The sequence below is a fragment of the Streptomyces sp. NPDC048483 genome (genome assembly GCF_040651455.1).
In the GTDB taxonomy this organism is placed as follows: Bacteria; Actinomycetota; Actinomycetes; order Streptomycetales; family Streptomycetaceae; genus Streptomyces.
This window is the reverse complement of the sequence record NZ_JBEZJZ010000044.1, coordinates 1-56,292: the sequence shown is the minus strand read 5'-3', so window position 1 is coordinate 56,292 and position 56,292 is coordinate 1. Positions and strand designations below refer to the sequence as shown.

Annotated in this window: 55 protein-coding genes; 17 read left to right on the top strand and 38 right to left on the bottom strand. The window is 71.0% G+C overall.

The annotated features are described in order from the left end of the window. Positions 1 to 15 precede the first annotated feature (15 nt). The 6 genes from trpC to hisI all read right to left on the bottom strand — a co-directional run bounded on the left by trpC (position 16) and on the right by hisI (position 5,019). Entirely contained in the window at positions 16 to 825 is an 810-nt protein-coding gene (gene trpC, locus AB0D04_RS22370; protein ID WP_362705972.1) for an indole-3-glycerol phosphate synthase TrpC, read from the bottom strand. Positions 826 to 1,000: 175 nt separating this feature from the next. Continuing rightward, positions 1,001 to 1,408 (bottom strand): DUF2752 domain-containing protein, encoded by a 408-nt coding sequence (locus AB0D04_RS22365; protein WP_362705997.1) that lies wholly within the window; start codon positions 1,406 to 1,408, stop codon positions 1,001 to 1,003. Positions 1,409 to 1,580: 172 nt separating this feature from the next. Next, on the bottom strand, positions 1,581 to 1,826 hold the full coding sequence (locus AB0D04_RS22360; RefSeq protein ID WP_362705969.1) for an HGxxPAAW family protein: 246 nt from the start codon (positions 1,824 to 1,826) through the stop codon (positions 1,581 to 1,583). 82 nt (positions 1,827 to 1,908) lie between these two features. Next, positions 1,909 to 2,556 carry a TIGR02234 family membrane protein gene (locus tag AB0D04_RS22355; protein ID WP_362705966.1) on the bottom strand — a complete coding sequence of 216 codons (648 nt, stop codon included), beginning with the start codon at positions 2,554 to 2,556 and terminating at the stop codon, positions 1,909 to 1,911. Positions 2,557 to 2,825: 269 nt separating this feature from the next. Next, positions 2,826 to 4,364: an anthranilate synthase component I gene (locus AB0D04_RS22350; RefSeq protein WP_362705963.1), complete on the bottom strand. Its 1,539-nt coding sequence runs from the start codon at positions 4,362 to 4,364 to the stop codon at positions 2,826 to 2,828. Positions 4,365 to 4,623: 259 nt separating this feature from the next. Then, complete coding sequence (hisI, locus tag AB0D04_RS22345; RefSeq protein ID WP_362705960.1) at positions 4,624 to 5,019, bottom strand: phosphoribosyl-AMP cyclohydrolase; 396 nt, start codon at positions 5,017 to 5,019, stop codon at positions 4,624 to 4,626. Positions 5,020 to 5,067: 48 nt separating this feature from the next. Between hisI and AB0D04_RS22340 the strand changes: the two genes are divergently transcribed. Continuing rightward, positions 5,068 to 5,211 (top strand): hypothetical protein, encoded by a 144-nt coding sequence (locus AB0D04_RS22340; RefSeq protein ID WP_362705957.1) that lies wholly within the window; start codon positions 5,068 to 5,070, stop codon positions 5,209 to 5,211. Between the two features lie 68 nt (positions 5,212 to 5,279). Beyond that, positions 5,280 to 5,912, top strand: coding sequence for a TIGR03085 family metal-binding protein (locus AB0D04_RS22335; RefSeq protein WP_362705954.1), 633 nt, complete (start codon positions 5,280 to 5,282; stop codon positions 5,910 to 5,912). A gap of 535 nt (positions 5,913 to 6,447) precedes the next feature. Here the strand turns inward: AB0D04_RS22335 and AB0D04_RS22330 are convergent. After that, entirely contained in the window at positions 6,448 to 7,332 is an 885-nt protein-coding gene (locus AB0D04_RS22330) for a LysR substrate-binding domain-containing protein (protein WP_362705952.1), read from the bottom strand. Between the two features lie 94 nt (positions 7,333 to 7,426). On the opposite strand from AB0D04_RS22330, the gene AB0D04_RS22325 reads away from it, so the two are divergent. From AB0D04_RS22325 to AB0D04_RS22315, 3 genes are read left to right on the top strand one after another with little or no spacing between them, the layout of a single operon-like run. Continuing rightward, positions 7,427 to 8,131: a succinate dehydrogenase cytochrome b subunit gene (locus AB0D04_RS22325; RefSeq protein WP_362705949.1), complete on the top strand. Its 705-nt coding sequence runs from the start codon at positions 7,427 to 7,429 to the stop codon at positions 8,129 to 8,131. Between the two features lies 1 nt (position 8,132). Beyond that, on the top strand, positions 8,133 to 10,118 hold the full coding sequence (locus AB0D04_RS22320) for a fumarate reductase/succinate dehydrogenase flavoprotein subunit (RefSeq protein WP_362705946.1): 1,986 nt from the start codon (positions 8,133 to 8,135) through the stop codon (positions 10,116 to 10,118). Next, a complete protein-coding gene (locus AB0D04_RS22315; RefSeq protein WP_362705944.1) occupies positions 10,115 to 10,858 on the top strand; it encodes a succinate dehydrogenase/fumarate reductase iron-sulfur subunit in 744 nt (247 codons plus the stop codon). The genes AB0D04_RS22320 and AB0D04_RS22315 overlap by 4 nt, the downstream gene beginning before the upstream one ends. Position 10,859: 1 nt before the next feature. On the opposite strand, the gene AB0D04_RS22310 is transcribed toward AB0D04_RS22315, so the two are convergent. The 12 genes from AB0D04_RS22310 to hisD form a co-directional block, all read right to left on the bottom strand. After that, on the bottom strand, positions 10,860 to 11,450 hold the full coding sequence (locus AB0D04_RS22310; RefSeq protein ID WP_362705941.1) for a nitrile hydratase subunit alpha: 591 nt from the start codon (positions 11,448 to 11,450) through the stop codon (positions 10,860 to 10,862). After that, the gene (locus AB0D04_RS22305; protein WP_362705939.1) at positions 11,447 to 11,731 is read right to left on the bottom strand and encodes an SH3-like domain-containing protein; all 285 of its coding nucleotides are present in this window, start codon (positions 11,729 to 11,731) and stop codon (positions 11,447 to 11,449) included. The genes AB0D04_RS22310 and AB0D04_RS22305 overlap by 4 nt, the downstream gene beginning before the upstream one ends. After that, positions 11,724 to 11,993 carry a hypothetical protein gene (locus AB0D04_RS22300; protein WP_362705936.1) on the bottom strand — a complete coding sequence of 90 codons (270 nt, stop codon included), beginning with the start codon at positions 11,991 to 11,993 and terminating at the stop codon, positions 11,724 to 11,726. The genes AB0D04_RS22305 and AB0D04_RS22300 overlap by 8 nt, the downstream gene beginning before the upstream one ends. Before the next feature lie 88 nt (positions 11,994 to 12,081). Continuing rightward, positions 12,082 to 13,011 (bottom strand): NmrA/HSCARG family protein, encoded by a 930-nt coding sequence (locus AB0D04_RS22295; RefSeq protein ID WP_362705933.1) that lies wholly within the window; start codon positions 13,009 to 13,011, stop codon positions 12,082 to 12,084. Positions 13,012 to 13,110: 99 nt separating this feature from the next. After that, positions 13,111 to 13,866: an imidazole glycerol phosphate synthase subunit HisF gene (gene hisF / locus AB0D04_RS22290; protein ID WP_362705931.1), complete on the bottom strand. Its 756-nt coding sequence runs from the start codon at positions 13,864 to 13,866 to the stop codon at positions 13,111 to 13,113. A 6-nt stretch (positions 13,867 to 13,872) separates the two neighbouring features. Continuing rightward, the gene (locus AB0D04_RS22285; RefSeq protein WP_362705928.1) at positions 13,873 to 14,295 is read right to left on the bottom strand and encodes a Rid family hydrolase; all 423 of its coding nucleotides are present in this window, start codon (positions 14,293 to 14,295) and stop codon (positions 13,873 to 13,875) included. 33 nt (positions 14,296 to 14,328) lie between these two features. Beyond that, the gene (gene priA / locus AB0D04_RS22280; protein ID WP_362705926.1) at positions 14,329 to 15,051 is read right to left on the bottom strand and encodes a bifunctional 1-(5-phosphoribosyl)-5-((5-phosphoribosylamino)methylideneamino)imidazole-4-carboxamide isomerase/phosphoribosylanthranilate isomerase PriA; all 723 of its coding nucleotides are present in this window, start codon (positions 15,049 to 15,051) and stop codon (positions 14,329 to 14,331) included. Between the two features lie 8 nt (positions 15,052 to 15,059). After that, positions 15,060 to 15,707 (bottom strand): imidazole glycerol phosphate synthase subunit HisH, encoded by a 648-nt coding sequence (hisH, locus tag AB0D04_RS22275; RefSeq protein WP_362705923.1) that lies wholly within the window; start codon positions 15,705 to 15,707, stop codon positions 15,060 to 15,062. After that, the gene (locus tag AB0D04_RS22270; RefSeq protein WP_362705920.1) at positions 15,704 to 15,868 is read right to left on the bottom strand and encodes a hypothetical protein; all 165 of its coding nucleotides are present in this window, start codon (positions 15,866 to 15,868) and stop codon (positions 15,704 to 15,706) included. Before AB0D04_RS22270 ends, hisH begins: the two co-directional genes overlap by 4 nt. Next, entirely contained in the window at positions 15,865 to 16,458 is a 594-nt protein-coding gene (gene hisB, locus AB0D04_RS22265; RefSeq protein ID WP_362705917.1) for an imidazoleglycerol-phosphate dehydratase HisB, read from the bottom strand. The genes AB0D04_RS22270 and hisB overlap by 4 nt, the downstream gene beginning before the upstream one ends. Continuing rightward, positions 16,455 to 17,561, bottom strand: coding sequence for a histidinol-phosphate transaminase (locus tag AB0D04_RS22260; RefSeq protein WP_362705995.1), 1,107 nt, complete (start codon positions 17,559 to 17,561; stop codon positions 16,455 to 16,457). The genes hisB and AB0D04_RS22260 overlap by 4 nt, the downstream gene beginning before the upstream one ends. A gap of 8 nt (positions 17,562 to 17,569) precedes the next feature. Then, positions 17,570 to 18,895, bottom strand: coding sequence for a histidinol dehydrogenase (gene hisD / locus AB0D04_RS22255; RefSeq protein ID WP_362705915.1), 1,326 nt, complete (start codon positions 18,893 to 18,895; stop codon positions 17,570 to 17,572). 269 nt (positions 18,896 to 19,164) lie between these two features. Here hisD and AB0D04_RS22250 point away from each other — a divergent pair, with 269 nt between their 5' ends. The 3 genes from AB0D04_RS22250 to ybaK are packed head-to-tail and all read left to right on the top strand — an operon-like array spanning position 19,165 to position 22,114. Beyond that, complete coding sequence (locus tag AB0D04_RS22250) at positions 19,165 to 20,766, top strand: oxidoreductase (protein WP_362705913.1); 1,602 nt, start codon at positions 19,165 to 19,167, stop codon at positions 20,764 to 20,766. A 51-nt stretch (positions 20,767 to 20,817) separates the two neighbouring features. Then, positions 20,818 to 21,564: an LON peptidase substrate-binding domain-containing protein gene (locus tag AB0D04_RS22245; protein ID WP_362705911.1), complete on the top strand. Its 747-nt coding sequence runs from the start codon at positions 20,818 to 20,820 to the stop codon at positions 21,562 to 21,564. 46 nt (positions 21,565 to 21,610) lie between these two features. Further along, entirely contained in the window at positions 21,611 to 22,114 is a 504-nt protein-coding gene (gene ybaK, locus AB0D04_RS22240) for a Cys-tRNA(Pro) deacylase (RefSeq protein WP_362705909.1), read from the top strand. 324 nt (positions 22,115 to 22,438) lie between these two features. Here ybaK and AB0D04_RS22235 read toward each other — a convergent pair whose 3' ends face one another. The 4 genes from AB0D04_RS22235 to AB0D04_RS22220 form a co-directional block, all read right to left on the bottom strand. Continuing rightward, entirely contained in the window at positions 22,439 to 23,176 is a 738-nt protein-coding gene (locus tag AB0D04_RS22235) for an ABC transporter permease (protein WP_362705906.1), read from the bottom strand. Between the two features lie 68 nt (positions 23,177 to 23,244). After that, entirely contained in the window at positions 23,245 to 24,072 is an 828-nt protein-coding gene (locus AB0D04_RS22230; RefSeq protein ID WP_362705904.1) for an ABC transporter permease, read from the bottom strand. A gap of 52 nt (positions 24,073 to 24,124) precedes the next feature. Next, positions 24,125 to 25,057: an ABC transporter ATP-binding protein gene (locus AB0D04_RS22225; RefSeq protein ID WP_362705992.1), complete on the bottom strand. Its 933-nt coding sequence runs from the start codon at positions 25,055 to 25,057 to the stop codon at positions 24,125 to 24,127. A gap of 143 nt (positions 25,058 to 25,200) precedes the next feature. Beyond that, the gene (locus AB0D04_RS22220) at positions 25,201 to 26,487 is read right to left on the bottom strand and encodes an NYN domain-containing protein (protein WP_362705901.1); all 1,287 of its coding nucleotides are present in this window, start codon (positions 26,485 to 26,487) and stop codon (positions 25,201 to 25,203) included. 333 nt (positions 26,488 to 26,820) lie between these two features. On the opposite strand from AB0D04_RS22220, the gene AB0D04_RS22215 reads away from it, so the two are divergent. Then, positions 26,821 to 26,991, top strand: a complete 171-nt coding sequence (locus AB0D04_RS22215) for a hypothetical protein (protein WP_362705899.1) — start codon at positions 26,821 to 26,823, stop codon at positions 26,989 to 26,991. Positions 26,992 to 27,058: 67 nt separating this feature from the next. Here the strand turns inward: AB0D04_RS22215 and dnaE are convergent, their stop codons facing one another. After that, a complete protein-coding gene (gene dnaE / locus AB0D04_RS22210) occupies positions 27,059 to 30,601 on the bottom strand; it encodes a DNA polymerase III subunit alpha (protein ID WP_362705896.1) in 3,543 nt (1,180 codons plus the stop codon). 275 nt (positions 30,602 to 30,876) lie between these two features. Here dnaE and AB0D04_RS22205 point away from each other — a divergent pair, with 275 nt between their 5' ends. The 6 genes from AB0D04_RS22205 (at position 30,877) to AB0D04_RS22180 (ending at position 37,458) form a co-directional block, all read left to right on the top strand. Then, the gene (locus AB0D04_RS22205) at positions 30,877 to 32,220 is read left to right on the top strand and encodes a DUF2252 domain-containing protein (RefSeq protein WP_362705893.1); all 1,344 of its coding nucleotides are present in this window, start codon (positions 30,877 to 30,879) and stop codon (positions 32,218 to 32,220) included. Between the two features lie 105 nt (positions 32,221 to 32,325). Beyond that, positions 32,326 to 32,985 (top strand): hypothetical protein, encoded by a 660-nt coding sequence (locus tag AB0D04_RS22200; protein WP_362705891.1) that lies wholly within the window; start codon positions 32,326 to 32,328, stop codon positions 32,983 to 32,985. Between the two features lie 108 nt (positions 32,986 to 33,093). Continuing rightward, the gene (locus AB0D04_RS22195) at positions 33,094 to 33,972 is read left to right on the top strand and encodes a thioredoxin domain-containing protein (protein ID WP_362705888.1); all 879 of its coding nucleotides are present in this window, start codon (positions 33,094 to 33,096) and stop codon (positions 33,970 to 33,972) included. A 62-nt stretch (positions 33,973 to 34,034) separates the two neighbouring features. Beyond that, on the top strand, positions 34,035 to 34,712 hold the full coding sequence (locus AB0D04_RS22190; protein WP_362705885.1) for a hypothetical protein: 678 nt from the start codon (positions 34,035 to 34,037) through the stop codon (positions 34,710 to 34,712). A 44-nt stretch (positions 34,713 to 34,756) separates the two neighbouring features. Beyond that, positions 34,757 to 35,701, top strand: a complete 945-nt coding sequence (locus AB0D04_RS22185) for a thioredoxin domain-containing protein (RefSeq protein WP_362705883.1) — start codon at positions 34,757 to 34,759, stop codon at positions 35,699 to 35,701. Between the two features lie 113 nt (positions 35,702 to 35,814). Further along, positions 35,815 to 37,458, top strand: coding sequence for an alkaline phosphatase D family protein (locus AB0D04_RS22180; RefSeq protein WP_362705880.1), 1,644 nt, complete (start codon positions 35,815 to 35,817; stop codon positions 37,456 to 37,458). 22 nt (positions 37,459 to 37,480) lie between these two features. On the opposite strand, the gene AB0D04_RS22175 is transcribed toward AB0D04_RS22180, so the two are convergent. Beyond that, positions 37,481 to 38,092, bottom strand: a complete 612-nt coding sequence (locus AB0D04_RS22175; RefSeq protein ID WP_362705877.1) for a dienelactone hydrolase family protein — start codon at positions 38,090 to 38,092, stop codon at positions 37,481 to 37,483. Positions 38,093 to 38,228: 136 nt separating this feature from the next. Here AB0D04_RS22175 and AB0D04_RS22170 point away from each other — a divergent pair, with 136 nt between their 5' ends. Then, positions 38,229 to 39,320: a mechanosensitive ion channel domain-containing protein gene (locus AB0D04_RS22170; protein WP_362705990.1), complete on the top strand. Its 1,092-nt coding sequence runs from the start codon at positions 38,229 to 38,231 to the stop codon at positions 39,318 to 39,320. A 24-nt stretch (positions 39,321 to 39,344) separates the two neighbouring features. On the opposite strand, the gene AB0D04_RS22165 is transcribed toward AB0D04_RS22170, so the two are convergent. The 4 genes from AB0D04_RS22165 to AB0D04_RS22150 form a co-directional block, all read right to left on the bottom strand. Beyond that, positions 39,345 to 40,937, bottom strand: a complete 1,593-nt coding sequence (locus tag AB0D04_RS22165) for a Na+/H+ antiporter (RefSeq protein WP_362705875.1) — start codon at positions 40,935 to 40,937, stop codon at positions 39,345 to 39,347. Positions 40,938 to 41,042: 105 nt separating this feature from the next. Then, complete coding sequence (locus AB0D04_RS22160; protein WP_362705872.1) at positions 41,043 to 41,984, bottom strand: RluA family pseudouridine synthase; 942 nt, start codon at positions 41,982 to 41,984, stop codon at positions 41,043 to 41,045. 156 nt (positions 41,985 to 42,140) lie between these two features. Next, complete coding sequence (gene lspA, locus AB0D04_RS22155; protein ID WP_362705869.1) at positions 42,141 to 42,749, bottom strand: signal peptidase II; 609 nt, start codon at positions 42,747 to 42,749, stop codon at positions 42,141 to 42,143. Positions 42,750 to 42,872: 123 nt separating this feature from the next. After that, complete coding sequence (locus AB0D04_RS22150) at positions 42,873 to 43,790, bottom strand: TraR/DksA C4-type zinc finger protein (RefSeq protein WP_362705867.1); 918 nt, start codon at positions 43,788 to 43,790, stop codon at positions 42,873 to 42,875. Between the two features lie 550 nt (positions 43,791 to 44,340). Here AB0D04_RS22150 and ileS point away from each other — a divergent pair. Further along, positions 44,341 to 47,478 (top strand): isoleucine--tRNA ligase, encoded by a 3,138-nt coding sequence (ileS, locus tag AB0D04_RS22145; RefSeq protein ID WP_362705866.1) that lies wholly within the window; start codon positions 44,341 to 44,343, stop codon positions 47,476 to 47,478. Between the two features lie 261 nt (positions 47,479 to 47,739). On the opposite strand, the gene AB0D04_RS22140 is transcribed toward ileS, so the two are convergent. The 9 genes from AB0D04_RS22140 to ftsW form a co-directional block, all read right to left on the bottom strand. Further along, positions 47,740 to 48,888, bottom strand: coding sequence for a DivIVA domain-containing protein (locus tag AB0D04_RS22140; protein ID WP_362705864.1), 1,149 nt, complete (start codon positions 48,886 to 48,888; stop codon positions 47,740 to 47,742). 49 nt (positions 48,889 to 48,937) lie between these two features. Then, complete coding sequence (locus tag AB0D04_RS22135; RefSeq protein WP_362705862.1) at positions 48,938 to 49,228, bottom strand: YggT family protein; 291 nt, start codon at positions 49,226 to 49,228, stop codon at positions 48,938 to 48,940. A 67-nt stretch (positions 49,229 to 49,295) separates the two neighbouring features. Beyond that, on the bottom strand, positions 49,296 to 49,916 hold the full coding sequence (sepF, locus tag AB0D04_RS22130) for a cell division protein SepF (RefSeq protein ID WP_362705860.1): 621 nt from the start codon (positions 49,914 to 49,916) through the stop codon (positions 49,296 to 49,298). 122 nt (positions 49,917 to 50,038) lie between these two features. Then, positions 50,039 to 50,758 (bottom strand): YggS family pyridoxal phosphate-dependent enzyme, encoded by a 720-nt coding sequence (locus AB0D04_RS22125; protein ID WP_362705988.1) that lies wholly within the window; start codon positions 50,756 to 50,758, stop codon positions 50,039 to 50,041. A gap of 7 nt (positions 50,759 to 50,765) precedes the next feature. Then, on the bottom strand, positions 50,766 to 51,497 hold the full coding sequence (pgeF, locus tag AB0D04_RS22120; protein WP_362705858.1) for a peptidoglycan editing factor PgeF: 732 nt from the start codon (positions 51,495 to 51,497) through the stop codon (positions 50,766 to 50,768). A 13-nt stretch (positions 51,498 to 51,510) separates the two neighbouring features. Further along, positions 51,511 to 52,740 (bottom strand): cell division protein FtsZ, encoded by a 1,230-nt coding sequence (gene ftsZ / locus AB0D04_RS22115; protein ID WP_362705856.1) that lies wholly within the window; start codon positions 52,738 to 52,740, stop codon positions 51,511 to 51,513. A 283-nt stretch (positions 52,741 to 53,023) separates the two neighbouring features. Then, the gene (locus AB0D04_RS22110; protein ID WP_362705854.1) at positions 53,024 to 53,851 is read right to left on the bottom strand and encodes an FtsQ-type POTRA domain-containing protein; all 828 of its coding nucleotides are present in this window, start codon (positions 53,849 to 53,851) and stop codon (positions 53,024 to 53,026) included. A gap of 23 nt (positions 53,852 to 53,874) precedes the next feature. Next, a complete protein-coding gene (murG, locus tag AB0D04_RS22105; protein WP_362705852.1) occupies positions 53,875 to 54,966 on the bottom strand; it encodes an undecaprenyldiphospho-muramoylpentapeptide beta-N-acetylglucosaminyltransferase in 1,092 nt (363 codons plus the stop codon). A 6-nt stretch (positions 54,967 to 54,972) separates the two neighbouring features. Beyond that, positions 54,973 to 56,268, bottom strand: coding sequence for a putative lipid II flippase FtsW (gene ftsW / locus AB0D04_RS22100; RefSeq protein WP_362705985.1), 1,296 nt, complete (start codon positions 56,266 to 56,268; stop codon positions 54,973 to 54,975). Between the last annotated feature and the right edge of the window lie 24 nt (positions 56,269 to 56,292).

Sequence of the window (56,292 nt, the reverse complement as noted above, 5' to 3'; positions counted from 1 at the left end):
GAGCGGTCCGGGCCTTCAGGAGCGCCCGTGGCGGATCGCCGGGTGGGAGCCCGCGGCGACCAGGTCGGCGACCGCGGTCCTGGGGTCCTTGCCGGTGACGAGGGACTCGCCGACCAGGACCGCGTCCGCGCCGTCGTTGGCGTAGGCGATCAGGTCGTGCGGGCCGCGCACCCCGGACTCGGCGATCTTGACGATGTGGTCGGGGATCTCGGGGGCGATGCGGGCGAAGTTGCCGCGGTCGACCTCGAGGGTCTTCAGGTCGCGGGCGTTGACGCCGATGATCTTGGCGCCGGCGTCCACCGCGCGGGCGACCTCTTCCTCGTCGTGCACCTCGACCAGCGGCGTCAGACCGATCGACTCGGCGCGCTCGATGAGCGAGACCAGCGCGGGCTGCTCCAGTGCGGAGACGATCAGCAGGGCGAGGTCGGCACCGTAGGCGCGGGCCTCCCACAGCTGGTAGGCGGTGACGATGAAGTCCTTGCGCAGGACGGGGATGTCGACCTTGGCGCGGACGGCCTCGAGGTCGGCCAGCGAGCCGCCGAAGCGGCGCTGTTCGGTCAGGACGGAGATGACCGCGGCGCCGCCCGCTTCGTAGTCGGCGGCGAGCGCGGCCGGGTCGGCGATCGCGGCGAGCGCGCCCTTGGAGGGGCTGGACCGCTTGACCTCGCAGATCACCGTGACGCTTTCGCCCTTGAGGGCCGCCACGCCGTCCTTGGCCGGGCGTGCCTTCTGGGCCCGCTCCTTGAGCTCGTCGAGGCTGACGCGTGCCTGCCGCTCTGCGAGGTCGGCGCGGACTCCGTCGATGATCTCGTCGAGCACACTCACGCGAGCGGCCTCCTTCTAGAACGGTGGGGGTGGACGGTGCCCCCTGGTACGAGGCGCCGTCCCATCAGGCACTCCGATGGTATCCGCCATGGGGCACAGGTCCCGCATCCGGTTGACGGTGGTCCCACCACCTGGACAGCGGCCGGTTTCCTGGTGCCCTGGGGCAGGCGGCCGGTCATGGCGTCAGGCCGGTGCCGAAGGGGAGGTTGCGTACCGCCGTGAAGGCCAGCAGCAGGGCGCCGAGCGCCCACCAGTGGACGGCCCCGAGACGCGGGCCGGGCGTGCGGCGGCCGCGGGCCGCGCGCAGGAGCCAGAGCGCACAGAAGACGGCGAAGGCGGCATAGCCGGCCACCGCCGGCGCATTGGCGTGCAGTGCGGCGCCCAGGTCGCCGTGCGCGACGGCATGCGCGCTGCGCAGCCCGCCGCAGGCCGGGCAGAAGATGCCGGTGAGGTGCAGCAACGGGCAGACGGGGTAGTGGCCGGGCTCGCCGGGATCGACGGCGCCGACGACGGTGAAGGCGGCCGTGACGGCCGTGAGGGTTCCCAGCGGCGCCGCGAGCCTACGCGGCAGGCCGCCCGCCATCCGGACCTCGGCCACGGGATCGGTCACGCTGCCCATGGTGACCCCGAATGCGCGAAGGCGCAGCTTCTCGGCCGCCGTACGGGGTGGGCACGGACGGCGGGTACGCACCGAGGGGGCGTACGGGCCGGGAAGCGGCGCCTTCGGAGGTGCTGCTGAGATGCGGGAGCGGTGGTCAGCTCTCCTGCGGACGGACCTGCGCCGCGGGGGACGGCTTGGCCGCGCGCTTCGGCTCCGAACCCAGGCCGGCCATCCGCATCAGGCCGCCGACCACGGCGCCGAGGCCGATCAGGACCATGCCCGCCCAGAACCCGGGGACGTTCGCCAGCACGATGAAGGCTCCGGAGACACAGAAGCCGATGAACGAGATGATGACGCCGGTCCAGGCGGCGGGGGTGTGTCCGTGGCCACTGCTCGACATGAGTGCTCCTCGTTGCTCTCTCGCGCCGGGGTCCGGGCGCGGTAATCGTCGTCCATTGTCACCGATGCCGGGGCGGGCACCGTTACCGGGTGGGGTCCTCGCCGCGGTCCAGGGACTTCCAGATCTCCTCGGGACGGTCCAGGTCCGGGGGCGTCGGCGCGCGCCGCGGACCGCGGGCGCCGCCCGGTGTGCGCTCGTACTTCCCCGACATTGCGGGCCAGTGGCGGCCGCAGAGCAGGGCGAGCAGTCCGGCGGCCAGCAGCAGCAGACCGCCAGCCGCGGTCACCCACGGCCAGAGGGTGTGCGTGACGTGATGCACATCGGTGCCGGCCAGACCGACGGCGGTGGACGCCTGCTCGCGCAGCGCCGAGGTGTCGGAGTTGCCGAGCGCGGCGGCAACGGCGATGCCCAGGCCGCTGAGCGCGAGCAGCAGGGCGACCGCGATGCGGCCGGCCCGGCGGACCGCGAAGACGGCGACCAGTGCGGCGAGGCCGACGACGGCCAGCGCGCCGGGCACGCCGGTCACATCGCTGCCGGTCACGCTGCGCGGCAGCTCGCCCTGGGCCAGGACCGCGGTGCCGGTGGCCCAGGTCCGGCCGGCGGCCAGCAGCGCGAGCGCGGCGCCTGCCGCGCCGGCCACCAGCGCCAGGGCGAGGCTGCGCTTGGCGCTGCGGGGCGCGCCGGACGGCGCGGGCGCGGCTTCTGTACGGGGCTGGGGTACGGCACTCACGCGTACCACTATCGCGCACCGGCCCACGCCGCCCGGCGCGCGGGGTGGGGCAGCCATCCGGACGGGCCGGGGCGGCCTGCTTGTCCGGGTGCCGGGGCGGCTTACTTTCCGGACGGGCCGGGGCGGCCTGCTTGTCCAGGTGGTTCGCCGTGTGCACGGCCCGCAGCACCGCCGCCGCCGCCCTGTTGGGCGCTCGGGGCACCCCGCGGCGGGGCGGGCCGGGGCAGGAGCCGTTGGTGGTCCCGCCCGGTGGACCGCCCCGGGGTGGCCTACTTGTCCAGGTGGTTCGCCGTGTGCACGGCCCGCAGCACCGCCGCCGCCTTGTTGCGGCACTCGGTGTCCTCGGCGACCGGGTCGGAGTCGGCGACGATCCCGGCGCCCGCCTGGACGTAGGCGGTGCCGTCCCGCAGCAGCGCCGTACGGATCGCGATGGCGGTGTCGGAGTCGCCGGCGAAGTCCAGATATCCGACGCAGCCGCCGTACAGGCCGCGCCGGGTCGGCTCCAGTTCCTCGATGATCTGCATGGCGCGGGGCTTGGGCGCGCCGGAGAGCGTCCCGGCCGGGAAGCAGGCCGTCAGCACGTCGAAGGCGCTACGGCCCTTGGCGACCGTCCCCGTCACCGTCGAGACGATGTGCATGACATGGCTGTAGCGCTCGACGGACATGAAGTCGACGACCTCGACGGTGCCCGGCTCGCAGACCCGGCCCAGGTCGTTGCGGCCCAGGTCGACCAGCATGAGGTGCTCGGCGCGTTCCTTGGGATCGGCCATCAGCTCGTCCGCCAGCGCCTGGTCCTCCTGGACGGTCGCGCCGCGCGGCCGGGTCCCGGCGATCGGATGCACCATCGCCCGGCCCCCCTCGACCTTCACCAGCGCCTCCGGGCTGGACCCGACGACGTCGAAGGCCGTGCCGCCGTCGCCGCTCTCGAAGCGGAAGAGGTACATGTACGGGCTGGGGTTGGTGGCCCGCAGCACCCGGTAGACGTCCAACGCGCTTGCCGTACAAGGGGTTTCGAAGCGCTGGGAGGGCACCACCTGGAACGCCTCGCCGGCCCGGATGCGCTCCTTGATGTCCTCGACCACCTCCTGGAAGGCGGGGCCGCCCCACTTGGCGGTGTACGGCGGCACCTCGGACGGCGGCAGCGCGGCGGCACCGGCGGGCCCGGGGCGGGCGAGGTCGTAGGCCATCGCGTCCAGGCGGGCCACCGCGTCCGCGTACGCCTCGTCGATGCCGGTCTCGAGGTCGTTGTGGTTGATCGCATTGGCGATCAGCAGGACCGTGCCGTTCCAGTGGTCGAGCACCGCAAGGTCGGAGGTGAGGAGCATGGTCAGCTCGGGCAGCCGCAGGTCGTCCTCGGTGCTGTCGCCGACCTTCTCCAGGCGGCGCACGATGTCGTAGCCGAGGTAGCCGACCATGCCGCCGGTGAACGGCGGCAGGCCCGCGCCCTCGACGAGGTCGTGCGGGGTGTGCAGCGCCTCGACGGTGGCGCGCAGCACGGCGAGCGGGTCGCCGTCGGTGGGCACGCCGACGGGCGGGGTGCCGAGCCAGTGGGCCTGCCCGTCACGGGTGGTGAGCGTGGCGGCGCTGCGTACGCCGATGAACGAGTACCGCGACCACGTACGGCCGTTCTCGGCGGACTCGAGGAGGAAGGTGCCGGGGCGCTCGCCCGCGAGCTTGCGGTACAGGCCGACCGGGGTGTCGCCGTCGGCGAGCAGCCGCCTGGTGACCGGGATGACCCGGCGGTCCTTCGCGAGGGTGCGGAAGTTCTCGAGGTCCGGTGTCGCGGTGCCGGTGGTTCCCGTGGTCATGGCGTCGGATCCTAGTAGTGCTCGGCGTGGCGCGGGGCGCGCGTCCGCCAGGTGATCCCGTACGGGCCGCGCGCGGGTGATCCGTACGGGCCGCGCCCGACAGTACGACGTGTCGGCCGGCGCGTGGAGGTCGGCCTCGCGTGACGCCTCCTTTTACTCAGCAACAATCACGGAGCGTAATCAATTCCCGGATTCATTACATAGTGTTACGGGGCGTCGCGCAAGCCCCTGCCCGGCGCGATCAGTCCTGGGGACGCGATCAGTCCTGGCGGAGCAGTACGTCCGCGTCGAAACAGGTGCGGTCGCCGGTGTGGCAGGCCGCGCCGACCTGGTCGACCTTGATGAGGATGGTGTCGGCGTCGCAGTCCAGGGCCACGGACTTGACGTGCTGGAAGTGGCCGGAGGTGCCGCCCTTGACCCAGTACTCCTGGCGGCTGCGGGACCAGTACGTGCCGCGCCCGGTGGTGAGCGTGCGGTGCAGCGCCTCGTCGTCCATCCACCCGAGCATCAGCACCTCGCCGGTGTCGTACTGCTGGGCAATGGCGGGGACCAGGCCGTCGGCGTTGCGCTTGAGGCGGGCGGCGACGGCGGGGTCCAGGGAGGGTGCTGCGGTGGACGGGGTGTCGGAGTCGGAGGCGGTGACGCGGCTGCTCATGGTGCCCATTGTGCCGCCCGGCATTCCGCGACGAGGCATTCTGGTCGTATGCACCCGCCGCAGCCGCCCCTCCCGCCCCCGCCGCCGGACCCGGACCGGGCGGCGAAGGTGGCGGTCCGGGTGCTGGTCTCGGTCTTCGCGGCGGCGGTGGTCGTCGGGACCGTCCTGGTGGTGCTGTCGGTCGGAGGGTGAGTGCGGCGGCGCGGCAGCGCGAGTGCGGCGCCGTGGCAGTGCGCAGGGCCCGGTCGTAGGGTGGCCGTATGTCGACCCATGCGAAGCGTGAACGGCTCCTTCTCGCCGATCTGTTGGAGAGCGCGGGGGCGGAGGCGCCGACGCTGTGTGAGAACTGGACGGCGCGGGATCTGGCCGCGCACGTGGTGGTACGGGATCGGCGCGCGGACGCGGCGGCCGGTCTGGTGATCAAGCCGCTGGCCGCGCGGCTGGAGCGGGTGCAGGCGGAGTACGCGGCCAAGCCGTACGAGGAACTGATCCAGCTGATCCGGACCGGGCCGCCGGCGATGTCGCCGTTCGCGCTGAAGCAGATCGACGAGGCGTCCAACACCGTGGAGTTCTATGTCCACGCCGAGGACGTGCGGCGGGCGCAGCCGGACTGGAGTCCGCGGGAACTGGATCCCGTCTTCTCCGATGCGCTGTGGTCGCGGCTCGAGCGGGGGGCGCGGGTGCTGGGCCGTAAGGCGCCGGTGGGACTGGTGCTGCGGCGGCCGGACGGGCAGACGGCGGTGGCGCACCGCGGTACGCCGGTGGTCACGGTGACCGGTGAGCCGGGTGAGCTGACGATGTTCGCGTTCGGCCGGCAGGAGGCGGCCGACGTGCAGCTGGACGGCGACAAGGAGGCGGTCGAGCGGGTGGGGGCGGCGAGGCTGGGGGTCTGAACCGTCCGTTGCGCGTTCGCTGCGCTTTGCCTGGGCCCCACGTTGTCGGCTTTCCCGCCGTGGGGGTTGTTCGCCGTTGCGCCTGCGGCCCCTCCGCTGCGCTTTGCCTGGGCCGACGTGTTCGGCTGTCCCGCCGTTGGGGTTTGTCGCCGTTGCTCCCCCACTGCCTAAAGGGCGTGGGAGGTACCCCCAGCGGCGGGCGTGGGTTTGTCGGGTGCGGTGACGGCCCTACACGGCTTCGCCGCTACGGTCCGTCCCCTCCCGTGGGCGGGTGGTGAGGCCGGTGGGGGTGGGCGTTGAGTGTCCAGTGCCCCGTCACTGGGTCCACTGGCCGCACCCGACCACGTACGTACACCCCCACGGGTCTCCACCACCCCCAACGGGGAGGCGCCGGGCCGCAGGACGAAGTCCGGAGGCCCGGTGCCGCAGCCGAACAGCCCCGCGCAGCGGCACCAGCCCGCCGCAGGCGAAACGGCGAACAACCACCACGGCGCCGCAGCCGAAAACGTCGGCCCAAGCAAAGCGCAGCGGAAGGCTACAGGCGATCCCGCAGAATCCGTTCCAGCTCCCGCGCAGCGCGAGGCGGCGAGACGTCGCCTCGGTGGGCGACCGAGACGACGCGGTGCATGGCGGGGCTGGCGAAGCGGGTGACGCGCAGGCCGGAGCGTTCGGCGACCATGCTCGGTACGACGGCGATGCCCAGGCCGGCGCGTACGAAGCCGAGGACGGCGTCCATCTCGCCGCCCTCCACGGTGAAGGTGGGTTCGAAGCCGGCCGCCCGGCAGGCCGCGGTGGTGAATTCCCGCAGGTCATAGCCGCGGCGGAACATGGCGAGGGGGCGGCCGCGGAGGTCCTCGACGCGGATGCGGGTACGGCGGCCGGTCACCGGGGCGGGGCGGTCCGGGGCGGAGACCACGACCAGCTCCTCCCGCAGCAGCTCGGAGGTGGCCAGGGCCGGGGCCTGGACCGGGAGCGGCGTGATGACCAGGGCGAGGTCGAGTTCGCCGTCGGCCAGCGCCCGGACGAGGTCCTGGGAGCCGTCCTCCGTGACGATCAGGTCGACGCCGGGGTAGGTGGCATGGAAGGTGCTGAGCACATCCGGAACGAGGCTGGCGCAGAGGCTGGGCGGGGCGCCGAGGCGGAGCCGGCCCCGGCGGAGCTGGGCGACTTCCTGGACCTCGCGGCGGGCGGTCTCGGCGTCGGCGAGGATGCGCCGGGCCAGTGGCAGCAGGGTCTCGCCGGCGTCGGTGAGGGTGATGTGGCCGCGGGCGCGGTGGAAGAGCTCGGCGCCCAGCTCCCTTTCCAGGGACCTGATCTGCTGGGAGAGGGAGGGCTGGGCGACATGTTCGCGCTCGGCGGCGCGGGTGAAGTGGCGGGTGTCCGCGACGGCCGTGAAGTAGCGGAGCTGCTGCAGCTGCATAAGGGGAATATAAAGCAGCGATAGGCCTGGCCTATGGAGATGAGCCGGACCATGTCTTGGACTGATGGGCGGGTGCGTCCTTACGGTCGGGTTCATGGCACTGGACACGCGGACGGATCGACGGCCGTCCTTCGTCGGACTCATGTGGGGCTCGACCGTCGGCAAGAAGACGGCGATGGCCGTCAGCGGCATCGTGATGCTGCTGTATCTGGTGGTCCATATGCTGGGCAACCTCAAGATCTTCTTCGGGGCCGCGGACTTCGATGCGTATGCCGCCTGGCTGCGCACCATCGGCGAGCCGTTCCTGCACCACGAGTGGTTCCTGTGGCTGGCGCGGGTGGTGCTGGTCGTCGCCGTCGTCACGCATGCGGTGGCCGCGTACCAGCTCAGCCGCCGGGACATCGCCGCCCGGCCGGTGAAGTATGCGCACAGGCGGAAGCGGGCCTCCTACGCCACCCGCACCATGCGCTGGGGCGGCATCATCCTCGGCCTGTTCATCGTCTGGCACATCCTGGACCTCACGACGCTGACGGTGAACCCGCACGCCGCGGCCGGCCACCCGTACGCCAATGTCGTCGCCACGTTCTCCACCTGGTACGGCGACGTCATCTACATCGCCGCGATGCTCGCGCTCGGGCTGCATGTCCGGCACGGCTTCTGGAGCGCCGCGCAGACCCTCGGCGCGGGCAGCGCCACCCGGGACCGGGTGCTCAAGACCACGGCCGATGTCCTCGCGCTGCTGCTGACGGCGGGCTTCGTCTCCGTACCCGTCGCCGTCATGACCGGATTGGTGAGCTGACGTGACCGCATACACCCACTACGCGACCGGCACCCCGGTCGTCGACACCAAGGCCCCGAAGGGCCCGATCGCCGAGCGCTGGGACACCCGCCGCTTCGAGGCGAAGCTGGTCAACCCGGCCAACCGGCGCAAGCACACCGTGATCGTCGTCGGCACCGGTCTGGCGGGCGGCGCGGCGGGCGCCACGCTCGCCGAACAGGGCTACCACGTCGTGCAGTTCTGCTACCAGGACTCGCCGCGACGGGCCCACTCCATCGCCGCGCAGGGCGGCATCAACGCGGCGAAGAACTACCGCAATGACGGCGACTCCGTGCACCGGCTGTTCTACGACACCGTCAAGGGCGGCGACTTCCGGGCGCGCGAGTCGAATGTGCACCGGCTGGCGCAGGTCTCGGTGGAGATCATCGACCAGTGTGTGGCGCAGGGTGTGCCGTTCGCCCGCGAGTACGGCGGGCTGCTCGACACCCGTTCGTTCGGCGGTGTCCAGGTCTCCCGTACGTTTTATGCCCGCGGCCAGACGGGGCAGCAGCTGCTGCTCGGCGCGTACCAGGCGCTGTCGCGGCAGATAGCCGCGGGGAACGTGGAGATGCACCCGCGTACGGAGATGCTGGACCTGATCGTGGTGGACGGGCGGGCCCGCGGCATCGTCGCCCGCGATCTGGTCACGGGCCGGATCGACACGTACTTCGCCGACGCGGTCGTCCTGGCCTCCGGCGGCTACGGGAACGTCTTCTACCTCTCCACCAACGCCATGAACTCCAATGCGACCGCCGTCTGGCGGGCGCACCGGCGCGGCGCGTACTTCGCCAATCCCTGCTTCACGCAGATCCACCCGACCTGCATCCCGCGCACCGGCGACCACCAGTCCAAGCTGACGCTGATGAGCGAGTCGCTGCGCAACGACGGCCGGATCTGGGTGCCGAAGGCGAAGGGCGACCAGCGGTCCCCGAAGGACATTCCCGAGGACGAGCGCGACTACTACCTGGAGCGGATCTATCCGTCCTTCGGCAACCTGGTGCCGCGCGACATCGCGTCCCGGGCGGCGAAGAATGTGTGTGACGAGGGGCGCGGGGTCGGGCCCGGCGGCCAGGGTGTGTATCTGGACTTCGCGGACGCCATCGCGCGGATGGGCCGTAAGGCGGTCGAGGCGAAGTACGGGAACCTCTTCGACATGTACGCGCGGATCACCGACGAGGATCCGTACGAGGTCCCGATGCGGATCTACCCGGCCGTGCACTACACGATGGGCGGGCTGTGGGTCGACTACGACCTGCAGACCACCGTCCCCGGCCTGTTCGCCATCGGGGAGGCCAACTTCTCCGACCACGGCGCCAACCGTCTCGGCGCCTCCGCGCTGATGCAGGGCCTGGCCGACGGCTATTTCGTGCTGCCGTCGACCATCAACGACTATCTCGCCCGCCATCCGCGCAAGGACGAGGTCGGCGCCGGGCATCCGGAGGCGGTGGCGGCCGTACGGGAGACCGAGGAGCGGCTCGCCCGGCTGCTGGCCGTGGACGGGGACCGTACGCCGGACTCCTTCCACCGCGAGATCGGCGAACTCATGTGGGAGTACTGCGGGATGGCCCGTACCGACGAGGGGCTGCGCAAGGCCCTCGACCGGATCCCGCAGATCCGTGAGGAGTTCTGGCGGCGGATCAAGGTGCCCGGCACCGGCGAGGAGTTCAATCAGTCGCTGGAGAAGGCCAACCGCGTCGTCGACTACCTGGAGCTGGCCGAGCTGATGTGTCTCGATGCGCTGCACCGGGCGGAGTCCTGCGGCGGCCACTTCCGTGCGGAGTCCCAGACCCCCGACGGGGAGGCCGCCCGCCGCGACGAGGCGTTCTCGTACGTGGCTGCCTGGGAATACGGGGGGTCCGGGGGTCGTCCCCCGGGAGAGCACAGCACCGCCACCGGCGACGCTCCCACCCTGCACAAGGAAGACCTGGTCTTCGAGTACGTCCACCCCACCCAGCGGAGCTACGCATGAAGCTCACCCTGCGCGTCTGGCGCCAGCAGAATCCCGACGCCCCGGGCGCCATGTCCACCTACGAGGTCGACGGCATCTCCCCGGACATGTCCTTCCTCGAGATGCTCGACACCCTCAACGAGTCGCTGATCCTCTCCGGCGACGACCCGGTCGCCTTCGACCACGACTGCCGTGAGGGGATCTGCGGCGCGTGCAGCCTCGTCATCAACGGCGATGCGCACGGGCCGGAGCGGACCACGACCTGCCAGCTGCACATGCGGTCGTTCTCCGACGGCGACACCATCGACATCGAGCCGTGGCGGGCCTCGGCGTTCCCGGTCGTCAAGGACCTGGTCGTCGACCGTTCCTCCTTCGACCGGATCATCCAGTCGGGCGGCTACATCACCGCCCCGACCGGCGCCGCGCCCGAGGCCCACGCCACGGCCGTGCCCAAGCCGACCGCCGACGCGGCCTTCGAGCACGCGGAGTGCATCGGCTGCAGTGCCTGTGTGGCGGCCTGCCCCAACGGCTCGGCGATGCTCTTCACCTCGGCGAAGGTCAATCACCTCAACGTCCTGCCGCAGGGCTCGCCCCAGCGTGAGTCCCGTGTCCTGGACATGGTGGGCCAGATGGACGCCGAGGGCTTCGGCGGCTGCACCCTGGCGGGGGAGTGCGCCACGGCCTGTCCCAAGGGCATCCCGCTGTTCAGCATCACCAGGATGAACCGCGAGTTCGTGCGGGCGGCGCGCAAGGGGCGCTGAGTCACACCGCGGCGGTCCCGATGAGCCCTTCCCGGGTGACGAGCGCAGCCAGTTCGGGCTCGCTCATCTGCCGGGTGCCGTCGGGCCGCCGCGGCAGGACCAGGTAGCGGCTCTCCGCGCTCGAGTCCCACACCGTGATCGCGGTGTCCTCGGGCAGTTCCAGCCCGAACTCGGCCAGCACCGCGCGCGGTTCCCGCACCACCCGCGAGCGGTAGGCCTCGCTCTTGTACCAGGACGGCGAGGGTCCCAGCAGGCCGATCGGGTAGCAGGAGCACAGGGTGCACACGATGACGTGGTGGGCGGCGTCGGTGTTCTCGACGACCTTGAGCCGTTGTTCCTGAATGCCGCCCGCCATCGAGAGCCCGACCTCGGGCAGCGCGGCGTTGGCATCGGCCAGCAGCCGTCGCCGGAAGCCTTCGTCGGCCCACGCCCGCGCCACGATCCGCGCCCCGTTGACCGGTGACGCGCCCTTGAGCATCGTGGCGAGCGCCGCGTCCAGCTGGGTTTCGTCGACCACGCGGGCCTCGATCAGCCGCTCCTCCAGCCGCCTCACCCGTGCCGCCACCGGCGTACTGGTGTGTCCGTCGCTCATGCCCCGTCCCTCCGTGCCCGTTCGATGTACGACTCCCAGAGGTCGACCGTGACCTCGTGGTCTCCCTCGCCCCACAGGTCGCGCGCCGCAAAGGCCACGGTGTAGACGGGCTCGACCCGTGGCTCGGCGAGGCCCGCGGCCACCTCGTCGGCAAGGGCCCAGCGGCCCTGTGACTCGACGATCCGCCCCACCTGCCCGCGTACATACCGCGGCACGCGGGTGTGCCCGACGGGATCGCCGGCGCGCACCCGGACCCACTCCCCCGCACGGAAGTCACCCATCCGAGAGGACCTTCCGCTCCGCGAGCAGCGTCTCGATCGCGATCAGCCACCGCTCGTAGTACGAGGTCGCCAGGTACTGCTGGGGGTCCATCCGCTCGACCGCGTCCCGGAACTCATCGAGGCGGTAGACGCCGTTGCGTACCAGTACGGAGTTCAGCGCGAACACCCGCGCCTCCCAGTCGGCGTGGAACGGCGGTTCGTCCGCCTCGATCTGCAAGGCGCCGAATCCGGTCTGCCCGCCCACATCATTGACACGGCTCATGGGCGGAGCGTACGGGCAGAGACCGTCCCGTCGGGTGCAGGGCGCCCCGTGGGCCGGCCGCTGATCCTCTCCGGCACGGGTCGGCCGGTCAGGGTCGAGCGAGCCGGTCGGCCCGCAGCAGGGCCGTGACCCGATCCGCGCCGCCGGCCGCCAGCCAGGTGCGGAAGTCGGTCAGTTCCGGGTGGCGGGCGCGCAGGGCGGGGATGTCGGCGTGCCAGATCCCGGCCGGGTCGGCGAAGGCGCGGGCGGCCTGGGGCGGCAGGCCGGCGCGCTCCGCCGGCAGGTGCCGGTAGGTGATCGGGCGTCCGGTGAACTCGCTGATCAGGGCCGCTGCTTGACGGGACGTCAGTTCGTCGCCGGCCAGCTCCAGGGCGCGGCCCAGGTACTCCTCGGGGCGCGCGAGGGCCAGTGCGGCGAAGACGCCGATGTCGCGGGTGGCGATGAGCTGGACGGGGACGTCCGGCGGGAAGAGGTGCACCAGCTCACCGTCGCCGGTGATACCGCCGAAGGGCAGGCCGGGGATGGTGTGGTTCTCCATGAAGCGCACCGGCCGCAGCACGGTCGCCGGCAGCCCGAGCGCGGCGATCCGTTCCTCCACGGCCCGTTTGGCCGCCCAGTAGCCGATACCGGTCGGGCGCTCGGCCCCGCCGACCGAGGCGAACACGAAGTGCCGGACGCCCGCCTGTGCGGCGGCGGTTGCCAGGTTGTCGCCGCGCCGCACCTCCCGGTCGGGGTCCTTGTCGTCCGGGGTCACCCCGAAGATGCCGTACGCGCCGTCGGCGGCCGCGGCCAGCGACGCCGGGTCGTCCAGGTCTCCGGTCACCGCTTCGGCGCCGGTTTGCACCAGGCCGTCGACCGCGTCCTTGCGCCCCTTGCGTACGAGCACCCGTACCCGCCATCCGTCCGCCAGCAGCCGCGCGGCGGTGGCCCCGCCCTGCCGCCCGGTCGCCCCGGTCACCAGGACGGTCCGGTCCGCGCGCCGCGCGCTCACCTCGGGCCCGACACGTTCCGTACGCATGGCTCTCCCCCTTCGCCGGGCCTCCGGACACGACACGGAGGCACCCTCCGAATATACGGAGAGTGCCTCCACTTAACAAGGTCGCCGGGCCGGGCCGGGTTACCGCACCGGGTGCCCCGCCCCCCGCAGCGCGTCCTTGACCTCGCCGATCCGCAGGTCGCCGAAGTGGAAGACGGAGGCGGCCAGTACCGCGTCCGCCCCCGCGGCCACGGCCGGGGCGAAGTGGTCCAGCTTGCCGGCGCCGCCGGAGGCGATGACCGGGACGGTGACGTGCTTGCGGACGGCCTCGATCATCTCCACGTCGTAGCCGTCCTTGGTGCCGTCGGCGTCCATGGAGTTCAAAAGGATCTCGCCGGCGCCCAGTTCGGCGGCGCGGTGGGCCCATTCGACGGCGTCGATGCCGGCGGAGCGGCGGCCGCCGTGCGTGGTGACCTCGAAGGAGCCCGACGGTGTGCGGCGGGCGTCCACGGACAGGACCAGGACCTGACTGCCGAAGCGTTCGGCGATCTCGCGGATCAGGTCGGGGCGGGCGATGGCGGCGGTGTTGACGCCGACCTTGTCGGCGCCGGCGCGCAGCAGCTTGTCGACGTCCTCGGGGGTGCGGACGCCGCCGCCGACGGTGAGGGGGATGAAGACCTGCTCGGCGGTGCGGCGGACCACGTCGTAGGTGGTCTCGCGGTTGCCGGAGGAGGCGGTGATGTCGAGGAAGGTCAGCTCGTCGGCGCCCTCGTCGCCGTAGATCTTGGCCATCTCGACGGGGTCGCCCGCGTCACGCAGGTTCTGGAAGTTGACGCCCTTGACGACCCGGCCGCCTTCGACGTCCAGGCAAGGGATGACTCGGACCGCCAGGGTCATTGCTGTTCAGGCCTCTCTGAAGGGTGACTGCTCCGAGGGTGCGGAAGGCTCTCGGAAAGCTTCTAGTTCCACTTCCACCAGGACGCGGGAGTCGACGAAGCCGGAGACCACGACCAGGGTGGTGGCGGGCGGGGCGGCGTCGAAGATTTCCTTGTGGGCGCGGGCTGCGGCGTCCACGTCGCGCAGGTGGGTCAGATACATCCGGGTGCGCAGGACGGCGGAGGCGTCCAGGCCGAAGGGGCGCAGGGCGTCCAGGGCGTTGGTGAAGGCGGCCCTGGTCTGGGTGTACGGGTCGCCCTCGCCCTGGAGGACGCCGCCGGCCAGCGGCATGGTGCCGGCGACCAGGACCCGGTCGCCGGCCGCCACGGCGCGGGCGAAGCCGATGGTCTCTTCCCAGGGACTGTCGGTCCGTACGCGCTCGATGGTCATCACGCCGCCTTTCGGTGCACGGTTACGGCCCGGCTACGACACCGCCGCCAGGGCCTCTTCGAGGGTGAATGCCTTTGCGTAGAGCGCCTTACCGACGATGGCGCCCTCGACACCTTCCGGCACCAGGGTCGCAAGCGCCCGCAGGTCGTCCAGTGAGGAAACGCCGCCGGAGGCGACGACCGGGCGGTCGGTGGCCGCGCAGACGTTCTTCAGCAGGTCCAGGTTGGGGCCCTGGAGGGTGCCGTCCTTGTTGATGTCGGTGACGACGTAGCGGGCGCAGCCCTCGGAGTCGAGGCGGGCCAGCGTCTCGTAGAGGTCGCCGCCGTCGCGGGTCCAGCCGCGGCCGCGCAGCGTCGTGCCGCGCACGTCCAGGCCGACCGCGATCTGGTCGCCGTGCTCGGCGATGATCTTGGCGACCCACTCCGGGTTCTCCAGGGCGGCGGTGCCGATGTTGACGCGGGTGCAGCCGGTGGCCAGGGCGGCGGCGAGGGAGTCGTCGTCGCGGATGCCGCCGGACAGCTCGACCTTGATGTCCATGGAGCGGGCGACCTCGGCGATCTGCGCACGGTTGTCGCCGGTGCCGAAGGCGGCGTCGAGGTCGACGAGGTGGAGCCATTCGGCGCCGGCCCGCTGCCAGGCGAGGGCCGCCTGCAGCGGGTCGCCGTAGGAGGTCTCGGAGCCGGACTCGCCGTGGACGAGGCGGACGGCCTGGCCGTCGCGCACGTCGACGGCGGGGAGGAGTTCGAGCTTCGGCATCAGGGGGCTCACAGGGTGTCGATCCAGTTGGTCAGGAGCTGGGCGCCGGCGTCGCCGGACTTCTCGGGGTGGAACTGGGTGGCCCACAGCGGGCCGTTCTCGACGGCGGACACGAACCGCTCGCCGTGCGTCGTCCAGGTGACCTTCGGCGCGGCGAGGTGCGGGTTGCCGGTCTCCAGCTCCCAGTCGTGCACCGCGTAGGAGTGCACGAAGTAGTAGCGGGCGTCGGCGGGCAGGCCGGTGAAGAGCCGCGAGCCCTCGGGGGCGTCGACGGTGTTCCAGCCCATGTGCGGGACGACGTCGGCCTTCAGCGGGCCGACGGTGCCGGGCCACTGGTCCAGGCCTTCGGTCTGAACGCCGTGCTCGATGCCGCGGCCGAAGAGGATCTGCATGCCGACGCAGATGCCCATCACCGGGCGGCCGCCGGACAGCCGGCGGCCCACGATCCAGTCCCCACGGGCCTCGCGCAGGCCGTTCATGCAGGCGGCGAAGGCGCCGACGCCGGGGACCAGGAGGCCGTCGGCGTTCATGGCGGTGTCGTAGTCACGGGTGATCTCGACGTCCGCGCCGACGTGCGCGAGGGCGCGCTCGGCGGAGCGGATGTTGCCGAAGCCGTAGTCGAAGACGACGACGCGCTTACGGGGTGCGGCGGTCAATTCCACACCTCCAGCCGGAGCACGCCCGCGGCCAGGAACATCGCGGAGCCGATGGCGAGCACGGTGATGATGCTCTTGGGCAGCTGCTGCTTCCAGACGGAGTAGACGCCGCCGAGGAGGAAGAGCCCGAGGAGGATGAAGACGGTGGAGAGGCCGTTCACAGCGCGCCCTTCGTGGACGGGAGGATGCCGGCCGCGCGCGGGTCGCGCTCGCTGGCGTAGCGCAGGGCGCGGGCCAGTGCCTTGAACTGGCACTCCACGATGTGGTGGGCGTTGCGGCCGTAGGGGACGTGGATGTGCAGCGCGATCTGGGCCTGGGCGACGAACGACTCGAAGATGTGCCGGGTCATCGTGGTGTCGTAGCTGCCGATCATCGGCGCCATGTTCTCGGGCTCGGTGTGGATCAGGTACGGGCGGCCGGAGAGGTCGACGGTGACCTGGGCGAGCGACTCGTCCAGCGGGACGGTGCAGTTGCCGAAGCGGTAGATGCCGACCTTGTCGCCGAGGGCCTGCTTGAAGGCGGCGCCCAGCGCGAGCGCGGTGTCCTCGATGGTGTGGTGGGTGTCGATGTGCAGATCGCCGTCGGTCTTGACCTTGAGGTCGAAGAGGCCGTGCCGGCCGAGCTGGTCGAGCATGTGGTCGTAGAAGCCGACCCCGGTCGAGACATCGACCTGTCCGGTGCCGTCGAGATCGATCTCGACGAGGACGGTGGTCTCCTTGGTGGTGCGCTCCACGCGCCCGACGCGGTTCATGCGCTCTGCTCCTTCTTCAGCTGACGGACCGCGTCGAGAAACGCGTCGTTTTCGGCCGGGGTGCCCGCGGTGACCCGCAGCCATCCCGGTACGCCGTTGTCCCGGACCAGGACGCCCCGGTCAAGGATCTTCTGCCACACCTCGTGCGCGTTCTCGAAGCGGCCGAACTGGACGAAGTTGGCGTCGGACTCCGTCACGTCGTAGCCGGCCGCGCGCAGCTCGCTCACCAGCCGGTCGCGCTCCTGCTTGAGCTGCTCGACGTACTTCAGCAGCGTGTCGGTGTGCTCGAGCGCGGCGAGCGCGGTCGCCTGGGTGACGGCCGAGAGGTGGTAGGGCAGCCGGACTAGCTGTACGGCGTCGACGACCGCGGGGTCGGCGGCGAGGTAGCCCAGGCGCAGCCCGGCCGCGCCGAACGCCTTCGACATGGTGCGGGAGACGACGAGGTGCGGCCGTCCTTCGAGCAGCGGCAGCAGGGAGTCGCCGTGGCTGAATTCGACGTATGCCTCGTCCACGACCACCAGCGACGGCTTTGCCGCCTGCGCCGCCTCGTACAGGGCGACGATGTCTTCGGCGGGGATGGCGTTGCCGGTGGGGTTGTTGGGGGTGGTGAGGAAGACGACGTCGGGCCGGTGCTCGGCGATGGCCTGTTCGGCCGCCGGAACGTCCATGGTGAAGTCGTCGCTGCGGGGGCCGGAGATCCAGCCGGTGCCGGTGCCGCGCGCGATCAGCGCGTGCATGGAGTACGACGGCTCGAAGCCGATGGCGGTGCGCCCCGGTCCGCCGAAGGTCTGCAGCAGCTGCTGGATGACCTCGTTGGAGCCGTTGGCGGCCCAGACCTGGTCCTTGGTGATCGTGTGGCGGCCGGTGCGGGTGAGGTAGCGGGCGAGCTCGGTGCGCAGTTCGACCGCGTCGCGGTCGGGGTAGCGGTTGAGCTCGCGGGCGGCCTCGGTGACCCGCTCGGCGATCCGCCGGACCAGCGGCTCGGGCAGCGGGTAGGGGTTCTCGTTGGTGTTCAGGCGTACGGGGACGTCCAGCTGCGGGGCGCCGTACGGGGACTTGCCGCGGAGCTCGTCCCGGATGGGGAGGTCGTCGATCCTGGTCACGTGCTGGCTCACTTGCTGTGCGGGACCTTCCAGTCGAACCTGGCCTTGAGCGCGGCGCCGTGGGCCGGGAGGTCCTCGGCCTCGGCGAGGGTCACCACATGGTGGGCGACCTCGGCCAGCGCGTCGCGGGTGTAGTCCACGACGTGGATGCCGCGCAGGAAGGACTGCACGGACAGGCCCGAGGAGTGGCAGGCGCAGCCGCCGGTGGGCAGAACGTGGTTGGAGCCGGCGCAGTAGTCGCCGAGCGAGACCGGGGCCCAGGGGCCGACGAAGACCGCGCCGGCGTTACGGACCCGGGCGGCGACGGCGGAGGCGTCGGCGGTCTGGATCTCGAGGTGCTCGGCACCGTAGGCGTCGACGACCCTGAGGCCTTCGTCGATGCCGTCGACGAGGACGATCGCGGACTGCCGGCCACAGAGCGCGGGCACGATCCGGTCCTCGATGTGCTTGGTGGCCGCGATCTGCGGCTCCAGCTCCTTCTCGGTCTTCTCGGCCAGCTCCAGGGAGTCGGTGACCAGGACGGCGGCGGCCATCGGGTCGTGCTCCGCCTGGCTGATCAGGTCGGCGGCGACGTGCACCGGGTCGGCGGTGTCGTCGGCGAGGATCGCGATCTCCGTCGGACCCGCCTCGGAGTCGATGCCGATGCGGCCCTTGAGGAGGCGCTTGGCGGCGGCGACGTAGATGTTGCCGGGGCCGGTGACGAGGTTGGCGGGCAGGCACTCCTCGGTGCCGTACGCGAACATCGCGATGGCCTGGGCGCCGCCGGCGGCGTAGACCTCGTCGACGCCGAGCAGGGCGCAGGTCGCCAGGATCGTCGGGTGCGGAAGTCCCCCGAAATCGGCCTGGGGCGGCGAGGTGACGGCCAGGGACTCGACGCCGGCCTCCTGGGCGGGGACGACGTTCATCACGACGGACGAGGGGTAGACCGAGCGGCCGCCGGGGACGTAGAGGCCGACCCGCTCGACGGGCACCCAGCGCTCGGTGACCGTGCCGCCGGGGACGACCTTGGTGGTGTGGTCGCTGCGGCGCTGCTCGCGGTGGACGATCCGGGCGCGCCGGATGGACTCCTCCAGGGCGGCGCGGACGGCCGGGTCCAGCTCGTCGAGGGCCTTGGTGAGCGCCTCGGGCGGGACGCGTACCCGCTCGATCTCGACGCCGTCGAACCGCCGCGCGTACTCGATCAGCGCCGCGGTGCCACGATGGCGTACGTCCTCGCAGATGGGCCGCACCTTCTCCAGGGCGGCTTCCACGTCGAACTCGGCACGGGGCAGCAGGTCGCGCAGGGCGCCGCCCTCGGGGAGGGCGTCACCGCGCAGATCGATTCGGGAGATCACCCTCCCAGTGTCTCAGACCCGATCTCGGCCCCGGCCGCCCGTATCACTCAGTGATACACAGCCAGGCACGGGCCGGACGCCCGCAAGAGCGGCCGGTACCGGCCGCGCGAAGTTGACCGGAGTTGATCCTCACCGCGCGTGTTCAAGCGGTCACGGAGCGGGCAGGGGTCCGTACAGACGTACGGAGACGGCGCATCGAGACACGGGGAGCGGATGGGAAACGACGGGAAGCGGACGGGATGTACGGGGGCTGAGAAAGGGGGTTGTACGTGACGGAGCCCGGGGACGGTGACGCGCCTGCCGACCTGCAGCTGACCTCTGCGGAGTGGAGCATGTGGCAGGCGTTCCGCAATGGCAGTACCTGCGATCTGCACATCGGTGACCCGGCGCGGGACGATCCGCACGGGCAGCATCTGTGGGGTCCGGAGCGGCGGGTGCGGGCCCGCGTGGTGGCGCTGCTGCTCCTGGAGGGGCCGGTGGCGCAGCCGGGCCGGGTCTCCGCGCTCAAGCTCACCGGTGCGTACATCACGGACACTCTCGACCTTGCGGGCGGCACGATCAAGCCATTCGTGGAGCTGCGGGACTGCCGCTTCGAGGCCGAGGTGGTGCTGCCGGAGAGCCGGTTCACCACGCTGCGGATGGTGAACTGCGCGATACCCCGGCTGGAGGCCGCGCGGCTGCAGACGGAGGGCGATCTGCATCTGCCGCGCTGTGTGGTGCAGAACGGCATCCGGCTCACCGACGCCCACATCGGCACGGATCTGATGCTCAATCAGACGGTGGCGCACAAGGACCGCCAGGGCCGCTCGATCATGGCGGACGGGCTGACCGTCGCCCAGGACCTGCAGGCCGAGATGCTGGAGTCCTACGGCGAGCTGTCGCTGCGCGGCGCCACCATCGGCGTGTCGCTGAGCCTGCGCGGCAGCCGGCTGAGCAACCCCTTCGGCCGCCGGGCGCTGAACGCCCCCCAGCTGACCGTCGAGCGCACCCTCTATCTGACCGCCGCGGGCCTGGCGAACTCCCCGTTCTCCAGCGGCGCCACTCCCCCGTACGGCACCGCCCACACCCCCTCGCGCGGCACCCGGATGCAGCGCTTCGAGTGCGAGGGCGGGATGCGGCTGGACGACGGGCGGTTCGGCGATGCGGTCGACATCGAGCACGCCCGCTTTCTGATGGAGTCCGACCAGGAGCTGTCGCTGCGCCGGATCCAGACGCCCGAGCTGCGGTTCCTGTGCGAGCGGCCGCAGCGGGGACGGGTGATCCTCTCCGGGGCCAAGGTCGCCAACCTCGTCGACAAGTCGGCGAGCTGGCCGGGCCTGGGCGGGCTGTGGATGGCCGGCTTCGCGTACGAGACGCTGATCCCGCGCGGCCACTTCCCGCTGGCGCTGCGGCTCCAGTGGGTGGCCGCGGCGACCCCGGAGTACGCACCCGAGCCGTACGAGATGCTCGCCGCCTCGCTGCGCCGCAGCGGTGAGGACTCCGATGCCCGCGAGGTGCTGCTGGCCAAGCAGCGGCGGCGCCGCGAGACGCTGCCGCTGGCGGCGAAAACCTGGGGGTTCCTGCAGGACTGGACGGTGGCGTACGGCTATCGCCCGGGGCGGGCCGCGGTGTGGATGGCGATCCTGTGGGCGATCGGCACGGTCTATTTCTCCGAGAACCCGCCGCCCCCGCTCAAGCCGGGCGAGACCCCGCCGTGGAACCCGTTCCTCTACGCCCTCGATCTGCTGCTCCCGGTGATCGACCTCAACCAGGGGGCGGCCTGGAAGCCGGGCGGCGGGGCACAGTGGGCGGCGGCAGTGCTGATCCTGGCGGGCTGGGTACTGGCCACGACGGTGGCGGCGGGCGCCTCGCGGCTGCTGCGCCGGCAGTAGCGGGGGACGGGGTGGTGGCCACGGAGGTCACAGGCTCTAGGCTTACGGGCTGTGACCTCCGTGCGCCTGCCGCTCTTCCCGCTCAACTCGGTGCTGTTCCCGGGACTCGTTCTCCCGCTGAACGTCTTCGAGGCGCGGTACCGAGCGATGATGCGCGACCTTGCCGAGCGGCCCGAGGACGAGCGCCGCTTCGCCGTGATCGCCATCCGTGACGGCCGCGAGGTGGCCCCCACCGCGCAGGGCATGCCGGATGCCACGCTGCCGACCGCCGAGGGGCCCGCGGCGGGCTTCGGCGACGACCCGATGCAGGCGTTCCACACCGTGGGCTGTATCGCGGACGCGGCCACCATCCGCACCAAGTCCGCCGACGACGACACCGGCTACGAGGTGCTGGCCACCGGCACCACCCGTTTCCGGCTGCGCTCGGTGGACGCGTCCGGGCCGTATCTGACGGCCGAAATGGACGAGCTGGAGGAGGACCACGGCGAGGGCGCGGGCGCGCTGGCCTCGGGTGTCGTACGGGCCTTCCGGACCTATCAGAAGCGGCTGGCCTGGGCGAACGAGCGGACCCTGTCGAGCGGCCAGGACCTGCCCGGCGACCCTTCGGTGCTGTCGTATCTCGTCGCCGCCGCGGCCGTGCTGGACGTGCCCGCCAAGCAGCGGCTGCTGGAAGCGCCGGACACGGCGGCGCGGCTCGGGCAGGAGCTGAAATTGCTGCGCCAGGAGTCGGCGCTGCTGGGCAAGCTCCCCTCGCTGCCGGCGGTGGATCTGACCCGGCAGCCGACCAGCCCCAACTGACGTACCGCGCTCACAGGTCACAGCGATCAGGTCAAGGCGATTCGAGTTGGCGAAGAAAACGAAGAAGAACGGTGGCACCGGGGGCACACCCGCCACGGTCGCGCTCGCGGCCTCCGCGGTCCCGTACACGGTGCATGCCTACGCGCACGACCCGGCCGCCGCCTCGTACGGCGAGGAGGCCGCCGAGGCGCTCGGCGTCCCGCCGGAGCAGGTGTTCAAGACGCTGCTGGCGGATGTCGACGGCGCGCTGACGGTCGCCGTGGTGCCGGTGTCCGGCTCGCTGGACCTCAAGGCGCTGGCGGCCGCGGTGGGCGGCAAGCGGGCCGTGATGGCGGATCCGGCGGCGGCCGAGCGCAGTACGGGGTATGTGCTCGGCGGGATCTCACCGCTCGGGCAGCGCAAGCGGCTGCGTACGGTCGTGGACGCGTCGGCGCAGGGCCGGGAGACGGTCTGTGTCTCGGCGGGGCGGCGCGGCCTGGAGGTCGAGCTGGCGCCCGCGGATCTGGTGGCGCTCACCGGGGCGCTGCTCGCGCCGATCGCCCGCGGGTGACCGCGGGTGACCGCGCCGCCGGTGGCCGATAACGGCCGTAGGCGGCATCCGGAAGGCTTTACGGCGGCCTCCTCCTCGGCTACGACCAGGGGGACCGGGGAGGAGGTACGCCGTGTCGAAGCGGACCCGTAAGCGCAAGTGGCGCATCCGGAAGCGCCGGGCCAACCACGGGCGGCGGCCGGCCTGAGCGGCCTGCCGAGCCTGCCGGACCCGGGGATGCGTCGTGTCGATCACGTGGTAATCCATGGGAATACCCCCCGGACCCGCCACGTTGTGGCCCCGAGGGGGCGCCTGCACCCCCTACGGGATCTGTTCGCCCACGCCCTAGGGAGCCGGCGGTTTCTGCTCGTGCGGGCCGGGCTCCTGCCCGCCAGGAGCCTGCTCGTGCCCGCCGGACTCGCGCTCGTGCCCGCCCGGAGCCTGCTCGTGCCCGCCGGCCCAGTCCGGGTACGCCGGCTCCGGGTCGCGCGGGCCGAACAGGCCGGTCAGCGCCAGCTGGGCCAGCATCGCCCCGATCGGCCAGGCCAGCAGTGCGGGCTTGGCCCCCAGGGACAGCGGACCGTCGAAGGTCACTCCGGGGCCGACCTGCCTGGCGTGGGCGGCCACATCCGCCGTCGGGCCCAGCCACATGCCGGTCAGCCAGCCCAGTACCGCGCCGAGCAGGCCGCCCACGACCAGCGCCACCACCAGCGGGATGCCGCCACGCCGGCGGAAGAGGAAGACTCCCGCCGCGGTGAGCATGCCAAAGGCGAGGGAGAGCAGGAGGAAGGTGCCGTCGGCGCCGACCGCCTCCTCGCCCTCGGTGTTCTTGAGGTAGACGTTCCTGGTGTCCGAGATCAGCAGGGTGTGCGGGGCGAGCCAGTTCCACAACACGCCGAGCAGCAGGCCGCACACCGCGACAAGCAGCGCGATCACCGCGCCCTCGCGCAGTTCGTGAGCGAGTCCGGGGCCGTCGTCGGCCGTGGCCCCCGCGTAGGTGCCGGGTGCGGCCCAGGGGTTGTGCGCGTGGTTCTGCGGCTCGTCGGGCGGTTGGTTGTCGCGTGGCGTCAGCGGTGCGGTCACCCTGTCATCGTGCCAGGTCGGCGCGGTGGGGCGGGAAGAGGGACGCCCGTGGGGGCCGGCGGCGGCGGTCAGCGGACCGCGGCGCGGCGATATGCCCAGGTCGCGACGGCCAGCGAGAGCACGCCGACGGCGGCGCAGATGCCCAGGTCGGCGCCGACCGCCAGCCAGTCGGGGCGCGCGGCATAGCTGCGGGTCAGCGCCTCCACCCCGTACGTCGAGGGCAGCAGGTCGCGGGCCCAGCCGACCACCAGGGGCATGCCGCCGGGCGGCAGGACGCCGAGCAGCAGCGCGGCCGACATGCCCAACTGGCCGCAGAGGGTGGCGATTTCCTGCCGGGGGGCGAGCAGTCCGAGGGCGGCGCCGAGGCCGGAGAGCGCCGCTCCGGACAGCGGGATCACGGCCACCAGCACCCACAGATGCGCCATCGGCAGCTGGAAGAGGGCGCCGCCGGCGAGGGCGGTGACCAGGGCTCCGGGCACGGTGAACGAGGCGTAGGCGGCGGCTGCCCCCAGCACTACGGCGGCGGGCGGGACCGGCAGCGTGGCGTAGTGGTCGAGGCCGCCGCCGGCCCGTAGCTGGCCGAAGTACTGGGCCAGCAGGTTGAGCGCCACGAAGGCCACGACCAGCACGCTGGCGCCGGCGACCACGGAGCGGGCCTCGGCGCCGCCGTCGACCACACCGCGCATCATGATCATGATGCCGACGGACTGGAAGGTGGCGACGAACAGCAGCGGGATCCGGGCGACCCTGGCCCTGGAGAGCTGGGCGCGGTAGACGGCGGCGAGCGCGGGGAGCAGCCGGGCGCGCGGTGCCAGCGGGGCGGCCGGCTCGTCGTCGCGCCCTGGCCCGGTGTCCGGGGATGCCCCGGACACCGCCTGCGCGGGAACCACACTCACGCCGTCACCAGTCTTTCCTCGGTCCGTCCGCGGTCCGTACCCACTGCGTGCCTCATGCCTTGACCAGCCCCTGCGCGCGCCCGCCGAGCGAAAGATAGACGTCCTCCAGGCTCGGCGTGGCGAAGGTGAAGTCGTCGAGGGCGGCGAAGGCCGGACCGGTGGTGACGGCCGACACCGCGGCGCGGGCCTCGCCGGCCGGGAGCCGGAGGATCCAGCGGCGGCCGGAGACCTGGGCGGCGGGCTGCAGGGCGGCGACCTCGGGAACGTCGAGGGGCGGCCGGTCGCGCCAGACCAGCTCGAGCCGGACCTCTTCGGCGACGCGTTCCTTGAGTCCGCCGGGTGTGTCGCAGGCGATGACGCGGCCCCGGTCGATCACGGCGACCCGGTCCAGGACGCTCTCGGCCTCCAGGACGTTGTGGGTCACCAGCAGCACGGTGGCGCCCCGCTCGGCGCGGCGGCGGTCCACCGCGGCCCAGACGGCGCGGCGCGCGACCGGGTCCATGCCGGTGGTCGGCTCGTCCAGGACCAGCAGTGGCCGCTCGCCGATCAGGACGGTCGCGAAGCATGCCAGTCGGCGCTGTCCGCCGGAGAGTTTCTTCAGGGGCCGGGCGGCGATATCGGCCAGGCCCAGCTCGCCGACGACCGCGTCGCGCTCGGCGCGCGCCCGGCGCAGGTCCAGTCCGCGCAGCCGTCCGGTGGTCTCCACGGCGAGGGCGACGGTCATCTCGTCCAGGGCGGTGGACTCCTGGCCGAGGTAGGCCAGCAGCCGGGCGGCGCGCTCGGGGTGGCGTACCAGGTCGTGGCCGAGGACGGAGATGTGGCCGGAGTCCGGGCGCAGCAGTCCGGTCAGCTGGCGGACCAGGGTGGACTTGCCGGCTCCGTTGGGGCCGAGCAGCCCGAAGATCTCTCCGCGCCGTACCTCCAGGCTGATGCCGTCGCTGGCCCGCACGGCGGGCGCGCGGCCCGCCCCGCGGCGCCCTCGCATCGCGGGGTACGTCTTGACCAGGTCCCGCACGAGGCATGCCGTCCCGCCGCCGCGCTCCACCTGTTCTGCGCCCGTCCTCACGAGCTACGAGGGTACGCGGCCCCGGCCCGGCCGCGGCCCGCGGGGCACTGCGGGGCGCGCCGTCAGTCCCCGGCCGGCGCGTGTTCGGCGGCGGTGCGCACATCGACCTCGCGCCAGAACCCGGCCCGGATGGCATAGCGGTCGTGCTCGTCGATCTGGTCGTCCTTGTGGGCGAGCAGGCCGAACCGGGCGGCGTAGCGCAGCAGTTCACCGTCGATCCGGTGCGGGATGCGGGGGTACTCCGTCGAGAGCTGCTGGAGGTGGACGGTGTCCTGGAGCCGGTCGGTCCAGCGGCGGGCGAAGACCTGGCCGACCTCGAAGGGGTCGCCGCTGACGGCGGTGATGTCCTCCTCGCGGTCGGCCCAGCGCTGCTCGGCGCTGGTCAGCTGGGCCAGGGTGGGCAGGGAGGCGGTCTCGGAGGGTTCGCCGACGGGGCCGCGCTCGGCCCAGCCCTTGTCGGAGGACCAGCGCAGGGTGGCGGAGGGGGCGGGCACCTGGGCGCCGTTTCCGTTGCCGGCGGGCGAGGGGCCGGCGGCGTGGGTGCGGCCGAGTCCGGCCAGGTCCTTGGGGGTGGGGACGACGCGGGAGGCGGCGGAGCCCGCGCCGGCGGCGGTCTCGTCGCGGTCGGCGGCGGGGCGCGCGCTGCCGTTGCTGCCGTTGCGTTCGTGGGGGTGGTCGGCGGTGTCCGGGCCGGCGGCGGCCGCGGCGGCCGCGGCGACGGCGGATTCGGGCAGCGGGGCGGAGAGGATCGCGGCGATCTCGGGGCGCGGTGCGGGCGGCGAGGCGCAGGGTCCGCCGAGTTCCTTGGCCCGTACGGCGCGGGTGATCCAGGCGCGGTCCAGGACCCGCCGTTCGTCGGCCTCGGCGACCAGGTCCTCGGACTGGTTGTAGTCGCCGTCGGCGGCCTGGACGGCCCACAGGTGGACGGCGACGCCGTGTTCCTTGGCCGACATCAGGCCGGGCAGCAGATCGCCGTCGCCGGTGACCAGCACGATGTCGGAGCAGGCGCGGTTGCGGGCGAGCTCGGTCAGCTCGGCGTGCATGGCGGCGTCCACGCCTTTCTGTGCCCAGCGGCCGTCGCTGCGGGTCAGGGCGCCGAGGCGGACGGTGACCCGGGGCATCACGCGCAGCCTGCGGTGTTCGGGCTGCGGGACGCGGTCGGGGGCGCCGTCGAACCAGTAGATCCGCAGCAGCGGCCGTTCGGTGTCGGCCTCGGCGCGTTGCCGCAGCCCCTGGATGAGGGCGGCATGATCGACGGTGATCCGGGAACGGGCGGGCTCTCCCGCGAGCAGACTCGCGGCGGCGCCGAGCAAATATCCGGCGTCCACCAGGACGACGCAGCGATCCACGTTCCACCCTCTTCCCTGAGGTGCTGAAAGTCCGGTCGCCCCCCGGCTCGGCCCGTGGCACGAGTTTTCTTCGGCTTTCCCTCGAGTCTGCCCGACCGTACGGGTGTTATCTGCCCCGTCTGGATCATCGGCGTGGCGGATTCGGCGGGGATCTTGAGCATGTGGCGTGAGGCTGCGTCCCGGTGGGCGTGTTCCGGCCGTGGCTTGCCCCGGATCGCGTCTCCTGTCACGTCCCGCATCACACACGGTAATTGTCCAAAATGCGGGATTTCTTCCGGCGTGTAAGCCTGGTCCCGGCCCCGTTCCAGGACCCCCCTCAGGAGGCACACGGCCATGGCGAAGAGCAAGAAGGACCGAAAGCAGCAGAAGGGCAGCCAGGCCGAGCGCGGCCAGCAGGCGGCCGAGAAATCGGCCATCGAGGCCATCTCCCAGCCGCAGCAGCACGCACAGGGCAGCCCGGCAGATGTTGCCCGTAAGCACCAGAGGCGGTTCGGCCACAACTGAGGCCGGCCACGGATGAGTTGAGGGGCGCGCCCGGTCACGGGCGCGCCCCTCACGGTGCCGTGGGCCGTCAGCCCGCCAGGCAGGACGGGCCGAGCAGCACCTTCAGATCGCCGAACAGGGACGGATCGGGCGTGACCCGATGGCGGTCGAGCCGGAGCACGGTGGTCTTGCGTGCCCCCTGCAGCTTGATCCGCACCTCCGTGGAGCCGCGGTGGCTGCTCAGCACCTCGCCGAGCTTCTCGACCATCGGCGGGGTGACCTTGACCGTCGGGATGGTGATCGTCACCGGGGCGTTGGTGCCCGCCTCCGAGAGGTCGGGGACCATCATCTCCATGGCGACCAGCCGCGGCACGTCCTCGCGCTTGTCGAGGCGGCCCTTGACGAATACGACGGTGTCCTCGACGAGTTGGGTCGAGACCAGCTGGTAGGTCGCGGGGAAGAACATGCAGTCGATGGAGCCGGCGAGGTCCTCGACGGTGGCGATGGCCCAGGCGTTGCCCTGCTTGGTCATCTTGCGCTGGAGGCCGGAGATGATGCCGCCGATGGTGACGATCGAGCCGTCGGAGTAGTCACCGCCGGTCAGCTGGGCGATCGCCGCGTCCGCCTTGTCGGACAGGACGTGCTCCAGCCCGAAGAGCGGGTGGTCGGAGACATAGAGCCCGAGCATCTCGCGCTCCTGGGCGAGCAGGTAGGTTTTGTCCCACTCGATGTCGGAGAACTCGACGTCGAGACCGAAGCCGGGGCCGTCGTCGGCGGGGTCGTCGCTCATCCCGCCGAAGAGGTCGAACTGCCCCTCGGCCTCCTTGCGCTTGACCTGCACCACGTTGTCGATCATCGGCTCGTACTGCGCGGTCAGGCCCTTGCGGGTGTGCCCCATCTCGTCGAAGGCACCGGCCTTGATCAGCGATTCCGTGGTGCGCTTGTTGCAGACCACGGCCTCGACCTTGTCGAGGTAGTCGGGGAAGGAGGAGTACTTCCCCTTCGCCTTGCGGCTGCGGATGATCGAGTCGACGACGTTCTGGCCGACGTTACGGACCGCGGTGAGGCCGAAGAGGATCACATCGTCGCCCTGGGCCGCAAAGTTGGCCTCGGACTCGTTGACGTTCGGCGGCAGCACCTTGATGCCCATCCGGCGGCACTCGTTGAGATAGACCGCGGACTTGTCCTTGTCGTCGCGCACCGAGGTGAGCAGCGCCGACATGTACTCGGCCGGGTAGTTCGCCTTCAGGTACGCGGTCCAGTAGGTGACCAGGCCGTACGCGGAGGAGTGCGCCTTGTTGAACGCGTAGCCGGCGAAGGGGACCAGGACGTCCCACAGGGCCTGGATGGCCGCGTCGGAGAAGCCCTTCTTCTTGGCGCCGGCCTGGAAGAGGACGAAGTTCTTCTCCAGCTCCTCGGGCTTCTTCTTGCCCATCACGCGGCGCAGGATGTCGGCTTCGCCGAGCGAGTAGCCGGCGATGATCTGCGCGGCCTTCTGCACCTGCTCCTGGTACACGATGAGGCCGTAGGTGAGGCCCAGCGTCTCCTTCAGGGGCTCTTCGAGCTCCGGGTGGATCGGCGTGATGTCCTGGCGGCCGTTCTTGCGCTCGGCGTAGTTCGTGTGCGAGTTCATGCCCATCGGGCCCGGCCGGTACAGGGCCGAGACGGCGGAAATGTCCTCGAAGTTGTCGGGCTGCATCTGGCGCAGCAGCGAGCGCATCGGGCCGCCGTCGAACTGGAAGACGCCGAGCGTGTCACCGCGGCAGAGCAGTTCGAAGGTCTTGGGGTCGTCCAGCGGGAGCGAGAGCATCTCCAGGTCGATGCCCTTGTTGGCCTTCACCATCTTGACGGCGTCGTCCATGATGGTCAGGTTCCGCAGACCCAGGAAGTCCATCTTGAGCAGGCCGAGCGACTCGCACTGGGGGTAGTCCCACTGCGTGATCGTGACGCCGTCGGTGTGCCGCACCCAGATCGGGGCGTGGTCCACGATCGGCTCGCTGGACATGATCACGCCGGCCGCGTGCACACCCATCTGCCGGACCAGGCCCTCCACACCCTTCGCGGTGTCGATGACCTTCTTCACATCCGGCTCGTTCTCGTACATCCCCCGGATCTCGCCCGCCTCGCTGTAGCGCGGGTGCTTGGGGTCGGTGATGCCGGAGAGGTCGATGCCCTTGCCGAGGACGTCGGCGGGCATCGCCTTGGTGAGGCGGTCGCCCATCGCGTACGGATATCCGAGCACGCGCGCGGAGTCCTTGATGGCGTTCTTCGCCTTGATCTTGCCGTAGGTGCCGATCATGGCGACCTTGTCGGCGCCGTACTTTTCTGTCACATACCGGATCACTTCGACGCGCCTGCGCTCGTCGAAGTCGATGTCGACATCGGGCATGGAGACACGCTCGGGGTTGAGGAACCGCTCGAAGATCAGTCCGTGGGTGATCGGGTCGAGGTCGGTGATGCCCATGGCGTACGCGACGATCGAACCGGCCGCGGAGCCTCGCCCTGGGCCCACCGCGATGCCGTTGTTCTTGGCCCACATGATGAAGTCGGCGACGACGAGGAAGTAGCCGGGGAACCCCATCTGGATGATGATGTCCATCTCGTACTCGGCCTGCTTCTGCCGGTCCTCGGGGACGCCGCCCGGGTAGCGGCGGCCCATGCCGACCCGGACCTCCTCCTGGAACCAGGTGACCTCGGTGTAGCCCTCCGGGATGTCGAACTTCGGCATCAGGTCGCGCTTCTCGAACATCCCCGCGGTGTCGATCTGCTGGGCGACCAGGAGGGTGTTGTCGCAGCCCTCCTGCCAGGCGTCCGAGGAGTCGATGGCGTACATCTCCTCCGTGGACTTGAGGTAGTAGCCGGTGCCGTCGAAGCGGAAGCGGTCCGGGTCCGAGAGGTTCTTGCCGGTCTGGATGCACAGCAGCGCATCATGGGCGGTCGACTCATGGGCGTAGGTGTAGTGCGAGTCGTTCGTCACCAGCGGCGGGATGTTGAGCTTCTTGCCGATCTCCAGCAGTCCGTCGCGGACCCGGCGCTCGATCTCGATGCCGTGGTCCATCAGCTCCAGGAAATACCGGTCCTTGCCGAAGATCTCCTGATACTCCCCCGCGGACTTCAGCGCCTCGTCGAACTGGCCCAGGCGCAGCCGGGTCTGCAGCTCACCGGACGGACAGCCGGTCGAGGCGATCAGCCCCTCCGACCACTGGGAGATCGTCTCCTTGTCCATCCGCGGCCACTTCTGCAGCCAGCCCTCGGCATAGGCGTCCGAGGACAGCCGGAAGAGGTTGTGCAGGCCCGTCTGGTTGGCCGCCCAGATCGTCTTGTGGGTATAACCACCCGAACCGGACACGTCGTCGCGCTTCTGATGGGGCTGGCCCCACTGGATCTTCCGCTTGTTCCTGCGCGACTCCGGCGCCACATACGCCTCGATCCCGATGATCGGCGTCACGCCCGCCTTCTGCGCCGAATGGAAGAAGTCGTAGGCGCCGTGCAGGTTGCCGTGATCGGACATGGCGATATGCGTCATGCCCATCTCGTTGCACGCGTTGAACATGTCCTTGAGCCGCGCGGCACCGTCCAGCAGCGAGTACTGGGTGTGGACGTGCAGGTGCGTGAACGGCGGCTTGGCCACGGCTGGAGACCTCCGAATGTAGGGGGCGCGCAGCGCCTCGATGAGGGGCGGCGGTCGGGCGACGGGTGGGCGGGAGAGGGATGGGCTGGACGGTGTCGAAGTCTACGGCTCCCGGCAGACAATCCACGGCGGCCGACCGATCACCCCGGGGCACTTCCGAGTAGCCTCACCCGTTGTCACAGGCGGATCCGTGACGAACAATCGCGATCACCTCGCGATCGAGATCTGTCATGGATCCGTTTACCCCTCTCCCGCACCCCAGGAGGCACCCAGCGATGTCGTCCCAGCACGCCCCGGCCCAGGACGCCGCGCAGCGCGGCGAGGAGATCCTCGCCGTCTTCGACACCGCCTTCGGAGAGCTGCTCGCCGCCGACCCGGCGGCCTTCCGCGTCAAATTCCGGAAGATGGCAGCCTCGGCCTTCGCCTTCTACCGCGGCACGGCCTGCCTGTTCTACAAGGACCTCGAGGACGGGCGGGACAACGGTCCCTATCTGGACGAGCGGACCGGCCGGGTGTGGATCCACGGCGATCTGCACGCCGAGAACTTCGGCACCTACATGGACTCCACGGGCCGGCTGATCTTCAACGTCAACGACTTCGACGAGGCCTACGTCGGCCCGTTCACCTGGGACCTCAAGCGGTTCGCCGCCTCGGTCGCGCTGATCGGCTACGCCAAGGCGCTCAGCGACGAGCAGATCTCCGACCTGGTGCGCATCTACGCCGCCGCCTACCGCGAGCGAATCCACGCGCTGGCCTCCGGTGCGAAGAAGGCCGACAAGGACGCGGTGCCGCCGTTCACGCTGGACACCGCCGACGGCCCGCTGCTGGACGCGCTGCGCGACGCCCGCTCGCTGACCCGGTTCGGGCTGCTGGAGTCGATGACGGAGATCCGCGACTTCGAACGCCGCTTCTCCGGGGGCGGCGGCAGCGTCGAGCTGGACGCGGCGACCCGCTACAAGGTCCTGGCCGCCTTCGACGGCTATCTGGAGACGCTCCCCGACGCGAGCCTGGACCGCCCCGACTCCTACCGGGTCAAGGATGTGGTCGGCCGCCGCGGCATCGGCATCGGCTCGGCCGGGCTGCCCTCGTACAACATCCTTCTCGAGGGCAACAGCGACGCCCTGGAGAACGACGTCGTGATCTATATGAAGCAGGCGCAGACCCCGGCCGTCTCGCGGCACATCACCGACCCGGCGGTGCGCGGCTACTTCCAGCACGAGGGCCACCGCACGGTGATCTCCCAGCGCGCCCTCCAGGACCACGCCGACCCGTGGCTGGGCTGGACCGAGCTGGACGGCGCGGGCCAGCTGGTCGCCGAGATCTCGCCGTACGCGGTCGATCTGGACTGGTCGGACATCGACGACCTGGAGGAGATCTCCGCCGTGGTGGCCGACCTCGGCCGGGCCACCGCCACCATGCACGCCGCCGCGGACGACGAGAGCGGGCACTCCCTGGTGCCGTTCTCCACCGAGCGCGCCATCGACGCCGCCATCGCGGCCGACGAGGACGGCTTCGCCCCGGTCCTGGTGGACTTCGCGCACTCCTACGGGGCGCGGGCCCGCGCCGACCACCAGATCTTCGTGGATCTGTTCCGCAACGGGCGGATCCCCGGCCTGTGAGCGGTTCCGCGAGTGCGCCGAGGGGTTTCTGAGAGGTTTCTGAGATTCCTGTGGGTTCGGGGCCCTTGGGCACCGCCCGGCCCGGCCCGTGGCACACTCGCTTCAATGGACATCTCGGCGGCACACCTGCGGGCACTGCGCGCAGCGCTCTTCACGGCGCTGTGCGTGACGCTGTCCTCGGCGTCCCATGTGCTGCTGTCCCGTATGCCGCTGCCGCTGACCACCGTCGCCGCGCTCTGCGCCGCCGTCTTCGCCGTCGCTTACGCGCTGGCCGGGCGGGAGCGCGGCTACTGGCGGATCGCCGCGCTGCTGCTCCCCCTGGAGCTGGCCGCCGACGCGGTCTTCAGCATCGGCCAGCACACCTGTTACGGGGAGGGCGGCGGCCCGGTCACCGGCCCGCTGCGCTCCCTGGGTGTGGATCTGCTCTGTGGCGGCGGCACCGTCGGCGCACCCTTGGCACGGCTGCCCCAGGGCGCCCCCGCGCCCGCCGCCTCGTGGTTGCTGCTGCTCGCGGCGCATTTGCTGATCGGGCTGCTGGCGGCGGCCTGGCTGCGCCGCGGGGAGGCCGCGCTGGCGCAGCTGCTCGGCGCGGTGGCCGGCTTCGCCTTCCGCCCGCTGCTCATCGCCGTCGCGGTCGTCGCCGTGCCGGCCGCCCCGGGCCGCCCGGCGACCGCCCCCGTACGGTCCGGCAAACCCGCCCGCGTTGCCCCCCTGCTCGTGCACATCGTCGTACGCCGTGGACCGCCCTGCGCGCTCGCTGCCTGAGGCCCCGGCCGCGCAGTCCGCGCACGTCCTCGGTCAGCACCGCACGCACCCCCTTCCCCGGGCCGCTTGCGTACGGCCCTCCACGGCATTTCACGGAGCAGATCAGTCATGAGCAATCGCAACAGCCAGGCCAACAAGCAGGCAGCCCGCGAGCGGCTGCGCGCCGAGCGTGAGCGGCAGGCGAAGAAGGAGCGGGTCCGCCGGCAGCTGGTGGTCGGCGGCGCGGTCGTCGGCGTGCTGGCGGTGGCCGGCGGCATCGGCTTCGCGGTCGCCGCCTCGGGCGGCGGGGACACCGCCGACACCGCCAAGTCCGCCGTCGCCAACGCCGCCGCGGGCAGCGACAAGGCGTGGGCGAAGGCCGCCAAGTCCAAGGTGGTCAAGCCCGCCAACACCGACGGCGCCAAGGGCACCACCATCGTCATCGGCAAGCCGGCCGCCAAGAACACCGTCAGTCTCTTCGAGGACCCGCGCTGCCCCGGCTGCGCGGGCTTCGAGCAGAACGTCGGCGCGACCGTCGAGAAGGACATCAAGGACGGCAAGTACAAGGCGGCCTACCACATGGGCACCTTCCTCGACGGCAACCTCAAGGGCACCGGCTCCAAGAACGCGCTGAGCGCGCTCGGCGCCGCCCTCAACGTCAGTCCGGACGCCTTCCTGAAGTACAAGTACGCGCTGTTCTCGAAGGAGTACCACCCCGACGAGACCGGCCCGGACAAGTTCGCCGACGACAGCTACCTGATCGAGGTCGCGGACACCGTCCCGGCGCTCAAGGGCAACGCCGCCTTCCGGAAGGCGGTCACGGGCGGCACCTACGACCGGTGGGCGCTGGAGATGTCCGACGAGTTCAACTCGCACAAGGACGTCACCAGCACCCCGACCATCAAGGTCAACGACACCGTGATCGGCACGAACACCGCGCAGGGCATGTCGGCGCCGTCCACCACCGCGGAGTTCACCGCCATGGTGGACAAGGAGCTCAAGCACTGACATATCCGGCCGATGCCAAATCTTGACCCGGGAGTCTGCCGTGCACATGGCAGACTCCCGGCATGCAGGGGAGGGGACGCGGACTTCGGGCGGTACGGGCGGCAGTGTTCACCGCACTGTGCGTCACCTTGTCCGCCACCTCCCATGTCCTGCTCTCCCGCGCCCCGTTGCCGCCCGCCACACTGGCCGCGGTCTGCGCCGGTGTCTTCGCGGCGGCGTACGCGCTGACCGGGCGGGAGCGCGGTTTCGGGGCGGTCGCCGCGCTGCTGGTGCCGCTGGAACTGGCCGCCGACACCGTCTTCACCACCGGGCAGCACGCCTGTTACGGCCGGGCCGGCGGCCCGGTCACCGGCCCGCTGCACGCCTTCAGCATGGAACTGCTGTGCCGGGGCGGCGAGTTGGGCACCCCGCTGGCGCGGATGGCCGCCCATGCGGGCGGCCCGCTGCCGCCGGCCGTACCCGCCGCCGTCCCCTGGCTGCTGCTCGCCGCCCATCTGGCCGTCGGCCTGCTCGCGGCCGCCTGGCTGCACCGCGGGGACGCCGCGCTGGACGGGCTGCTGCGCACGGTCGCCGCCTTCGCCTTCCGCCCGCTCCTGCGCGTACCGAGCGGCACCACCGGCGGCTCCTGCCCCGGCCTGCTTCGCCGCGGGGTGCCGCATCCGCCACAACCGGCCCGCCCGCTCCCCTTCCTCGTGCACTGTGTACTGCGCCGCGGTCCCCCGCGTACGGCCGCCGCCTGACGACTCCGTATGCGCCACCACACCTTGAGGAACGGGAACCCCCCATGAGCAATCGCAACAGCCAGGCCAGCAAGACCGCAGCCCGCGAACGGATCCGCGCCGAACGCGAGCGGCAGAAGAAGCGGGAGAAGATGCGGCGTCAGCTCATCGTCGCGGGCTCGGTGGTCGGCATCCTGGCCGTCGCCGGCGGTATCGGCTTCGGCATCATGAAGCTGTCCGAGCCCACCGGCTGGGAGGCCGCCGCGGAGGCCAAGTCCGTACGGCCGGCCCACACCCAGGGCAAGAACGGCACCGAGATCCTGATAGGCGACCCGAAGGCCAAGGAGACGCTGGAGGTCTTCGAGGACGTCCGGTGTCCGGCATGTGCGGGATTCGAGCAGAGCACCGGCCCGGAGCTGCTGAAGGACATCAAGGACGGCCGGTTCAAGGTCCGCTTCACGATGTACTCGTTCATCGACACCTTGGGGAACGGCGGCGAGGGCTCGAAGAACGCGCTGAGCGCGCTGGGCGCGGCCCTCAACGTCAGCCCGGAGGCCTTCCTGAAGTACAAGACGGCCCTGTACTCGGCCAAGAACCACCCCGAGGAGACGGACGACGCCTACGCCAAGGACTCGGTGCTGCTCAAGGTCGCCGCCGAGGTGCCGGAGCTGAAGGGCAACAAGGCGTTCGAGAAGGCGGTGAAGAAGGGCACCTACGACCGCTGGACGATGGACATGACCGCGCTCTTCGGCCGCAAGGGTGTCAAGCGCACGCCGACCTTCATGCACGGCGACAAGACGCTGGCGATGGGCAAGATCCCGCAGCAGCAGATGACGCAGGCGGCGTACAACGCGCTCTCGCTCAGCAACTTCAAGAAGATGATCGACAAGGAGTTCGGCCCGGCGAAGGGGACGGACAAGCCGACCGGTCCCGGCAAGGGCAAGGACGAGGGCAAGGACGGCGGCCAGGGGATCCAGAAGGGCGAGAAGGACCCCACGGCCGGGCACTGAGCGCCATAAAGGGGCCATAGCGGCGCCCTCAAGGGAACGGGTGGGCGAATTCTCGGGAATTCCCTGGTCATCGCCCTCCCGCCACCCCCTACCGGCCAGTAAGGTGATCGGCCGTGACCGATCATGACCACATCTCACGCCGCTCCGCCGTCACGGCCGTAGCCGCCACCGCCGCCCTGCTGCCGCTGGCCGGCGCCGCCACCGCACACGCCGAAGGCGCCCCCGACCGGCGCCGGTTCTTCCGGCACGGCATCGCCTCCGGCGACCCGCTGCCCGACGGCATCCTGCTGTGGACCCGGGTGACCCCCACCGACGAGGCCACCCCCGGCTCCGGCCGCGGACCGGCCACCAAGGTGACCTGGCAGGTCGCCAGGGACCGGGACTTCGCCACCGTCGTGGCACACGGCAGCGTCACCGCCACCGCCGCCGCCGACCACACCGTCAAGGCGGACGTCCGCGGCCTGCACCCGGCCACCCGCTACTACTACCGCTTCACCGCCGACGGTCAGCACTCCCCCGTCGGCCGCACCCGCACCGCGCCGGCCCACGGCGCCACGCCCGGCAACGTCCGCTTCGGCGTGGTCTCCTGCGCCAACTGGGAGTCCGGCTACTTCTCGCCGTACCGCCACCTGGCCGCCCGCAGCGACCTGGACGCGGTGCTGCATCTCGGCGACTACCTCTACGAGTACAAGTCCGGCGAATACCCGGACTTCAAGTACGTCGTCCGCCCGCACTCCCCCGCCCATGAGCTGGTCACGCTCGCCGACTACCGCATCCGGCACGCCGTCCACAAGACCGACCCGGACGCGCTGGCCATGCACGCCACCCACCCGGTCATCGCCATCTGGGACGACCACGAGTTCGCCGACAACGCCTGGCAGGGCGGCGCGGTCAACCACACCCCGGACACCGAGGGTTCGTGGGCGCAGCGGATGGCCGCGGCGAAGCAGGCGTACTTCGAGTGGATGCCCGTACGGCCCTCCATCGCCGGCACCACGTACCGCAGGCTGCGCTTCGGCAACCTCGCCGATCTGCATCTGCTGGACCTGCGGTCGTTCCGCGACGAGCAGGCCAAGGCGGGCAGCGGGGCCGTCGACGACCCGGGCCGTACGCTCACCGGCCGGGCCCAACTGGACTGGCTCAAGGCCGGGTTGGAGCGCTCGGACACCGCCTGGCGGCTGGTCGGCACCTCGGTGATGATCTCGCAGGTGGCGTTCGGCTCCATACCCGCGCATCTGCTCGGCCCGCTCGCCGACATCCTCGGCATCCCCAAGGAGGGCCTGGCCGTCAACACCGACCAGTGGGACGGCTACACCGACGACCGGCACGAGCTGCTGACCCACCTCAGCGACCGCGGCATCGACAACACCGTGTTCCTGACCGGCGACATCCATATGGCCTGGGCCAACGATGTGCCGCTGCAGGCCGCGACGTATCCGCACACCAAGCCGGTGGCGACGGAGTTCGTGGTCACCTCCGTCACCTCCGACAACGTGGACGACATCCTGCATGTCGCCCCGCACACCGTCTCGCTGGTCGGCGTCGCGGCGATCCGGGCCGCCAACCGCCATGTGAAGTGGCTGGACATGGACTCGCACGGCTACGGCGTCCTCGACGTCAGCGCCGAGCGCACCCAGATGGACTACTTCGGCGTCTCCGACAAGGCCGACCCGAACGCCACCAGCGAGCTGCTGCGCTCCTACCGCACGCTCAACGGCACCCAGCAGATCGAGAAGGCGGACCAGCCGGTGGCCTAGGTGGTGACGACACCCCCAGGGCCTACAGCCCCGCCAGGAACCCCAGCGCGACCCTCCAGGTGCTCTCCGCCGCCTCCTCGTCGTAATCCGGCAGGTCGGGATCGGTGTAGAGGTGGCCGGCGCCGGCGTAGCGGAAGATCTCCACATCCGCGCCGGCCCGGCGCATCTGGAGGTACCAGGCGTTCAGCCAGTCGTGCGGCTCGTACGGGTCGGGGTCGGCGACATGCAGCTGCACCGGCAGATCGTCGGCGACGGCGCCTTCGGCGATGTCGGAGGTGCCGTGCAGCAGAAGCAGCCCGCGGGTCTTCCCGTCGGCCAGCGCCAGGTTCTGTGCGACCGAGCCGCCGAAGGAGAATCCGGCGTAGACCAGGCCGCGGTCGGAGTAGGGCGCGGCGGCCGTGACGGCCCGCTTGAGCAGCTCGTCCTTGCCGATCTCGTCCTTGATGACGATGCCGTCCGGTACCGAGTCCGCGGTCCGGCCGTCGAACAGGTCGGGGACGATCACCTCATGGCCCGCGGCCCGCAGCCGGTCCGCCGCGGCCTGCACGGCGGGGCGCACCCCGCACACCGAATGAAACAGCACAATCGTCGAAGAACCGCTGGTCGCGGACTCGCTGGGCTCGGGCACCGACATCACTTCCCTGGGTTGGATCGCTCTCCCCCATGGTGCCAGCTACGGTCGAGGAGACCGGTACCACCGCACGACCGGTACCACTGCCTGGCCGGTACCACTGCCTGACCGGTACCCCTGCAAGGAGGAACCCGTGTCCCTGGAGGACGTGCTGCGCCCGATCGCCGTCATCGGCGGCTCGATCGTGGTCACGCTCATCCTGGTCCGGCTCGCCGACCGCGCGCTGCGCCGGATCGATGCCGCGCACCCCGAAACGCCCCTGTGGGGCCTGCTGCGCCAGTGCAAGGTCCCGGCCCAAGTGGTGCTGTGCGCGGCCCTGTTGCTCGGTGCGTACGACGAGACCGGGCTGCGGTCCGTGGACGCGCACAGGGCGGGCGTCGCCCGGGCGCTGACCCTGGTGCTGATCGCGGCCACCGCCTGGCTGCTCGTACGGGCCGCGAAGGCGATCGTCGAATCGTCGTACACCCGGTACGCGGCAAGCGGCCGGGACCAGGCGCGGGTGCGGCGGGTACGGACCCAGGTGACGCTGATCCAGCGGGTGGTGACGGCCACCGTCATCGTGGTCGCCGTGGCCGCGATGCTGCTGACGTTCCCCGAGATGCGGGCGGTCGGCGCGTCCGTCCTGGCATCGGCCGGGCTGCTGGGCATCGTCGCCGGTATCGCCGCCCAGTCCACGCTCGGCAATCTCTTCGCGGGCCTGCAGATCGCCTTCGGGGACATGGTGCGCATCGGCGACACGGTCGTGGTGGACGGCGAGTGGGGCACCGTCGAGGAGATCACCCTGACCTTCCTGACCGTTCGGACCTGGGACGAGCGCCGGATCACCATGCCGGTCTCGTACTTCACCGGCAAGCCGTTCGAGAACTGGTCGCGTGGCGGCGCGCAGATGACCGGCACCGTCCTCTTCCACCTCGACCACTCCGCACCGGTGGAGAAGATGCGCCAGCGGCTGCTGGAGATCCTGCAGGAGTGCGAGGACTGGGACGGCCGGTCCTGGAGCCTGGTGGTGACCGACACCACACCGTCCACGATGGTGGTCCGGGCGCTGGTGACCGCGCGCGACGCGGACACCATCTGGACGGTGCGCTGCCAGGTCCGCGAGCGCATGATCGAGTGGCTGAGGACCGAGCACGCCTACGCGCTGCCGCGGATCGCCACCGCCCCCGCGCCGCTCGGCCACCACGCGGTACACCGGGACGACGACGCGGAGCCGCGGGCCGATCGCCCGTAACGGGGCCCGGCAGGCCAGGGCCGCCTAGGGCGTACCCCGCAGGCTGCGGACGTCCAGATGGCGCAGCACCCGGTCCACGATCTCCGGGTCCGCGCCGGGCTCGCTGCGGGCCGCCAGTACCTCGTGGCGGGCGGCCGAGAGCATCTCGCCCTGGATGCGCTGCACCTTCTTCTGCCGGGTGATCCGCTTGTCGAAGAGCTCGCGCCGCTCGTCGTCGACGATGTCCGGTGCGATGCGGGCGCCGATGTCGTACGCCCGGCGCGAGAGCTGGTCGCTGACCTCCTCGGGCAGCTCCTCGACCTCCAGGATCTCCTTCAGCCGCCGCTTGGACGCCTTGATCACCCGGATCGCCAGCTCCCGCTCCAGCGCGTCCACGGCGTCGGTGTCGGCCCGCACCCGGAGCTTGCGCACCAGCCAGGGCAGCGTGAGGCCCTGGATGAGGAGGGTGGAGAGCACCACCGCGAAGGCGATGAAGAGGATCTCGTCGCGGGCGGGGAAACCGCTGCCGTCGATGCCGTACGGAATGGCCAGCGCCAGCGCGATCGAGGCCACCCCGCGCATCCCCGACCACCACATGATGAGCGTCTCCCGCCAGCTCATCGGGATGTCCTCGTCGTAGTCGCGGAGCTTGTGCATCCGCTTGGCGAGCCAGGCGGCGGGCAGCAGCCACAGCAGCCGTACGGCGACGACCACCCCGACGACCGCGGCCCCTGCGCCGAGCATCGCGCCCCACCGCCCGGACGCCGCCCCGAAGATGGTGTGCAGCTCCAGCCCGATCAGCCCGAAGGCGACGCCGGTGACGAGGGTGTCGACGACCTCCCAGAAGGTGTAGCCGGCGAGGCGGCCCAGCACATCGTCGGCGTCGACCGCGTACTCGGCCAGGAAGAGCCCGGTGGTCAGCACGGCGAGCACCCCGGAGCCATGGAAGTTCTCGGCCAGGACATACGCCACGAACGGCACCAGCAGCGTCAGCCCGATCTGCAGCGTCGGGTCACCGAGCAGCCCCATCAGCTTGTTGGTGAGCCAGCCGAGCACCAGCCCGACCGCTATGGCGACCACCGCGGAGAGCACCAGCGAGCCGACCGCGCCGGGCACCGAGAAGGTGCCGCTGACCACCGCGGCGAGCGCCACGTGATAAAGCACGATCGCGGTGACGTCGTTGAACAGCCCCTCGCCCTCCAGGATCGAGACCATCCGGCGGGGCAGCCCGAGCTTCCCGGCCACGGCGGTCGCGGCCACCGGATCGGGCGGGGCGACCAGCGCGCCCAGCACCACCGCGGCGGCGACCGGCATCCCGGGCACCACCGCCTGGGCGACCGCGGCGACCGCGGCCGTGGTGGCGAAGACCAGCGCCACGGCGAGCAGGAAGATCGGCCGGAGGTTGGCGGTGAACTGCCGCCAGGAGGTGCGCTGTACGGCGGCGTAGAGCAGCGGCGGCAGCACCAGCGGCAGGATGAACTCGGGCGGCACCTCGACGTTGGGCACGAACGGCAGCAGTGCCAGCACCGCCCCCGTGAGGGTCATCAGCACCGGTGACGGCAGCCCCAGCCGGTCGCCGACCGGCACCATGACCACGGCTCCGAGCAGCAGGACGAACAGCAGAGCCAGCTGGTCCACGATGGCTACGCTCCGGGGTCGGAATCGATCACTTCGGCCCCCAGCCTGCCACGATTGCCCGTTGTGCCACCGCAGCAGCAGCCGTTGCTGCGGGGCCGCCCCGGGTCAGCTGCTCTCGTCGCGGACCGTGTCGAGGGCGTGCTGCAGATCGTCCGGGTACACGCTCGCGAACTCGACCCACGCCCCGTCCGAGGGGTGCGTGAAGCCCAGCCGGACCGCGTGCAGCCACTGCCGGCCGACGCCGAGGCGCTTGGCGAGGGTGGGGTCCGCGCCGTACGTCAGGTCGCCGACGCAGGGGTGGCGGTGGGCGGCCATGTGCACCCGGATCTGGTGCGTACGGCCGGTCTCCAGCTTGATGTCCAGCAGGCTGGCCGCGCGGAACGCCTCGATCAGGTCGTAGTGCGTGACCGACGGCTTGCCCTCGGCGGTGACCGCCCACTTGTAGTCGTGCTGCGGGTGCCGGCCGATGGGCGCGTCGATGGTGCCGCTCATCGGGTCCGGGTGCCCCTGGACGAGGGCGTGGTAGCGCTTGTCGACCGTACGCTCGCGGAACTGCTGCTTGAGCAGGGTGTAGGCGCGCTCGGACTTGGCGACGACCATCAGGCCGGAGGTGCCGACGTCGAGGCGGTGCACGATGCCCTGGCGCTCCGCGGCGCCGGAGGTGGAGATGCGGTAGCCGGCCGCGGCCAGGCCGCCGATCACGGTCGTACCCGTCCAGCCGGGGCTGGGGTGCGCGGCGACGCCGACCGGCTTGACGATCACCACGATGTCATCGTCGTCGTGCACGATCTCCATGCCCTCGACGGGCTCGGCAACGATCTCCACGGGCGCCGCGGCCTGCGGCATCTCGACCTCGAGCCAGGCGCCGCCGGACACCCGCTCGGACTTCATCACCTCGGAGCCGTCGACCCGGACCTTTCCGGCGGCGGCAAGCTCGGCCGCCTTCGTACGGGAAAAGCCGAACATACGGGCCAGCGCGGCGTCGACACGCTCGCCCTCCAGGCCGTCCGGTACGGGCAGGGTGCGGATCTCGGGAATGGTGCTCACCCCACGAGTATGGCAGTCCCGTGGCGGTGCCCGACCCGGCGGCGGCCTCCCGGCCCCGGCCGTGGGCGCCGGGGCCTCGTGCGAGCCCCTGCACCCCACCCACCAACGGCACCACCAACGGCTCCCGCCCCGGCCCACCCCGCCGCGGGGCGCCGCTCAGTTCTTGTGCACCGTGCCGTCCGGGTCCAGGCCGCGGAAGGACAGGAACACGATCAGGATGCCGCCGCAGACGATCGCGGAGTCGGCGAGGTTGAAGACGGCGAAGTGTGCCGGGGCGATGAAGTCGACCACCGCGCCCTCGAAGATCCCGGGCGAGCGGAAGATCCGGTCGGTGAGATTGCCGAAGGCACCGCCGAGCAGCAGCCCGAGCGCGATGGCCCAGGGCAGGCTGTAGAGCTTGCGGGCGATCCGGGCGATCACCACGATCACCGTCACCGCGATGATCGTGAGGAAGATCGTCAGCGCCTCGCCCATGCTGAACGCGGCACCGCGGTTACGGATCACATTGAACTGCAGCAGCGTCCCGATCACCTCGACCGGCGCATGGTGCTCCAGCTTCGCGACGACCAGGAGCTTGCTGCCCAGGTCCAGCGCGTAGACCACCGCGGCGACCACCAGCAGCGCCAGGATCCGCCGCCTGCCCCGGCCCGCGTTCTGCTCCGGCTCCGGCTCCACCGGCTGTCCCCCTTCGGAACCCGTCTCGGGATCCGTTGCGGAACCCGGCCCGGGTTCCGGCGTACTGGTGATGCGTTCCGCCTCTGCCACGTGTGAGTCCTCAGCCCGTTCGAGTCAGCTGTCAGGTCACGCTCCTGACCGGTCACGAGCGTACGGCACACCCGTACGGTCGCGGGCGGTACGGGCGCCGCCCACGACGGATCCAGCGCGGCGTCAGGCCCGCCGCTCCTGCTTCTGCTTGCACTCCACACACAGCGTCGCGCGCGGAAAGGCCTGCATCCGCGCCTTGCCAATCGGCTTGCCGCAGTTCTCACACAGGCCGTAGGTGCCGGCGTCCAGCCTGCCGAGCGCCCGCTCGGTCTGCTGGAGCATCTCGCGGGCGTTGGAGGCCAGCGCCAGCTCGTGCTCACGGGTGATGTTCTTGCTGCCGGTGTCGGCCTCGTCGTCGCCCGCGCCGTCACCGGAGTCCCGCATCAGTCCGGCGATGGCGTCCTCGGACGCGGCGATCTCGGCGCGCAGCCGCCCCACCTCGGCCATCAGGTCGGCGCGCGCCTCGGCGACCTCCTCCGGGGTCCAGGGCTCCTCGCCGGGCCGTACGGCGAGCTCGCCGGGCGCCGCGGCCACCAGGGCCGGGGGCACCGCGGTATCCGTGGCGGGCGCCGCAGCGGCCGCCGTCTTCTTCGCCGCCACCGTGTCGGCTCCCGTCTTCTTCGCGGGCACCGCGGCGTTCCTGGCCGCGGTCTTCTTCGCCGTCGTCGACTTCCTGGCGGCCGTCTTCTTGGCGACCGGCTTCTTCGCGACCGGCTTGTGGGCGGGCGCGGCTGTGGCGGCCACGGTCTTGGCAGGCGCCTTCCGCGCCGGCGCCTTCCGCGGCACCGCGTCCTTCGCGTCCGTCGCGTCCTTGGCGTCCGTCGCGTCCTTGGCGTCCGTCGCGTCCTTGGCGTCCGTCGCGTCCTGCACCTTCATCGGTGCCGCCTTCTTCGGTCCCGCCTTCTTCTCCGCTGTCTTCGCCCCCGCTTTCGCCCCGGTCTTCGCCGCTGTCTTCGTCGGTGCGGGCTGCTTCGCGACAGCCTCATCGGCCTCATCGGCAGGCGTCGAGCTCGTCTGCGCGGCGGTCTTTTTCGCCACCATGGCCGCGACCCCTTCACATATGTGAGCTTGTGCGCGAATCGTGACGGGAACGATAAATCGCCACACGGCACGCGGCAACGGGACGCACCGCCCGGCGGACCCGGCCTCCCCGACACGAAGCCCGGCCTGCCTCGGTTGTGCCCCGCTGCCCGCGCCGCACACTCCCGGGCCCGGCATCTGGCCATTCGGGTCACGGCCACCGGGCGGGCGCCCCGACCGGCGGCCGGAAAAGCGGTCGGCCGCTGTCGGCGCGGCCCCGTACACTGGGCCCAGCGAGAGGCATTGATGGGACGAGTAGCGTCGTACGCAGCCAGGAGCGACCCGGGGACGGTGCGAGCCCGGGGGCGTGCGCGACGCGAAGATCACCCCGGAGTCGCCGGAAGAAAGCCCGCGGGGCGGCCTTGAGGCCCTGGGGCGATTAGAACCGGCAGCGCAGCCCCAATGAGGGGGCGGTGTCAGTGGCACCGCCAAGGAGGGTGGTACCGCGGGAGCCGAGGCTCTCGTCCCTCCGGACGGAGAACGCAGCAGGTGTCCGCCGGAGGAACCCCCGATGAGTGAGCAGCCCCAGTACCGCCAGGTGCCCGCCCAGGTAGACCTTCCCGCCCTCGAGCACGCGGTGCTCGAGTTCTGGCAGGAGCAGAAGGTCTTCTCCCGTACCCTCCAGCAGTCCGAGGGACGGCCCGAGTGGGTCTTCTACGAGGGCCCGCCGACCGCCAACGGCATGCCCGGCGCCCACCACATCGAGGCGCGCGTCTTCAAGGACGTCTTCCCCCGGTTCCGCACGATGCGGGGCTACCACGTCGACCGCAAGGCCGGCTGGGACTGCCACGGCCTCCCGGTCGAGCTGGCCGTGGAGAAGGAGCTGGGCTTCAACGGCAAGAAGGACATCGAGGCGTACGGCATCGCCGAGTTCAACGCCAAGTGCCGCGAGTCGGTGACCCGGCACACCGACGCCTTCGCCGAGCTCACGACCCGGATGGGCTACTGGACCGATCTGGATGCCCCGTACCGCACCATGGACCCCGACTACATCGAGTCGGTGTGGTGGTCGCTCAAGGAGATCTTCACCAAGGGCCTGCTGGTCCAGGACCACCGCGTCGCCCCCTGGTGCCCCCGCTGCGGCACCGGCCTGTCCGACCACGAGCTGGCGCAGGGCTACGAGACCGTCGTCGACCCGTCGGTCTTCGTCCGCCTCCCCCTGACCTCCGGCCCGCTCGCCGGTACGGCGTCCCTCCTCATCTGGACGACGACCCCCTGGACCCTGGTCTCCAACACCGCCGTCGCCGCGCACCCCGACGTCACCTACGTCGTCGCCACCGACGGCACGGACCGGCTCGTCGTCGCCGAGCCGCTGCTGGAGAAGGCGCTGGGCGAGGGCTGGAGCGCCACCGGGGAGTCCTTCACCGGCCGCGAGATGGAGCGCTGGGCGTACGAACGCCCCTTCCAGCTCGTCGAGCTCGAGGGCGCCAACTTCGTCGTCAACGCCGAGTACGTCACCACCGACGACGGCACGGGTCTGGTCCACCAGGCCCCGGCCTTCGGTGAGGACGACCTCAAGACCTGCAGGGCGTACGGCCTGCCGGTGGTCAACCCGGTCCGCCCGGACGGCACCTTCGAGGAGGAACTGGCGCTGGTCGGCGGCCAGTTCTTCAAGAAGGCCGACGAGGCCCTGGTGGCGGACCTCTCCGCCCGCGGCCTCCTCTTCCGCCACCTCGCCTACGAGCACAGCTATCCGCACTGCTGGCGCTGCCACACCGCGCTGCTCTACTACGCCCAGCCGTCCTGGTACATCCGCACCACCGCGGTCAAGGACGCCCTGCTGCGGGAGAACGAGCACACCAACTGGTACCCGGAGTCGGTCAAGCACGGCCGGTTCGGCGACTGGCTGAACAACAACATCGACTGGGCGCTCTCCCGTAACCGCTACTGGGGCACCCCGCTGCCCATCTGGCGCTGCGAGGAGAACCACCTCACCTGCGTCGGCTCGCTCGCCGAGCTGACCGAGCTGACCGGCACCGACCAGTCGGGCCTGGACCCGCACCGCCCGTTCATCGACGCGATCACCTTCGCCTGCCCGACCTGCCAGGGCACCGCGACCCGCGTCCCGGAGGTCATCGACGCCTGGTACGACTCGGGCTCGATGCCGTTCGCGCAGTGGGGCTACCCGTACCGCAACAAGGAGCTCTTCGAGAAGCGCTACCCGGCGCAGTTCATCTCCGAGGCCATCGACCAGACCCGCGGCTGGTTCTACACGCTGATGGCCGTCGGCACGCTCGTCTTCGACAAGTCGAGCTACGAGAACGTCGTCTGCCTGGGCCACATCCTGGCCGAGGACGGCCGCAAGATGTCCAAGCACCTCGGCAACACCCTCCAGCCGATCCCGCTCATGGACCAGCACGGCGCAGACGCGGTCCGCTGGTTCATGGCCGCCGGCGGCTCCCCCTGGTCCGCCCGCCGGGTCGGCCACGGCACCATCCAGGAAGTGGTCCGCAAGACCCTCCTCACCTACTGGAACACCGTCGCCTTCCAGGCGCTGTACGCCCGTACGTCCGGCTGGGCGCCGAGCGCGGCCGACCCGGCCCCGGCCGAGCGTCCTCTCCTGGACCGCTGGCTGCTCGGCGAGCTGAACGCCCTGGTCGACGGGGTCACCGACGCCCTGGAGACCTTCGACACCCAGCGCGCCGGCAAGCTCCTCTCCTCCTTCGTCGACGACCTCTCCAACTGGTACGTCCGCCGCTCCCGCCGCCGCTTCTGGCAGGGCGAGCCGGCCGCGCTGCGCACCCTCCACGAGGTCATCGAGACGGTCACCCGCCTCATGGCCCCGCTGACCCCCTTCATCACCGAGCGGGTCTGGCAGGACCTGGTCGTCCCGGTCACCCCCGACGCCCCGGACTCCGTCCATCTGTCGTCGTGGCCGGTGGCCGACAAGGCGGCCATCAACCCGGCCCTGTCCGCCCAGATGCTGCTGGTGCGCCGGCTGGTCGAGCTGGGCCGCGCCACCCGCGCCGAGTCCGGCGTCAAGACCCGCCAGCCGCTGTCCCGCGCGTTGGTCGGCGCGGCCGGCTTCGCGGATCTCTCCGAGGACCTGCGCGCCCAGATCGCCGAGGAGCTCAACGTCTCCTCCCTCGCCTCCCTCTCGGAGGGCGGCGGCTCCCTCGTCGACACCACCGCCAAGGCCAACTTCCGTGCCCTCGGCAAGCGGTTCGGCAAGGGCGTCCAGGCGGTCGCCAAGGCCGTCGCAGCGGCCGACGCCGCGGCGCTCTCGCTCGCGCTGCGCGACGGCACCGCGTCGGTGGAGGTCGACGGCGAGACCGTCACCCTCGCCCCCGACGAGGTCATCATCACCGAGACCCCGCGCGAAGGCTGGTCGGTGGCCTCCGACTCCGGCGCGACCGTCGCTCTCGACCTGGAGATCACCCCGGAACTCCGCCGGGCGGGCCTGGCCCGCGATGCCATCCGGCTGATCCAGGAGGCCCGTAAGAACAGCGGCCTGGACGTCGCCGACCGGATCGCCCTGCGCTGGTCCGCCACCGACGAGGACGTCCGTACCGCCCTCACCGACCACGCCGCCCTGATCTCCGACGAGGTCCTCGCCACGGACTACGCCCAGGGCGAGCCCGAGGGCGACCACGGCCCCGCCTTCACGGACGAGAGCCTGGGCCTGACGTTCCACCTGCGCAAGGCGTAGGCGCCACGGCACGGCCGATACGACGAAGCCCCGGCACGCGTGAGGTGCCGGGGCTTCGTCATGGGCGCGGCCGGGCCGTAGCGCAGTCCGTCGTGGCGGCGGCCGCGATCCGTCCGCCACCGGGCACACCCCGGCAGCGGCCCAGTGGTCCAGTGGTCCAGTGGTCCGGCCACAACGTCATAAACGCCACAAAAGGGCCGGGCCCCGAGGAATCCCTCGGGGCCCGGCCCTTGATTGCCGACGCTGCGCGCTAGGCGGACGTCAGTTGTCGTCCTCGTCGATGAGGAAGCCCCGCATCGGCGACGGTGCCTGTCCCATCGGGGACGGGCCCTGCGGCCGTACCGGTGCCATCGGCTGGGTCATCGCCGGCGACATCTGCTGCTGACCGCCGTAGGACGGACCACCGCTGGAGCCGTTGCCCATCGAGTGGTTGCCGCCCATCGACTGGCCGCCACCCATGGTGTGGTTACCGCCCATGGTGCCCGCACCGGCCGACGCCATCGACGGGGACGGCGGCAGCGAGGCGGCGGCGGTCGCCGGGGTCCGCGGCGGGGCCAGCGAGTCGTCGGACTGGTTCTCCAGCTGGCGCAGCTGGCTCTCCAGGTAGGACTTCAGGCGGGTGCGGTACTCGCGCTCGAAGCCGCGCAGGTCCTCGACCTTGCGCTCCAGCGTGGCGCGGGCCGACTCCAGCGAGCCCATCGCTACGCGGTGCTTCTCCTGCGCGTCCCGCTCCAGCGCATCGGCCTTGGCGCGGGCGTCCCGCTCCAGGCCCTCGGCGCGGCTGCGCGCCTCGCCGACGATCTTGTTGGCCTCCGAACGGGCCTCCGCAATCGCCTGGTCGGCGGTCTGCTGCGCCAGCGACAGCACGCGTGCTGCGCTGTCACCGCCGGGGCCGCCCTGCTGGGCCTGCTGCGGCGGCGGCTGCTGCTGCAGCTGCTGCAGCTGCTGCTGCTGCTGCGGACCACCGGGGCCGCCCAGGGGGCCGCCCATCGGGCCGTCGGGACCCATCGGACCGGGACCGTGCGGGCCCTGCGGGCCGCCGTGGCCACCGGGGCCTGGGGGCAGCTGCGGTGCACCACCGGGCAGTTGGGGCGGGCCACCCATCCCCTGCTGCTGCGGCGGGACCGGCTGCGGACCGGATATGGCGGCGGGCACCGGGGCCCCGCCACGCTGCTGCTGGGGCGGCTGCTGGTCGGGTCCCTTGCGCAGGCCCTGCTGCTGCTGGTTCTGCGCGGCGGCGCGCGTGGCAGCGGCCAGCTTGGCGCGCAGGTCCTCGTTCTCCCGCAGCAGACGGGTCAGTTCGGCTTCGACCTCGTCGAGGAAGGCATCGACCTCGTCCTCGTCATAGCCTTCTCGGAGGCGGACGGTCGTGAACTGCTTGTTCCGCACGTCCTCGGGGGTCAACGGCATCTCTACTTCACCTCAACGTAGTCGTCGGCAATCGGCAAGACCGTATCGTTCACAACAACACCGACCTCACGACGGTGATCAAGATGTAGACGATGATCATCAATACGAAGAAGGACAGGTCGAGCGCCACGCCCCCGAGACGCAGCGGCGGAATGACCCGCCGCAGAAGCTTGAGTGGCGGATCGGTGACAGTGTAGGTGGCCTCCAGAATGACCACCATCGCCTTACCGGGTTGCCATGAACGGGCGAACTGGAACACATAGTCCATCACCAACCGGAAGATCAACACGATCAGAAAGCAGTACAGCGCGATATAGATCACCTGACCAGCGACACTCATCTCGCGCGTCCCTCTCCCCTTTGATCCCGTTTCGGCCTTGTCGGCCTGGTGTGCCCGGTGTTGCGTCTCAGCTCTGGTTGAAGAACCCACCCTCTGCGATACGGGCCTTGTCCTCCGCCGTGACATCGACGTTAGCAGGCGACAACAGGAACACCTTCTGCGTCACCCGCTCGATGCTGCCGTGCAGGCCGAAGACGAGGCCGGCTGCAAAGTCGACAAGTCGCTTCGCGTCGGTGTCGTCCATCTCCGTGAGATTCATGATCACCGGAGTGCCCTCACGGAAGTGTTCCCCGATGGTACGGGCTTCGTTGTAGGTCCGGGGGTGGAGCGTCGTGATGCGGTACGGCTCCCGTTCGGACACAACCTTGGGCATGATCACCGGTGCGTTCTTCTCCAGATTCGGACGGTCGGGTGTGATGGATGCCACGGGGGCGATTCGGGCGGGTCGTCCGCTTTCCGTGGTGAGCGGGGCGGGTTCACGCTGCGCCGGAGGGGTGACAACTCGTACCGGTTCCTCCCGTTCCGGGCGTGTCTCCGGCTGCACTTGATGCTGCTGGCGCCGCCCCCGTTCCGGCTCCGGATCAAGCTCGGGCTCGAACTCGTCGTCGGGGTCGAAACCCCGGCCGTCGTACCCATCGTCCTCCACGAGGCCGAGGTAGACCGCCATCTTGCGCATCGCGCCGGCCATTCTCTGCGTCCTCCGCTCTGTGGTGGATCGGCTCCGTCACCGGGCGCCTTGGATCCACGTGGCCTCCCGCTTTTTGCGGTAATGACCATATTTTGTGCTGTGGTCCGACTTGCTTCGCGACGTTACCCGAGCCGTGGTCGGACTCCGAGTACCGCAGTGCCGACGCGCACATGTGTCGCCCCGGCCCGCACGGCGTCTTCGAGGTCCGCGCTCATGCCTGCTGACACCATGTTGGCAGCAGGATGGTTGACGCGCAGGTCGGTTGAGATTTCCATGAGCCGTTCGAATGCGGCCAGTTGCCGTCCGGCGTACGGCCCGGTCAGCGGCGCGACGGTCATCACACCGTCCAGACGCAGACCTTGGGCCCCGGCGATCACCTCGGTGAGCGCGGGAACGCCGTCCGGTGCGATCCCTCCGCGGTCCCCCTGCTCCCCCGACTCGGCGTCGAGCGCCACCTGGATCAGACATCCGAGTTCGCGCCCGGCGCGCACCGCTTCCCTCGAGAGCGCGGTGACGAGCCTGGCCCGGTCGACCGACTGGACAAGTCCGGCATAACGGGCGACGGACCGCACCTTGTTCGTTTGCAATTGACCGACGAAGTGCCAAGTAAGAGGCAAATCGGCACATTCGGCGGCTTTCGGTGCCGCATCCTGATCGCGGTTTTCCGCGACATGCCGCACCCCCAGCTCCGCGAGCAGCCGGACATCGCTCGCCGGGTAGGTCTTGGTGACCACGATCAGGGTCACCTCGTCCCGCGGCCGGCCCGCCTTGGCGCATGCGGCGGCGATACGTTCCTCCACCCGCGCCAGGTTGTCCGTCAGTTGGGTCTTACGATCGTCGATCACTCGCTCACACATCCAGCCATACGTAACTCGCGAGCCGCCCCGTTGTGCGATCCCGCCGATACGAGAAATGGTCCGCGGACTCGAGCGTACAAATGTGGGCATCCCCACAGACCGGCACGCCCGCCGCACCGAGTTGGGCCCGTACCCCTGCGGTGACATCCACCGCCGGGGTGCCCCAACTGGTCGTCGACCAGGCCTCGGGCACGGTGGCCGCGACCTCGGAACGCATCGCTTCGGGCACCTCGTAGCAGCGTCCGCAGACGGCGGGTCCGGTGTACGCGATGATCCGTGCAGGCTCGGCGCCCAACTTCGTCATCGCCTCGACCGCCGCCGGGACGACGCCGGCGACCAGGCCGGGCCGGCCGGCGTGCGCGGCGCCGGTGACCTCGGCGACCGGGTCGGCGAGCAGTACCGGGGTGCAGTCGGCGGTCAGTACGGCGAGCGCGAGGCCCCGACGGGCGGTCACCACCGCGTCCACGCAGGGGATGTCGTCGCCGCGCCAGGGTCCGTCGACCACCGCCACGTCCCGGCCGTGGACCTGGTTCATCCAGACCACCGCGGCCGGATCGAGGCCGAGTTCCTTGGCGGAGCGCTCCCGGTTCGTACGAACCGCCAACGGGTCGTCGCCGACCGCGCCGCCCAGATTGAGCTGATCATACGGAGCGGCGCTCACCCCGCCCCACCTGTCGGTGAAGGCGAAGTGCGCGCCGCTCTCGTGGTGCTGTTGCCCTATCACTTCGGTGCTTTGGTCACTTCAGGAAGTCAGGGACGTCGAGTTCCTCGGCCGAGCTGTCCGTGTAGGACGGGCGGGCCGGGGGAACATGCGGGGCGCTGGCCGGCGCCGAGGCCTCGCCCAGCGCGGAGGACTCGGCCGGGGCCGGCTCCTCGTCCCGTACGGGCACCGAACCCAGGCCGCCGAAGGACGACGCCCGCGGCTCGGGCGGGGTGACCGGACGGCTCGGGGCCGGCGCCGGCTCCTCGCGCTTCGCGGAGGTCAGTCCGCTCGCCGCCGAATCGCGGCGGGCCGGCGGCTGCCCCCCGTCAAAACCCGCTGCGATGACCGTCACCCGGACCTCGTCGCCCAGCGCGTCGTCGATGACCGCGCCGAAGATGATGTTGGCCTCCGGGTGAGCCGCCTCGCTGACCAGCTGCGCGGCCTCGTTGATCTCGAAGAGACCGAGGTCGGAGCCGCCGGAGATGGAGAGCAGCACGCCGCGGGCGCCGTCGATGGACGCCTCCAGGAGCGGCGAGGAGATCGCCATCTCCGCGGCGGCCACCGCGCGGTCGTCGCCGCGCGCCGAGCCGATGCCCATCAGGGCCGAGCCGGCCTCCGACATCACGGACTTGACGTCGGCGAAGTCGAGGTTGATCAGGCCGGGGGTGGTGATCAGGTCGGTGATGCCCTGGACACCCGACAGCAGCACCTGGTCCGCGGACTTGAACGCGTCGAGCACGCTCACCTGGCGGTCCGAGATGGACAGCAGCCGGTCGTTGGGGATCACGATGAGGGTGTCGACCTCTTCGCGCAGCTGGGCGATGCCGTCCTCGGCCTGGTTGGCGCGGCGGCGGCCCTCAAAGGTGAACGGCCGGGTGACCACACCGATCGTCAGGGCGCCCAGCGAGCGGGCGATGTTGGCGACGACGGGTGCGCCGCCGGTGCCGGTGCCGCCGCCCTCACCCGCGGTCACGAAGACCATGTCGGCCCCCTTGAGGACCTCCTCGATCTCCTCGCGGTGGTCCTCGGACGCCTTGCGGCCCACATCCGGGTTGGCGCCGGCGCCGAGTCCGCGCGTCATTTCGCGGCCGACGTCGAGCTTGACGTCGGCGTCGCTCATCAGCAGCGCCTGCGCATCGGTATTGATCGCGATGAACTCGACGCCCTTGAGCCCGACCTCGATCATCCGGTTGATGGCGTTCACGCCACCGCCGCCGATGCCGACGACCTTGATGACTGCGAGGTAGTTCTGCGGTGCTGCCACGTCGAAGGCCTCTCGCCTCGAGTTACGTGTCGCCGCCTCACATGCCATGTGGACGCCGACTGATGCCGATGGGGCGGTCCGTATTGCCGACCCGAACCCTAAGCCTGAAGTTTAGGGTTACCTGTTCCTGTGTTCCTTGGTTCCATAGTCCCTTTGGAACGAGACACTAAGTCGACAAGGCGCGCGCGTTCAACGAACACGCCGAACCTCCCGTTTTTCTTTTCACCCTATGTGATCACCCATAGTCGTAGCCATCCAGGGTGCTGGCCTGCGGCTACGTACGTCAACTCCCCGATACGGCAGGGGCACTGGGCACCGAGACGTCGAAGTGGCGCGCATCACGCGCGGCTTTCATCAGGGCCGTGAGCACCTTGGCCTTCTCCGCGCCCTGTTCGGGACTTCCCCACAGAACCCTGCGATCCGACGTCAGTTCCAGGGTGAGGGAGTCGTAAGAGGTGACGCGGACCGTGCGCAAGTCCTTGCGGACCGCCTGCGGAAGCTGTCCGGTGACGTCAACGGCGGCCCGTCGCAAACGGTCGATTCCGAACCGAGGCAGGCTCGGGGAGTCGGAAACGTCCATTTCCAGAAGCGGAACGCCGCGGGGCGCGGTACGGACGGTGGCGAAACGGACGCCCTCGCGGTCCACTTCGCGGTACTTTCCGCCCGCTCGCATCACCATTTCCGGTGTTCTTTCCGACACTTTCAGAGCGATGCTGTGCGGCCAGGAGCGCACCACGTCAACGGTTTTGATGCGCGGCAGCCGGGCGCGGAGCCGACGGGCCATGGCGTCGGTGTCCACCGAGACCAGGGGCCCGTTCATCGGGACGCGGGCCGCGGCCACCACCTCATCCGGCGTCAGAACCTTGGTGCCGACGGCTTTTACGTGGCGGACGCGGAGCCAGTCCGAGCCGTAGAGGGCCCAGGTGCCGAAGCCGCCGAGGAACACCGCGAGGGACAGTACGAGGGTCAGACGGCGACGGCGCGGTGTGCAAAAGGGAAGACGCAGCCGACGGCCGAGCCGCGCGAATCGCCGCGTACGGGACGAGAGGGCGGAGGGCGGGCCGGACGGCCGCTTCTTGTCGCCGCGCTGGGCGGTTCTGGGTCCGGCCACGCTCCCCTGCCTTTGCTCGTTCGCTATTTCTGCTGCTGGGCGATCGCCTCGTACACCATGCCGACCAGCAGCTCGTCGGCGTCCCGGCGGCCGAACTCGGAGGCCGCGCGGGACATCTCGTACAGCCGGTGCGGATCGGACAGGACCGGGAGCACCGTGGACTGCACCCACTCCGGGGTCAGCTGGGCGTCGTCGACCAGCAGGCCCCCGCCGGCGTTGACCAGCGGCTGGGCGTTCAGCCGCTGCTCGCCGTTGCCGATGGGCAGCGGGACGAAGGCGGCCGGGAGCCCGACGGCGGAGAGTTCGGCGACGGTCATCGCGCCCGCGCGGCAGAGCATCATGTCGGCCGCGGCGTACGCGAGATCCATCCGGTCCACGTACGGTACCGGGACGTACGGTGGCATCCCAGGCATGTTGTCCACGTGCGGCAGTTCGTTCTTCGGGCCGACCGCGTGCAGGACCTGGATGCCGGCGCGCTGCAGTGCGGGGACGGCGGCCTGGATGACCTCGTTCAGCCGGCGGGCGCCCTGCGAACCGCCGGACACCAGGAGGGTGGGGAGGTTCGGGTCGAGCCCGAAGGCGGCGCGCGCCTCGGGACGGACCGCGGCACGGTCCAGGGTGGCGATGGTGCGGCGCAGCGGGATCCCGACATAGCGGGCACCGCGCAGCTTGCTGTCAGGGGTACTGACGGCGACGAACTTGGCGTACCGGGAGCCGATCTTGTTGGCGAGGCCGGGCCGGGCGTTGGCCTCATGGACGATGATCGGCACACCCAGGCGCTTGGCGGCCAGGTAGCCGGGCAGCGCGACATAGCCGCCGAAGCCGACGACGCAGTCCGCCTTGGTGCGCTCCAGGATCTGCTCGGCGGCCTTGATCGTGCCGCGCAGCCGTCCGGGAACGGTGATCAGTTCGGGGGTGGGCTTGCGCGGCAGCGGTACGGCCGGAATCAGGCCGAGTTCATAGCCGCGCTCCGGGACGAGCCTGGTCTCCAGGCCCTTCTCCGTGCCGAGTGCCGTGATCCCCACGGTCGGGTCCTGCCTGCGCAGGGCGTCCGCGAGGGCGAGCGCGGGCTCGATGTGGCCGGCGGTCCCCCCACCGGCGAGTACGACATGCACCGAAATTCACCGCTCTCCGGACGGTCGCTTCTTCACGCGCCGTCTCATCGTCTTCCATCTCACCGCAGCCGGTCTTCTGCCGAAAACCGGCTTCCGCGTGGCCAATGCGGCCAGCGCCGCCCGCGCAGCGGGCTCCTCACGCGCGAAGGCGATCAGCAGCCCGATGGCGAACATCGTCGGCAGCAGGGCGGAGCCTCCGTAGGAGAACAGCGGGAGCGGGACACCGGCGATCGGCAACAGGCCGAGCACCGCACCGATGTTGATCATGGCTTGGGCCATGATCCAGGTGGTCACACCTCCCGCTGTGTACCTGACGAAGGTGTCCTCCGTGCGTCCGGCCACGCGGATACCCGCATAGCCTAGAGCCGCGAAGAGGGCGAGCACCGACAGCGTCCCCGCCAGACCCAGTTCCTCCCCAGTGATGGCGAAGATGAAGTCGGTGTGCGGTTCAGGGAGTTCACCCCATTTTTCCATACTCGCACCGAGGCCGGAACCGAAGAATCCGCCGGATGCGAGAGCATAGATGCCGTGCACGGCCTGCCAGCACTTGTCGCCGGGGCCCGGATCGGTGGCAAAGATGCAGCCCAGCCGGGACATCCGGTTGGCGCTGGTCGCGATCAGCAGCACCCCGATCGCCGCGGCGGCGCCCAGCACACCCGCAAACAGCCTGGTGGGAGCGCCGGCCAGCCACAGCAGCCCGAAGAGGATCGCCGTGAGAATGATCGCGGTGCCCATGTCGCCGCCGAGCATGATCAGCGCGAGCAGCAGAAAAGCGACCGGGGCCAGCGGCACCAGCAGATGCTTCCACTGCGCCAGCAGCTTCTTCTCCTGCTTGCGGGCCAGCAGGTCGGCGCCCCACAGGACGAGCGCCAGTTTGCCGAACTCGCTCGGTTGCATCTGGAAAGGTCCGCCGAGGTTGAGCCAGTTCTGGTTGCCGTTGACCGCGACCCCTATGCCCGGAATCTGCACCAGGCACATCAGGAACACCGACACCGCGAGCAGCGGATAGGCCATCGCCCGGTGCAGCTTCACGGTCATCCTGGACGCGGCCAGCAGCAGAACGCCGCCGATCGCCGCCGCCAGCAGCTGCTTGCGGAAGAAGAAGGACGGCGCGAGGCCGGACTGCAGGGCCTTGATCTGGGAGGCCGAATAGACCATCACCAGACCGAGGACGATGATCAGCAGGCTGCCGCCGAGGATGAGGTAGTAGGCGGTCAGCGGCCGGTCCCAGGCCCGTCGGACCTGGGTGAACAGACGCCGGCCGCCGGAGAGCGCGGCGACGGGGATCCGGACGCTGGGGATACGGATGGACAGGGTGTCCAGCAG

What these genes read in the sequence shown, in the direction of transcription:
- AB0D04_RS22135 (WP_362705862.1), bottom strand. Translation starts at nt 49,228, where the DNA reads ATGAGTGTCGCTGGTCAGGTGATCTATATCGCGCTGTACTGCTTTCTG.
- AB0D04_RS22350 (WP_362705963.1), bottom strand. Translation starts at nt 4,364, where the DNA reads ATGACCACGGGAACCACCGGCACCGCGACACCGGACCTCGAGAACTTC.
- sepF (WP_362705860.1), bottom strand. Translation starts at nt 49,916, where the DNA reads ATGGCCGGCGCGATGCGCAAGATGGCGGTCTACCTCGGCCTCGTGGAG.
- AB0D04_RS22365 (WP_362705997.1), bottom strand. Translation starts at nt 1,408, where the DNA reads ATGGCGGGCGGCCTGCCGCGTAGGCTCGCGGCGCCGCTGGGAACCCTC.
- AB0D04_RS22215 (WP_362705899.1), top strand. Translation starts at nt 26,821, where the DNA reads ATGGCGAAGAGCAAGAAGGACCGAAAGCAGCAGAAGGGCAGCCAGGCC.
- AB0D04_RS22305 (WP_362705939.1), bottom strand. Translation starts at nt 11,731, where the DNA reads ATGGGTGACTTCCGTGCGGGGGAGTGGGTCCGGGTGCGCGCCGGCGAT.
- ileS (WP_362705866.1), top strand. Translation starts at nt 44,341, where the DNA reads ATGAGTGAGCAGCCCCAGTACCGCCAGGTGCCCGCCCAGGTAGACCTT.
- hisI (WP_362705960.1), bottom strand. Translation starts at nt 5,019, where the DNA reads ATGAGCAGCCGCGTCACCGCCTCCGACTCCGACACCCCGTCCACCGCA.
- AB0D04_RS22340 (WP_362705957.1), top strand. Translation starts at nt 5,068, where the DNA reads ATGCACCCGCCGCAGCCGCCCCTCCCGCCCCCGCCGCCGGACCCGGAC.
- AB0D04_RS22360 (WP_362705969.1), bottom strand. Translation starts at nt 1,826, where the DNA reads ATGTCGAGCAGTGGCCACGGACACACCCCCGCCGCCTGGACCGGCGTC.
- AB0D04_RS22300 (WP_362705936.1), bottom strand. Translation starts at nt 11,993, where the DNA reads ATGAGCCGTGTCAATGATGTGGGCGGGCAGACCGGATTCGGCGCCTTG.
- AB0D04_RS22150 (WP_362705867.1), bottom strand. Translation starts at nt 43,790, where the DNA reads ATGGTGGCGAAAAAGACCGCCGCGCAGACGAGCTCGACGCCTGCCGAT.
- AB0D04_RS22195 (WP_362705888.1), top strand. Translation starts at nt 33,094, where the DNA reads ATGAGCAATCGCAACAGCCAGGCCAACAAGCAGGCAGCCCGCGAGCGG.
- AB0D04_RS22325 (WP_362705949.1), top strand. Translation starts at nt 7,427, where the DNA reads ATGGCACTGGACACGCGGACGGATCGACGGCCGTCCTTCGTCGGACTC.
- AB0D04_RS22335 (WP_362705954.1), top strand. Translation starts at nt 5,280, where the DNA reads ATGTCGACCCATGCGAAGCGTGAACGGCTCCTTCTCGCCGATCTGTTG.
- AB0D04_RS22200 (WP_362705891.1), top strand. Translation starts at nt 32,326, where the DNA reads ATGGACATCTCGGCGGCACACCTGCGGGCACTGCGCGCAGCGCTCTTC.
- AB0D04_RS22175 (WP_362705877.1), bottom strand. Translation starts at nt 38,092, where the DNA reads ATGTCGGTGCCCGAGCCCAGCGAGTCCGCGACCAGCGGTTCTTCGACG.
- AB0D04_RS22330 (WP_362705952.1), bottom strand. Translation starts at nt 7,332, where the DNA reads ATGCAGCTGCAGCAGCTCCGCTACTTCACGGCCGTCGCGGACACCCGC.
- AB0D04_RS22295 (WP_362705933.1), bottom strand. Translation starts at nt 13,011, where the DNA reads ATGCGTACGGAACGTGTCGGGCCCGAGGTGAGCGCGCGGCGCGCGGAC.
- AB0D04_RS22285 (WP_362705928.1), bottom strand. Translation starts at nt 14,295, where the DNA reads ATGACCATCGAGCGCGTACGGACCGACAGTCCCTGGGAAGAGACCATC.
- AB0D04_RS22315 (WP_362705944.1), top strand. Translation starts at nt 10,115, where the DNA reads ATGAAGCTCACCCTGCGCGTCTGGCGCCAGCAGAATCCCGACGCCCCG.
- AB0D04_RS22185 (WP_362705883.1), top strand. Translation starts at nt 34,757, where the DNA reads ATGAGCAATCGCAACAGCCAGGCCAGCAAGACCGCAGCCCGCGAACGG.
- AB0D04_RS22310 (WP_362705941.1), bottom strand. Translation starts at nt 11,450, where the DNA reads ATGAGCGACGGACACACCAGTACGCCGGTGGCGGCACGGGTGAGGCGG.
- AB0D04_RS22140 (WP_362705864.1), bottom strand. Translation starts at nt 48,888, where the DNA reads ATGCCGTTGACCCCCGAGGACGTGCGGAACAAGCAGTTCACGACCGTC.
- AB0D04_RS22225 (WP_362705992.1), bottom strand. Translation starts at nt 25,057, where the DNA reads ATGCGAGGGCGCCGCGGGGCGGGCCGCGCGCCCGCCGTGCGGGCCAGC.
- hisF (WP_362705931.1), bottom strand. Translation starts at nt 13,866, where the DNA reads ATGACCCTGGCGGTCCGAGTCATCCCTTGCCTGGACGTCGAAGGCGGC.
- AB0D04_RS22205 (WP_362705893.1), top strand. Translation starts at nt 30,877, where the DNA reads ATGTCGTCCCAGCACGCCCCGGCCCAGGACGCCGCGCAGCGCGGCGAG.
- priA (WP_362705926.1), bottom strand. Translation starts at nt 15,051, where the DNA reads ATGCCGAAGCTCGAACTCCTCCCCGCCGTCGACGTGCGCGACGGCCAG.
- hisB (WP_362705917.1), bottom strand. Translation starts at nt 16,458, where the DNA reads ATGAACCGCGTCGGGCGCGTGGAGCGCACCACCAAGGAGACCACCGTC.
- AB0D04_RS22190 (WP_362705885.1), top strand. Translation starts at nt 34,035, where the DNA reads ATGCAGGGGAGGGGACGCGGACTTCGGGCGGTACGGGCGGCAGTGTTC.